Source organism: Streptomyces sp. NPDC003032 (genome assembly GCF_053591415.1).
In genome coordinates this window covers 57,672-113,576 of the sequence record NZ_JBSFTT010000026.1, presented here as the reverse complement: position 1 = coordinate 113,576, position 55,905 = coordinate 57,672, and the positions used below count along the sequence as shown (strand labels likewise).

Sequence of the window (55,905 nt, the reverse complement as noted above, 5' to 3'; positions counted from 1 at the left end):
CGGCCGCCCCGAGAACGAGAAGGCGTTCGCGGTGATCCCCGTGGGCTATCCGGCACCGGACTGCCAGGTACCCGACCTCGTACGCAAGTCGCTCGATCAGGTCCTCGTGGAGGTCTGAGCGGACAGCGGCCGCCCGCCCAGGGAGGGGTAGTCGGTGTAGCCCTCGGCGCCCTCCCCGTAGAGGTGCGCCTCGTCGATCTCCTGGAGGGGCGCGCCCGCCGCGAACCGCTCCGGCAGGTCGGGGTTGGAGAGGAACCCCCGCCCGTACGAGACGAGGTCGGCGGTGCCGGACGCGAGGAGGGCCTCGCCCGCCTCCCGCGTCGTCGGGTCGCCGTTCTCGCCGACGTTGGCGACGAGCGTGCCGTGCCAGTGGGGGCGCAGGTCGGCGAGGGCCGGGTAGCGGTCGTTGTCGGTGAGGTGGAGGTAGGCGAGGCCGAGCCCGTCGATCTCGTCGAGCAGCGCGCGGTAGACGGGGCCCGGGTCGGCCTCCGCCATACCGAACTGCGGGTTGCCGGGCGACAGGCGCAGTCCGAGGCGTTCGGCGCCGATGGCGTCGGCGACGGCGCGCACGACCTCGACGGCGAAGCGGATGCGGTCGGCGACCGAGCCCCTGCCGTAGGCGTCGTCACGGAGGTTGCTGTTGTCCGCGAGGAACTGGTGGATCAAGTAACTGTTGGCGCCGTGCAGTTCGACGCCGTCGAAGCCCGCCGCGATGGCGTTGCGGGCGGCGTCCGCGAAGTCCTGGACGGCCGTACGTATGTCTTCCAGGGTCATCTCGCGGGGCGTGAGCGCGTCGGCCTTGCCGCCGGGCACGTGTACGCGGCTCGGGTCCACGAGCACGGCGGACGGGGCGGCGGGCACGTCGCCGTCGACGCGGGACAGGGGGTGACCGTGGCGGCCGCCGTGCATCAGCTGGGCGTAGATCCGGCCGCCCGCGGCGTGCACGGCGTCGGTGACCCGCCGCCAGCCCTCGATGTGCGCGGCGGTCTCGATCCCCGGGTAGCGCCAGCCGCTCTGGCCGCGGCTGCTGGGCCAGATGCCCTCGGTGACGATGAGTCCGGCGCTCGCGCGCTGGGCGTAGTAGTCGGCGACGACCGGCAGCGGAGTGCCGTCGGCCGTCGCCCGCAGCCGGGTCATGGGGGCCATGACCATGCGGTTGGGGAGAAGGCCGAGGGGGCCTGCGGAATAGGGCGCGAGAAGCGTGGTGTTCGTCATGCCGGAACGGTAGAAGTTGACACCGGTGTGAGTTTCAAGTGCGGAGGTCCACGGGATGAGAATCGGCGAGCTGGCGAGGCGCACCGCCGTGAGCGAGCGCTCCCTGCGCTACTACGAGAAGCAGGGCCTGCTCTACGCGGACCGTACCCCGGGCGGCCACCGCGACTATCCGGAGCGCGCGGTCGACCGGGTCGTCCACATCCAGGAGCTGTTCGCGGCGGGCCTGTCCAGCGCGAAGATCGTCCAACTGCTGCCGTGCATGCGGGACGGGGACGGCGGTCCCTCCGAGAAGGCGACGCCGTGGCTGGTCGACGAGCTGACCGAGGAGCGCGCCAGGATCGACCGCCAGGTGGAGGACCTGCTGCGGGCCCGTGAGGTCCTGGACGAGGTGATCACGGCGGCGTCCGGCGCGACGCGCTGAGCCACTCACCCCAAGCCCCTAACCCCTAACCCCTAATTGGGCATTGACTGGTTAGGCGTGCGCGTGCTCTACTCGCCCTACGCCAACCACCAAAGCATGCTTGAGGAGTTAGAGATGAGCAGCGTCCACTACCGCTCCACCACCGTCCGCGGCCACGAGGTCTTCTACCGCGAGGCGGGCCCCGCCGACGCCCCCGCTCTCCTCCTGCTGCACGGCTTCCCGACCAGCTCGCACATGTTCCGGGATCTCATCCCCCTGCTCGCGCACCGCTACCGCGTCATCGCCCCCGACCACATCGGCTTCGGCCGCTCGGCGGCGCCGGGTGCCCATGAGTTCCCGTACACCTTCGCCGAACTCGCCGGGGTCACCGCGGAGTTCACCGAACGCATCGGCCTGACGCGCTTCGCGCTGTACGTCCAGGACTACGGCGCCCCGATCGGCCTGCGCCTCGCGCTCGACCACCCCGAGCGCGTCACCGCGATCATCACGCAGAACGGCAACGCGTACGAGGAGGGCCTCGGCGCCGAGGCCTGGGCGCCGGTCCTCGCCTACATCGCGGACCCCGGCGAGAAGACCGCCGCGCCCGTCCGGGAGATCCGCTCCCTGGAGGGCATCACGTGGCAGTACACGCACGGCGTGCCGGACCGGAGCCTGCTGAACCCCGACGCCTGGCACCACGACGCCGCGCTGATGGCGCGGGAGGGCCAGGACGAGATCCAGCTCTCGCTCATCGGCGACTACGGCAGCAACATCGACCTGTACCCGGCGTTCCAGGAGTACTTCCGCACCTCCCAGGTCCCGCTGCTCGCGGCCTGGGGCGCCCACGACGAGATCTTCGTGCCGGACGGCGCCCTCGCCTTCCTGCGCGATCTCCCGGAGGCCGAAGTGCACCTGCTGCCCACGGGGCACTTCGCCCTGGAGACGCACGCCGGGCAGATCGCCGGGCTGATCGAGGAGTTCCTGGCCCGGCGCCTCCCCGCCCGGGTACGGTCAGGATCATGAACTCGACTCCCTCCCGCAGAGCCCTGCTTGGCGCCGCGGCCGTCGCCCCCGTGCTGCTCTCGGTGCCCGGCACCGCGCACGCGACGCCCTCGTCCGACGCCCGGCGGCGGCTGCGCGAGCTCGAAAAGGGCTACCCGGGCCGCATCGGCCTGCACGCCCTGAACACCGGCACAGGCGCCACCATCGGCTACCGCGCGGACGAGCGCTTCGCGATCGCCTCCACGTTCAAGGTCCTGGCCGCCGCCGCGATCCTGCGCCGGGCCCGCGAGGAGGAGCCCGGACTGCTCGACGTACTTGTCCGGTACGGGCGCGACGACATCGTCAGCGCCTCGCCGAGGACCGAGATGCACCTCGAAACCGGCATGACCATACGGGAGTTGTGCGACGCGACCATCACGTACAGCGACAACGCCGCGGCCAATCTGATGATGCGCAGGCTCGGCGGGCCGCACTCCATCACCGAGTTCGCCCGCACCCTCGGCGACTCCCGCACCCGCCTCGACCGGTGGGAGCCCGAGCTCAACACCAACATCCCCGGCGACCCGCGCGACACGACGACCCCCGCGTCCATGACCGCGAACCTGCGCGAGCTGGTCCTCGGCGACGCCCTCGCCCCGCTCGACCGCGACCAGCTCATCCGCTGGCTCCTGGAGAACACCACCGGCGACAGGCGGATCCGGGCCGGGCTCCCCGCGGGCTGGCGGGTCGGCGACAAGACCGGCTCCCCCGCGTACGGCGGGGTCAACGACATCGCCGTGGCCTGGCCCCCGAAGGGCGGCGCGCCGCTGATCATCTCCGTCTACACGACGCGCCTGGACCCCGACACCCCCGGCGAGGACCGCATCGCCGCCGACATGACCCGCGTCGCCGTCGACGCCCTCGCCTGACCCCGGGCATGACACCGCCTCCGGCCGGGGTGGGGCCCAGGCCGGAGGCGGGGTTCGGGGTGGGCGTCAGCCCATGTGCGGGTAGCCGTACTCGGTCGGCGGAACCAGCGTCTCCTTGATGGCGCGCGTCAGCGTCCACCGCTGGAGGTTCTGCGGGGCACCGGCCTTGTCGTTGGTGCCGGAGGCGCGGCCGCCGCCGAAGGGCTGCTGGCCGACGACGGCGCCGGTCGACTTGTCGTTGATGTAGAAGTTGCCCGCGGCGTAGCGGAGCTTCTCCATCGTGTACGCGGCCGCGGCGCGGTCGTTCGCGATGACCGAGCCGGTGAGCGCGTAGTCGGAGACCGACTCCATCTGGGCCAGCATCTCGTCGTACTTGTCGTCCTCGTAGACGTGGACGGCGAGGAACGGGCCGAAGTACTCGGTCGTGAAGACCTCGTTGGCCGGGTCCGCGCACTCGACGACGGTCGGGCGCACGAAGTAGCCGACCGAGTCGTCGTAGGTGCCGCCCGCGACGATCGTGCAGGAGTCGTCCGCCTTGGCGCGGTCGATGGCCGCCTTGTTCTTGGCGAACGCGCGCTCGTCGATGACCGCGCCGATGAAGTTCGACAGATCGGTGACGTCACCCATCTTGATGCCGTCGACCTCGGCCGCGAACTCCTCCTTGAAGCCGGAGTTCCAGATGGAGGCCGGGATGTACGCGCGCGAGCTGGCGGAGCACTTCTGGCCCTGGAACTCGAAGGAGCCACGGGTCAGCGCGGTCTTGAGGATCGCGCGGTCGGCGCTCGGGTGCGCGACGACGAAGTCCTTGCCGCCGGTCTCGCCGACCAGGCGCGGGTAGGTGCGGTACTTCGCGATGTTCTCGCCGACCGTCTTCCACAGGTGCTGGAAGGTCGGGGTCGAGCCGGTGAAGTGGATGCCGGCCAGGTCGCGGTGGTGCAGGGCGACCTCGGAGACCGCGATGCCGTCACCGGTGACGAGGTTGATGACGCCCTTGGGCAGACCGGCCTCTTCGAGGAGCTGCATGAGCAGCACGGCGGCGTGCGTCTGCGTCGGGGACGGCTTCCACACGACCACGTTGCCCATCAGGGCCGGGGCGGTCGGGAGGTTGCCCGCGATGGCCGTGAAGTTGAACGGCGTGATCGCGTAGACGAAGCCCTCCAGCGGGCGGTGGTCCAGGCGGTTCCAGACACCCGTGGCGTTCGCCGGGGGCTGCTCGGCGAGCAGGTCACGGGCGTACTTCACGTTGAAGCGCCAGAAGTCGACCAGCTCGCACGGGGTGTCGATCTCGGCCTGCTGGGCGGTCTTCGACTGGCCGAGCATCGTGGAGGCGGCCAGCGTCTCGCGCCACGTCGTGGAGAGCAGCTCGGCGGCGCGCAGGATGATCGCGGCGCGGTCGTCGAAGGACATCGCGCGCCACGCCGGGGCGGCGGCCAGGGCGGCGTCGATCGCGTCCTGGGCGTCCGCTTGCGTGGCGCCGCGGCCGGTGCCGATGACGGCCTTGTGGTTGTGCGGCTGCACGACCTGGAAGGGCTCGCCGCCACCGAGGCGCTTGACGCCGCCGATGGTCATCGGCAGCTCGATCGGGTTCTCGGCCAGCTCCTTGAGCTTGGTCTCGAGGCGGGCACGCTCCGGCGAGCCGGGGGCGTAGCCGTGCACCGGCTCGTTGACCGGGGCGGGGACCTGGGTCACAGCGTCCATGAGATCCGTATCTCCTTTGAGAGGGTCGAGGGGGTGGGGAGCTCAGCCCTTGGTTCAGTCCTTGGTGAGGATGGAGCGGGCGAAGAAGAGCAGGTTGGCGGGCTTCTCCGCGAGACGGCGCATGAAATAGCCGTACCAGTCGGTGCCGTAGGCGGTGTAGACGCGCATCCGGTGGCCCTCGGCGGCGAGCCGCAGGTGTTCGTCGCCCCGGATGCCGTACAGCATCTGGAATTCGTACTCATCCAGTTTGCGCCCCGCGCGCCGCGCGAGCTCCTGTGCGATGGAGATCAGGCGCGGGTCGTGCGACCCGATCATCGGGTACCCCTCGCCCTCCATCAGGATGCGCAGGATCCGGACGTACGCCTTGTCGATCTCCGCCTTGTCCTGGTACGCGACCTCGGCGGGCTCCTTGTAGGCGCCCTTCACGATACGCACACGGCTGCCGTTCCCGGCGAGGCGGCGGGCGTCGGCCTCGGTGCGGAACAAGTAGGCCTGGATGACGCAGCCGGTCTGCGGGAAGTCCTCGCGCAGCTCGTCGTGGATGGCGAACATCGAGTCGAGGGTGGTGTGGTCCTCGGCGTCCAGGGTGACCGTGGTGCCGATCGCGGCGGCGGCCTCGACGACGGGCCGGACGTTGCTCAGCGCGAGCTCGTGGCCGCCCTCCAGCGCCTGGCCGAACATCGACAGCTTCACCGACATCTCGGCCTTGGTGCCGAGGCCCAGGTCCTTCAGGCGCTCGATCAGCTCCAGGTAGGCGTCGCGGGCGGCGTGGGACTGCTCGACGGTGGTGATGTCCTCGCCCACCACGTCGAGGGTGACCTCAAGGCCCTTCTCCGCGGCGTCGACGATGACCGGGACGACCTGGTCGACGCTCTCGCCGGCGATGAACCGGGCGACGACCTGCTTGGTGCCGGGGGCCGCCGAGACGAAACGGCGCATCTTGTCGCTGCGCGACGCGGCGAGGATCACGGGACCCAGCACGGGGCACCTCCACGGGTGTACGAAATCGAGTGCCCTACCGCCATGGTCCTACGGAGAGGTGACGTGGCGGTACGGCACGGAGAACCACCGTGAAATCTAGGGATCCCCCCGCCCCCGAGCCATCGACACCTGTCACGCATCCGTGCCCTTGATCTCAGACAGATGTCTGAAGGAGCGGGCGCCCTGCGCGAGAATGGACGGGTGAAGGGCGACTACCAAGAACTGGTCGACGAGATCTCGGCGCTGCTCGGCGCCCCCGCGACCCTGGAGAACCGGGATTTCGAGCTGATCGCCTTCGGCGCGCACGACGGCGGCGGCGACGGGGAGAGCGGCTTCGACGCGACCGCCCTCGACCCCGTCCGCACCCGCTCGATCCTGACGCGCCGCTCCACGGCCGAGGTCCGCGCCTGGTTCGAGGGCTTCGGCATCGCCCGCGCCACCGCTCCGGTCCGGATTCCGCCCACCCCGGAGGCGGGCGTGCACCGGGGCCGGATCTGCCTTCCCGTACGTCACCGTGGCTTCGCCCTGGGATACGTATGGCTGCTCGACGCCGAGCCGGGCCCGACCGACCGGCAGCTGGGCGCGGCCATGGAGGTCGCGTCCAGGATCGGCGCGCTGCTCGCCGACGAGGCACAGGCGGGCGCCGATCTGACCCGGGAGTTCCGCGCGGTCCTGACCGCCGAGCGGGGCTGGCAGCGGGACATGGCCGTGGCCGCTCTGCGCACCGCCCTCGGCGCGCGCGGCGAGGGCCTGCACGCCGTGGTGTGCGTGGCCCCCTGGCCGTCCGCCGACCCGGACGAGGCCCCGGCGGCCCGTACGGTGCCGGGCGCGGCGGCGATCTGCACGGTGCCGTGGGGCGCGACGGGCCAGTCCCTCGCGGCGCTGGTCCGGCTCCGTTCCGCCGACGCGCTGTCTCCCGCGCGTAGCGCGGCCTCTCGCCTTCTGGAGACGGCGCGGGGCGGCGGGGCGACGGGCGCGGCGGGGGCTGGCGCGGCGGGGGCCGGCGGCGCGGCGACTGGCCCGACGGCGGCCGGACCGACGGCGACCGGCCCCACAACAACCGGCCCGGCAGCCGGGATCGCCGGTTCCCGGCACGGCCTGGAGGATCTGGCCGCCGCCTGGTGGGAGGCGTCCGGTGCGGCGCGCGCGGCACTGGCCGAGCGGCGCTTCGGCCCGGTGGCGCACTGGTCGGACGTGGGCCCGTACCGCCTCCTGACGGCCCTCCCCCCGGAGAGCGCGCACGACCCGGTGGCGGGCCGGCTGCTGAGCCCGGCCCACCGCGAACTGGCCCGCACCGCGGAGGTCTTCCTCGACTGCGCGGGCCAAGCGGGCCGTACGGCGGCGGAGTTGGGCGTCCACCGCCAGACGCTCTACTACCGCCTCTCGCGCGTGGAGCAGCTCACCGGCCTGGACCTGGACGAGGGCGAGGACCGGTTGCTGCTGCACATGGTCCTGAAGTCGTCACGACTGTAAGTGACAGGTAACGAACAACCGTTCCCGTGATCTTCCAGAGGTACGGTTTCCCCGTCCGAACACCAGCCCTCCACACAGGAGAACGAACACTCTATGAAGCTCAGGCTGCTGGCCTCCGCCCTCGCCGTCTCCGCCATCGCGCTCTCCGGCACCGCCCTCACCGCGGGCACCGCCGCCGCCGCGACGAAGCCGGACTGCTCCCGGGGCCTCACCAATGTCCCCGCCAAGGAGACGGTGAAGGTGCGCACCACCGCGAAGGTGAACGGCACCGCCGTGGGCCAGCTGAACAAGGGCCGCAAGGCCTTCCTCTGCAACGACGGCAAGTCCTTCACCGGCCAGTCGTACAAGCTCTGCGGCAAGAGCAGCAACAAGTGGCTGTACGTCATGCCGAACGACAACAACATCAAGGGCTACGTCCCGGCCACCTGCATCAACTGGTAAGCACCACACCACCCCGGCCTTGAGGCCGGCCCGGAACGCGGGCCGACCTCGGCCGGCCCGGGTGCGCGGGCAGCCCTACGTCGTGGCGGCCCGCGCCATCACCCGCCGCAGGCCCTCCGTGAGCTGCTCGGCGGTCGTCGCCGATTCCGGGTCGAAGAGCCACTGGACCATCAGGCCGTTGAGCAGCGTCGTGTAGAAGCGGCCCTCGGTCTCGACGACGTCGGCCGGGATGACGCTCTCGTCGATTCCGGTGAACAGCGCGGCGAGTCCGCTGCGCCCCTGCTCCTGCGCCTTGATCAGCAGTTCCCGGATGCCCGCCAGCCGCTCGCCCTGCGTGATGACCTCCAGCGTCATCATCCAGATGGGACGCGATTCGGGGACTGAGCGGAGGATGTTCGTCCACACCTCCAGGAAGCGCTCCAGGCCGTCCTTCCCGGCGCTCTCCTCACCCCCCGAGGCCGTGAAGCCCTCCCCCATCGGCTCGACGAGCGCGACGAACGCCTCCACGAGCAGGGCGTCCTTGGACCCGTAGTGGTAGCCGATGGACGCGAGGTTGGTCCCCGACTCCTTCACGATGTCGCGGGCCGTCGTGCGGACGAACCCCTTCTCCAGCAGGCAGCGCTTCGCACCTTCGAGCAGATCTTCTCGGTGTCCCATGCGGGCACCTTACTCCCGGCCCATACAGCCGTCCCAGACATATGTCTTATACGACCGTACTAGACGAGCGTATAAGACGTGCGTACAGTCTCCGCCATGCAGACGAACCCCCACGCCACCCGCAAGGAATGGACCGCCCTCGCCGTCCTGATGCTCCCGCTGCTCCTGGTCTCGATGGACGTGTCCGTCCTCTACTTCGCGATCCCGGAGATCAGCGCCGACCTGGGGCCGAGCGGCACGCAGCAGCTGTGGATCTTCGACATCTACGCGTTCGTGCTCGCCGGGCTGCTGATGACCATGGGCTCGCTCGGCGACCGCATCGGCCGCCGCAAGCTCCTCATGTTCGGCGCCGTGGCCTTCGGCGCGGCCTCCCTCGCCGCCGCGTACGCGGACAGCGCCGAGATGCTGATAGCCGCCCGCGCGGTACTCGGCATCGGCGGCGCGACCCTGATGCCGTCCACCTTGGCCCTCGTACGCAACATGTTCCGCGACGCCGGACAGCGCGCGAAGGCGATCGGCATGTGGCAGGCGGTCATGGTCGCCGGCATCACGCTCGGCTCGGTGCTGAGCGGCGTCCTCGTCGAACACTTCTGGTGGGGGTCTGTCTTCCTCGTCAATCTGCCCGCGATGGCGCTGCTGCTCGCCTTGGCGCCCGTGCTGATCCCGGAGTTCAAGGACCCGCAGCCCGGCCGCTTCGACCTGCTGAGCGTGCCGCTGTCCATGGCCGCCGTGCTGCCGGTCGTCTGGGGCCTCAAGGAGATGCCCTCGGAGGGCATCAAGGTTTCCTACGTCGTGTCCGTCGCCGTCGGTCTCGCCTTCGCCGCCCTCTTCGTCCACCGCCAGCGCACCATCGCGTCGCCGATGATCTCGCCGCAGCTCTTCCGGGGGCGCGGCCGCGCCTTCGGCGCCGCCGTCTCGCTGAACCTCGTCTCGTCGCTGGCGATGATGGGTTCGGCGTACTTCACCACCCAGTACCTGCAGTCCGTGCTCGGCAAGAGCGCGATGGAGGCCGCGCTGTGGGCGCTGCTGCCCTCGGTCCTCATCGGCTGCGCCGCCCCCCTCGCCACGGCGCTCGTGCAGCGCGGCATGAACCGCGCCCATGTCGTCGCCACCGGCTTCACCCTCTCCGCCTGCGGCTACGGCCTGCTCGCCCTGACCGGCACCGACTCCCTGTGGCTGGTCCTCGCCGGAGCGGGCGTCCTGGCCTGCGGCGGGGTCGTCATCGGCTCCCAGCTGACCGACCTGGCGCTCGGCGCGGCCCCGGCCGAGAAGGCGGGCACCGCGTCCTCGCTCCTGGAGACGGGGCAGGAGTTCGGCGGCGCGATGGGTATGGCGCTCCTCGGCTCCATCGGCAACGCGGTCTACCGCGGCCAGATCGCCGACTGGGCCCCCGCCGAGGCCCGCGAGACGCTCGGCGGCGCGGTGGCAGCGGCCCACCACCTGCCCGAACACACGGCGGACGCACTCTTGACCACGGCCCGCGAGGCGTTCACCAGCGGCATGCATGTCGCGGCGCTGACCGGGGCGGCGGTACTGCTCGTGGCGGCGGCGCTCTCCTCGACGGCGCTGCGCAAGGTGGAGGTGCAGACACACGAAAACGCCGGACAGGCGGAGGATTCCAGCTTGTCCGGCGTTTGACGACCAACTCGACGGACAGGCGGTAGATTCCAGCCTGTCCGGCGTTTGAGGACGGACTCGGCGGAGCCGGTGATGACGGCGCCCGAGGCTCCGGAGCCCTAGTCCGTGAGGTTCACCGCGCGAGCGGACTCCGCACCGATCTCCTCGGCGAGCTCGTTCAGGACCGACTGCGGCACCGTGTCGTCGACGGTCAGGACGGCAAGCGCCTCCCCGCCCACGTCGGCGCGGGCGACCTGCATGCCCGCGATGTTGATGCCCGCCTCGCCGAGGACGCGGCCGACGGTGCCGACGACACCCGGACGGTCGGCGTACCGCAGGACGACCATGTGCTGGGCGAGCGCCAGGTCCACGTCGTACTCACCGATGGCGACGATCTTCTGGAGGTGCTTGGGCCCGGCCAGCGTGCCGGAGACGGCGATCTCCTCGCCGTCGGAGAGCGTGCCGCGCACGGTGACCACGTTGCGGTGGTCGGGCGACTCGGAGCTGGTGGTGAGGCGGACCTCGACGCCGCGCTCCTGGGCGAACAGCGGAGCGTTGACGTACGACACCGTCTCGTCGACGACGTCCTCGAACACGCCCTTGAGCGCGGAGAGTTCGAGCACCTTCACGTCGTGCTGGGTGATCTCGCCGTACACCTCGACGTCGAGGCGGGCCGCGACCTCACCGGCGAGGGCGGTGAAGATGCGGCCGAGCTTCTCGGCGAGCGGCAGGCCGGGACGGACGTCCTCGGCGATGATGCCGCCCTGGACGTTCACCGCGTCCGGCACCAGCTCACCGGCGAGCGCGAGGCGCACCGACCTGGCGACGGCGATGCCCGCCTTCTCCTGCGCCTCGTCCGTGGAGGCGCCGAGGTGCGGGGTGCAGACGACCTGGTCGAACTGGAAGAGCGGGGAGTCCGTGCAGGGCTCCTTCGCGTACACGTCCAGACCGGCGCCCGCGACGCGGCCCTCCTTCAGCGCGGAGTACAGCGCCTCCTCGTCGACGATCCCGCCGCGCGCGGCGTTGACGATGCGGACGGTCGGCTTGACCTTGTGCAGCGCCTCGTCACCGATGAGGCCGAGGGTCTCAGGCGTCTTCGGCAGGTGCACCGTGATGAAGTCCGAGACTTCGAGCAGCTCGTCCAGCGACAGGACCTTCACGCCCATCTGCGCGGCACGCGCGGGCTGCACATACGGGTCGTAGGCGACGACCTTCATGCCGAAGGCGCTCATGCGCTGGGCGACGAGGGCGCCGATGCGGCCGAGGCCGACGACGCCGAGGGTCTTCTCGGCGAGCTCGACGCCGGTGTACTTGGACCGCTTCCACTCGCCGTTCTTCAGCGCCTGGCTGCCCTGGGGGATGTTGCGCGCGGTGGCGATGAGCAGGCCGCAGGCCAGCTCGGCGGCCGTGACGATGTTCGAGGTGGGGGCGTTGACGACCATCACGCCGGCCTTGGTGGCGGCGGACACGTCGACGTTGTCCAGGCCCACGCCCGCGCGGGCGACGACCTTCAGCTTCTTGGCGGCGGCGATGGCCTCGGCGTCGACCTTGGTCGCGGAGCGGACCAGGATCGCGTCGACGTCGGCGATCGCGGGCAGCAGCTCGGCGCGGTCCGCGCCGTTGCACTGCCGGATCTCGAAGTCCGGCCCCAAGGCGTCGACGGTGGCGGGCGACAGCTCTTCAGCGATGAGTACGACAGGTTTCGAGCTCACGTGAGTCCTCACAAATCCAGTGCGACGGCCGTCCCGACGGCCGCAGGCGGTGGAGGGTGCTACCGCGTGGAAGACGCACGACGCTGTGGGCCCGACGCGAATGTTGACAGCAGTGTAGTGGCGCCACGGGGCTCAGCATGCGCCTCCGTGGAAGGATCACCCGTCCGTGGCTGGACGCGGTGGACAACGACGGTGGGGTCCGGGGCAGAGCCCCGAGGCGGTGCCCCGGACCCAGGGTGCCTAGTCCTCGTCGTTGACCCAGGACATCAGCTTGCGCAGCTCCTTGCCCGTGGTCTCAAGGAGGTGGTTCTCGTCCTGCGTCTTGTACTCGTTGTACTTCTTCAGACCACCGTGGTACTCGTCCATCCACTGCTGGGCGAACGTGCCGTCCTGGATCTCCGTGAGGACCTTCTTCATCTCGGCCTTGGTGGCGTCCGTGATGATCCGCGGGCCGGTGATGTAGTCGCCCCACTCGGCGGTCTCGGAGACCGACCAGCGCATCTTCTCCAGGCCGCCCTCGTACATGAGGTCCACGATCAGCTTCAGCTCGTGGAGGCACTCGAAGTACGCGATCTCCGGCTGGTAGCCGGCCTCGGTCAGCGTCTCGAAGCCCGCCTTGACCAGCGCGGCGGTGCCGCCGCAGAGCACGGCCTGCTCGCCGAACAGGTCGGTCTCGGTCTCCTCGGTGAAGGTCGTCTTGATGACGCCCGCACGCGTGCCACCGATGCCCTTGGCGTACGAGAGCGCCAGCGGGAAGCCGTTGCCCGTGGCGTCCTGCTCGACGGCCGCGATACACGGGACGCCGCGGCCCTCCTCGTACTGGCGACGGACGAGGTGGCCCGGACCCTTGGGGGCGACCATGCAGACGTCGACGCCCTCGGGGGCCTTGATGAAGCCGAAGCGGATGTTCAGGCCGTGGCCGAAGAACAGCGCGTCGCCGTCCTTGAGGTTGTCCTTGATGGACTCCTCGTAGACCTGGGCCTGGATCGGGTCCGGCACCAGGATCATGATGACGTCGGCCTCGGCCGCCGCCTCGGCGGGCGTGACGACCCGCAGGCCCTGCTCCTCGGCCTTGGCCTTGGACTTGGAGCCCTCGTGCAGACCGACGCGGACGTCGACACCCGAGTCGCGCAGCGACAGCGCGTGGGCGTGGCCCTGGCTGCCGTAGCCGATGACCGCGACCTTGCGGCCCTGGATGATGGACAGGTCGGCGTCGTCGTCGTAGAACAGCTCGGCCACTGGGAATCTCCTATGTGTGCTGGTGTTGCGTCCCACCGTACGGCGGGCTCAGTGAGGGAAGTTCAGGGGTCTCGGTATCCGAGAGGGTCCCGGTACGAGAGGGGTGACGGCAGGTCCTGGTCAGGCGCTGCGGTCGAGCGCCCGCAGGCTGCGGTCCGTGATGGAGCGGGAGCCGCGGCCGATCGCGATGGTGCCGGACTGGACGAGTTCCTTGATGCCGAAGGGCTCCAGCATCTTGAGCATGGCCTCCAGCTTGTCGCTGCTGCCGGTGGCCTCGATGGTGACGGCCTCCGGGGAGACGTCCACGGTCTTGGCGCGGAACAGCTGGACGATCTCGACGATCTGGGAGCGGGTCTCGTTGTCTGCGCGGATCTTCGCCAGGACGAGTTCGCGCCCCACGGCGGCGCCCGGCTCCAGTTCGACGATCTTCAGGACGTTGACGAGCTTGTTGAGCTGCTTGGTGACCTGTTCGAGCGGCAGGCCCTCGACGTTCACCACGATGGTGATGCGGGAGATGTCGGGGTGCTCGGTGACGCCCACGGCGAGCGAGTCGATGTTGAAGCCGCGGCGGGAGAACAGGGCGGTGATCCGGGCGAGGACACCGGGCTTGTTCTCGACCAGGACGGAGAGCGTGTGCTTGGTGGACATGACTCTTGGTCTCTCTTTCGCTCTCGGTCTCAGTCGTCTTCGTTGTCGCCGAAGTCGGGGCGGACCCCGCGGGCGGCCATGACCTCGTCGTTCGAGGTCCCCGCGGCGACCATCGGCCAGACCTGGGCGTCCTCGTGGACGATGAAGTCGACCACGACGGGGCGGTCGTTGATGGCGTTGGCCTCGGCGATGACCTTGTCCAGGTCCTCGGGGCGCTCGCAGCGCAGCGCCACGCAGCCCATGGCCTCCGACAGCTTCACGAAGTCCGGGACGCGGGTGCCCTTGTTGGGACCGATGTCCTCGGGGCCGCTGTGCAGGACGGTGTTGGAGTAACGCTGGTTGTAGAACAGCGTCTGCCACTGGCGGACCATCCCGAGGGCGCCGTTGTTGATGATGGCGACCTTGATCGGGATGTTGTTCAGGGAGCAGGTGGTCAGCTCCTGATTGGTCATCTGGAAGCAGCCGTCGCCGTCGATCGCCCAGACCGTACGGTCCGGCTGTCCGGCCTTGGCGCCCATCGCGGCCGGGACCGCGTAGCCCATCGTCCCGGCGCCGCCGGAGTTGAGCCAGGTCGCGGGCTTCTCGTACTGGATGAAGTGCGCGGCCCACATCTGGTGCTGGCCGACGCCCGCCGCGAAGATCGTGCCCTCCGGGGCGAGTTGCCCGACGCGCTCGATGACGTGCTGCGGGGAGAGCGAGCCGTCCTCGGGCTGGGTGTAGCCGAGCGGGTAGGTGTCGCGCCAGCGGTTGAGGTCCTTCCACCAGGCGGAGTAGTCACCCGTGTGGCCCTCGGTGTGCTCGGCCTGGACGGCCTGGACCAGGTCGGCGATGACCTCGCGGGCGTCACCGACGATCGGCACGTCGGCGGCGCGGTTCTTGCCGATCTCGGCCGGGTCGATATCGGCGTGGACGATCTTCGCGTACGGGGCGAAGCTGTCCAGCTTGCCAGTGACGCGGTCGTCGAAGCGGGCTCCGAGGGCGACGATCACGTCGGCCTTCTGCAGCGCGGTGACGGCGGTGACCGCACCGTGCATGCCCGGCATTCCCACGTGCAGCGGGTGGCTGTCGGGGAACGCGCCGAGCGCCATCAGTGTGGTGGTGACGGGCGCTCCGGTGAGCTCCGCGAGGACCTTCAGCTCGGCGGTGGCGTGGGCCTTCAGGACGCCGCCGCCGACGTACAGGACGGGGCGCTTGGCCGCGGTGATGAGTTTGGCGGCCTCGCGGATCTGCTTGGCGTGCGGCTTGGTCACCGGGCGGTAGCCGGGGAGGTCCTGCTGCGGCGGCCAGGAGAACGTCGTCCGCGCCTGCAGCGCGTCCTTCGCGATGTCCACGAGGACCGGACCCGGGCGCCCGGTGGAGGCGATGTGGAAGGCCTCGGCGATGGTGCGCGGGATGTCCTCGGCCTTGGTGACCAGGAAGTTGTGCTTGGTGATCGGCATCGTGATGCCGACGATGTCCGCCTCCTGGAAGGCGTCCGTGCCGATCGCCTTGGAGGCCACCTGGCCGGTGATCGCGACCATCGGGACGGAGTCCATATGGGCGTCGGCGATCGGCGTGACGAGGTTCGTGGCACCGGGGCCGCTCGTCGCCATGCAGACGCCGACCTTGCCGGTGGCCTGCGCGTAACCGGTGGCGGCGTGCCCCGCGCCCTGCTCGTGCCGCACCAGGACGTGCCGGACCCGGGTGGAGTCCATCATCGGGTCGTACGCCGGAAGGATGGCGCCGCCGGGGATGCCGAATACCGTGTCGGCCCCGACTTCCTCGAGAGAACGAATGAGGGACTGCGCGCCCGTGACGTGCTCGACGGGGGCGGACTGCTGTCCTGAGGATCGGGGCCGCGGCTGCGGATGGTGGGCCCCGGTGGCCTGCTCGGTCATCGGCATTCTCTTCTCGAAGCTGGGGATTTTTGCGGGGGTTTTGCGGGGGTTTGACGGGTGCCGGTGCAACAAAAAACCCCTCGTGCCGTGAGGCAAGCGAGGGGAGCGCGCCGGGTGCGGTCGCTGGGGGCCCGGTGTCCGGACCGGTCAGTCCCAGCTTCAGCCGACGCGCTTTCCAAGTACGAGAATTCGGGTGCGCATGGCCTTGACCCTCCCCCCGGCACGCATGGCGTGTCAAGTAGGTGGGATGGGGGTCTCATTATGTGAACGAGCGTAGGGCGAGGGGCCGCTCGCGTACGTCGCCGGGAGGCCTCCCGCATACGTGCCCGAAGGTGCTGCGTACGTCCCCGGCGGGCCGCCGACGTACGCCCCTGCGGGCCCGCCCGCGAACACCCCCGAGGACCCTCCGGCATACGCCGGCGAAGGCCCGCTCGCGTACGTCCCCGAAGGGCCGCCCGCGAGCACCGGCTCGGCCGGGCCGCGCGGCACCGCGTACTCGCCGAGGGACAGCGCCCTGCGCAGCCGGTACTCGTCGAGCGGTCCGGAGAACGCCGCACCCTGCCCGTGCGTGCAGCCCATCGCGCGCAGGGCGACCACCTGCTCGGGCAGGTCGACGCCGTCGGCCACGGAGAGCAGCCCGAGGTCGTTCGCGATGCGGAGCAGACCGGCGGTGATCTTGTGCAGCCTGGCGGACTCGACGACGCCCTCGATCAGGCCGCGGTCGAGCTTCAGTACGTCCACGGGGAGCCGGCGCAGCGCCGTGATCGCGGCATAGCCGCTGCCGAAACCGTCGAGGGCGATGCGTACGCCGAGCCTGCGCAGGGCCGTGAGCCGGCGCTCCAGGTCGTCCAGGGAGACCCGGGGGTCGCTGTCGGCCAGCTCGATGATGAGCGCCCCGGAGGGCAGTCCGTGCCGGGTCAGGAGCGCCTCGATGGAGCCGAGGGGCATGGAGCGGTCCAGGAGGCGCCGTGCGGTCATCCGGACGGCCACCGGCACGGCGTGGCCGGTGCGGCCGCGCTCGGCGGCCTGCTGGACGGCCTCTTCGAGCATCCAGCGGCCGAGCTCGGCGGCGCGGTCGCCCTCCTTGCCGTTCCCCGCCTCTCTGCCGTTCCCCGCCTCGGAGACGCGCAGGAACTCGGCGGGCGTGAAGAGGATGCCCTGGGCCGAGCGCCAGCGGGCCTGCGCGGCGACCGCCGTGATCCGGCCGTCGTCGAGGGAGACCACGGGCTGGTGGAGCAGCGCGAACTCGCCGTCGTGCAGGGCGGAGCGCAGCCGGGTGGCCAGCTCCGCCTTGCGGACGACGTCGGCCTGCATCTGTGGGGCGTACAGCTCGACGCGGCCCTTGCCCGCGGCCTTGGCCCGGTACATCGCGAGGTCGGCGTTGCGCAGCAGCTCCCCCGCGCCGATGCCCGGTTCGGCGAACGCCACACCGATGGACGCCGCGACGCGCACGTCGTTGCCGTCGATGGCGTAGGGCTGGGAGAGGGTGATTCTCAGCCGGTCGGCGAGTTCGTAGATGTGCTGTTCCCTGGCGGCCTGGTCCCTGGTCCCGTCGCCGACGATGAGGGCCGCGAACTCATCGCCGCCGAGCCGGGAGGCGGTGTCGCCCGAACGCACCGCCTCCTGAAGTCTGCGTGCCGCCTGGATGAGCAGTTCGTCACCGGCCTGGTGGCCGATGGTGTCGTTGACGGCCTTGAAGCCGTCGAGGTCGATGAAGAGCACGGCCGTGCCGCGGTCGGTCACTCTGCGGCCGGTCAGCGCCTGGCTCACGCGCCGGGTGAACAGGGCGCGGTTGGGCAGGTCGGTGAGCGGGTCGTGCTCGGCGTTGTGCTGCAGCTGTGCCTGGAGGCGGACCCTTTCGGTGACGTCCCGGCTGTTGAAGATGAGGCCGCCGTGGTGGCGGTTGACGGTGGACTCCACGTTGAGCCAGTCGCCGTCGCCGGACCTGAAGCGGCACTCGATGCGGGTGGTGGGCTCCTCGACGGGGTTGGCGGCGAGGAATCTGCGGACCTCGTGGACGACCCGGCCGAGGTCCTCGGGGTGTATCAGCGACGCGAGCTCGGAGCCGACCAGCTCCTCGGCGTCGCGGCCGTAGACCCCGGCGGCGGCCGGGCTCACGTACCGCAGGATGCCGTTCGGTGCGGCGATCATGATGACGTCGCTGGAGCCCTGGACCAGGGAGCGGAAGTGGTTCTCCTTCTGGGCCAGCTCCTGGGTGAGGGTGATGTTGTCCAGGAGCATGATGCCCTGGCGTGCGACAAGGGCGAGCACGACGGTGCCCGCCGTGAAGAGCATGACGCGGTCGACGCTGCGTCCGCTCAGTACGTTGTAGAGAACCCCCAATGTGCAGACCGCGGCGGCGAGATACGGCGTCAGGGCTGCCAGTGACCCGGCGATCGGCCGGGTGGCGGCGGCCCGCACGTCCTCGGGCCCGCCGTCGTCCGGCACCCGCGCGTGGTCCGTCCCGGCTCCCTCGCGCGCGTGCCAGGGCACGGCCCAGGGGGCGTACGCGAGGAGCAGCGAGCCCGTGAACCAGCCGGCGTCCAGCAGCTGGCCCGAGCGGTATCCCGCGTGCAGCAGGGGTGAGGTGAACAGCGCGTCGCACATCACGGTCAGGGCGAGCGCGGCGATCGCGGTGTTCACCGCGGTGCGGTTGGCGGAGGACCGCCTGAAGTGGAGTGCGAGGACCATGCTGACCAGTGCGATGTCGAGGAGCGGGTAGGCGAGCGAGAGCGCGGCGTGCGTGACGCTCTGGTCCTCGGACTGCGCGGTGCGCGCGAGGGCCAGGCTCCAGGAGAGCGTGAGGAGCGAGCCCCCGATCAGCCAGGAGTCGAGGGCGAGGCAGCCCCAGCCCGCCTTGGTCACCGGTCGTTTGGCTAGCACGAGCAGACCGATGATGGCGGGCGGTGCGAAGCACAGGAAGAAGAGGTCGGCCAGGCCCGTGGTCGGCACATCGCGCTGGAGCACGACTTCGTACCAGCCCCAGACGGCGTTGCCGAGGGCCGCCATCGCGGAGGAGAGCGCGAACAGCAGCCATGCGGGTCGAAAGCGGCTGCGACGGGTGCGGGAGTACCGGAAGCAGGAGATCGCGGCGGCCGCCGCCGCGACGCTCAGCCCGAAGTCGCCCATGACCAGGGCGAGTCGTTCCGATCCCCACCCGATGGCGGAGCCCATGGCGTACGCGCCGCAGATCAGCAGCAGCGTGAGCTGGGACACGAGGCCGCGACCGCCCGGCATGGGGCGGCGGGCCGACGACGGCGCCCTCGGGGCCGGCGGAGCCGAGGAGAGGCTCGCTTCGAGGACGGTGGTGGCCGGCGGGGCGCTCACCGGACCGCCCTGGTCCGCGCCGCCCCCATGTCCGTACGGTCCACGCGTCTGCCGACCGGTGTGCGCGAGAGTCGGCGGCGGCTTTCCCGCCGTGTCGGATTGTCCGCCCATAGGTCGTACATCGCCCGTCGCCCCCCTCGCACTCTGACGCACTCTGATGTCTCGATCCCCGGCGCCGAACGGTCCACGGCGCATCCCCTGTCGGGACGATACACCAGCTCGGTCACACAGGGACATAGCTCCTCTACGCTCCGTGACTACCAGCGACAAAGTGGGCACGGCGCGCGCACATACGAGTACGGAGCGTGCACAAAGCGGCCTCAGGTGATCAACCGCCGGTGGTGTGCACGACGTTGTCGAGGGGCTGTCCGGCGGCGAATCTGGTCAGCTGCGCGGCTATCAGGCGCTGGGCGCGGGGCAGGAACGCGGACGTGGAGCCGCCCACGTGCGGGCTGATGAGCACTCCAGGAGCGTGCCACAGGGGGTGCCCCGTGGGCAGCGGTTCCGGGTCGGTCACGTCGAGGGCGGCGGTGATACGGCGGGATTCCAGTTCGGCGACGAGCGCCTTGGTGTCGACCACGGGGCCGCGGGCGACGTTGACGAGCAGCGCGCCGTCCTTCATGCGGGCCAGGAAATCGGCGCCCACCAGGCCTCGGGTTTCCTCGGTGAGCGGCGTCGAGACCACGACGACGTCGGCCGCGGGCAGCAGGGAGTGCAGTTCGGCGAGCGGATGCACGGGGCCGCGCTCCGTGGCACGGGCAGAGCGCGCGACGCGCGCCACCCGCGCACATTCAAAGGGTGCGAGCCGGTCCTCGATGGCGGAACCGATCGATCCGTAGCCCACGATGAGCACGGACTTGTCGGCGAGCGCCGGATAGAACCCGGACCGCCACTCCTCCTGCCGCTGCCCCTCGACGAAGCGCGGTATGCCCCGCAGCGACGCGAGGATCAGACCGAGCGCGAGCTCGGCGGTGCTGGCCTCGTGCACCCCTCGGGCGTTGCACAGCCGCACGCCGGGGGCGAGGAACTTGAGCCCCGGCTGTACGTGGTCGATCCCCGCGGTCAGCGTCTGCACGACGCGTACGGACGTCATCGCGGGCAGGGGGCGCACGGCGATCTCGGTGCTCTTCATGTAGGGCACCGCGTAGAAGGCGCACTCGGCCGGGTCCGCGGGGAAGTCCGGCCCGCCGTCCCAGTAGCGGTAGTTGAGACCCGTCGCGGACGTCTTGGGCAGGCCCTCGATCTCGTGCGCTTCGAACGGAAGCCATACGTCTGTCGTCATGCTCAGGAGGCTAATGCGCCCAGGTCACATGCCGGCGGCGGGGAGGCCGCGCCCCGGGTGCGGGGCGGCAGCGGTTAGTTTGGGTGATCTCCGGACGAGCAGTGGGAGGGTACGACCAGGTGGAGCGCAGGACGATCGGCGCGGGGGCGCTCGAAGTGGGCGCCGTCGGACTCGGCTGCATGCCGATGAGCTGGGCGTACACCGGCTCGCGGCAGCGCGGCGACGCGTCGCTGCGCACCGTGCACGCGGCCTTGGACGCCGCCGGCGCTTCGGGTGCGGGGGTGACGCTGCTGGACACCGCGGACATGTATGGGCCCTTCACCAATGAGCTGCTGCTCGGCCGGGTGCTGAAGGAGCGGCGTGCCGAGGCGTTCGTGTCGACGAAGTGCGGGCTGCTCGTGGGTGAGCAGCACATCGTCGCCAACGGCCGCCCCGGATATGTGAAGCGGGCCTGCGACGCGTCGCTGCGGCGGCTCCAGATCGAGACCATCGACCTGTACCAGCTGCACCGCGCCGACCCCGAGGTGCCCGTCGAGGAGACGTGGGGCGCGATGGCCGAGCTGGTCGCCGCCGGGAAGGTGCGGGCGCTCGGGCTGTGCGCGGTGGGGGCCCGCGCGCACCGGCGTGCGGTGCCGGGGCGGCCCGGGGCCGGGCTGCACGACGTGACGATCCGGCAGCTGGAGCGAGTGCAGCAGGTCTTTCCGGTGAGCGTGGTGGAGGCCGAGCTGTCGGTGTGGTCGCCCGAGGCGCTGGAGGCGCTGCTGCCGTGGTGCGTGGCGCGCGGAGTGGGCTTACTCGCGGCGATGCCGCTGGGGAATGGTTTCCTCACCGGGACGCTCACGCCGGGCCAGGGCTTCGAGCCGGACGATCTGCGGGCCCGGCATCCGCGCTTCACCGCCGAGATGATGGCGGCCAACCAGCCGCTTGTGGTGGGGTTGCGCCGGGTGGCGGAGCGGCACGGGGCGACGCCGGCGCAGATCGCGCTGGCGTGGGTGCTCGCCCAGGGCCGGCATGTGGTGCCGATACCCGGCGCCAAGCGGGAGCGCTGGGCGGTGGAGAACGCGGGGGCGGCGGCGGTGCGGCTGACCGGGGCGGACCTGGCGGAGATCGCGGCGCTGCCGGCGGCGCTGGGGTCGTGGGACTGAGGACTTGCGGCCGGTGTGGCGCGGCGGGGCGCGGGGCGCGGGGCGCGGAGCCGCTCGCCTCACGGACACCGTGCGTGATCTGGTGGTGGCGGAATGGGAACCTGCGGGGCGGGAGCGGTGTATGAACAGTAGAACCGCCGCGCCGAAGGGATCCTGATCATGCAACGACCTGCTGTCACGGCCGTGTTGACCGCCGCCGTCCTCGCCCTCGCGGCCGGGTGTTCGTCCGGCGGCCAGGACGAGCCGGAAAACCGCGAGAGCCCCTCGAAACCGGAGAGGTCGAGCGAGTCCCCCACCGGGAAGCCGGGCGCCGAACCCCCACCGGAGAAGGGCTCGGCGAAGGTGACCCGCACCCTGGCCACGGGCCTGAAATCCCCGTGGGGTCTCGCGGCGCTGCCCGGTGGCGACCTCCTGGTCTCCTCGCGCGACGAGGGCACGATCACCCGGATCGACGGCACGACGGGCAAGAAGACGCAGCTCGGCTCGGTGCCCGGCGTCTCCCCCGGCGGCGAGGGCGGCCTGATGGGCCTCGCGCTCTCCCCTTCGTACGCCTCCGACAGCATGGTGTACGCGTACTTCACGACGGAGTCCGACAACCGCATCGCCCGGATGCTGTACGACGAGAAGAAACCCTCCGGCGAGCAGCTGGGCGCGCCCGACACGGTGTTCAGGGGCATCCCCAAGGGCACGATCCACAACGGCGGCCGGATCGCCTTCGGCCCGGACAAGATGCTGTACGCGGGCGCGGGCGAGACGGGCGACACGGGCCTGGCGCAGGACAAGAAGTCCCTGGGCGGCAAGATCCTGCGCCTGACGCCGGACGGCGAGCCCGCTCCCGGCAACCCCTTCGCCGACTCCCCCGTGTATTCGCTGGGCCACCGCAATGTGCAGGGCCTCGCCTGGGACGAGCAGAAGCGGCTGTGGGCCTCGGAGTTCGGCCAGAACACCTGGGACGAGCTGAACGAGATCAAGGCCGGGGAGAACTACGGCTGGCCCGAGACCGAGGGCAAGGCCGGCAAAGAGGGCTTCCGCGATCCGGTCGCCCAGTGGAAGACGTCCGAGGCCTCACCGAGCGGCGTCGCCTACGCCGAGGGTTCGATCTGGATGGCGGGCCTGCGCGGTGAGCGGCTGTGGCGCATCCTGGTCCGTGACGTGGCGGGCGAGCCGAAGCCGCAGTCCTTCCTGAAGGGCGAGCACGGCCGGCTGCGCACGGTGCTCGCGGCGGGCGGCGGCAAGCTGTGGCTGGTCACGAACGAGACGGACTCGCGGGGGACGCCGGAGAAGGGGGACGACAAGATCCTGGAGGTGGAGGTGAAGTGACTCAGCCGCTCGGCGGCGCGGAGGGGGATATCTGATCGGGCGGCGCCGCCTGCGGGGTGTCTTCGGAGTCCGGCGTCTCGTCCGTGCGGGGCGACGGGACAGGTGGGCGTACGACCACCTTGCCCGACGACAGGTCGATCGGGCCGCGCCCGGGGTCCCCGTCGGCGAGGTCGACGCGGGTCATCTCCAGACGCTTCTGCTCGTCGTCGGTGTGCTTGCGCCCCGGCGCGAACAGGGCCTCGATGGCGTTGAACACTGCGCCTCCTTGGAGCCGAGTTCCTGCCGTCAAGCGTAAGCGAGGCCGCCGGAAAGCGGCCGAGGGCGGAGAGGCGCAGGTCAGCCGCGGCTCGCGGGTGGGAACAGGCGTAGCCGGTGGGCGAGGGCCGCCGCCTCGCCGCGGCCGGTGACGGACAGCTTGGCGAGGATGTTGGAGACGTGCACGCTCGCCGTCTTCGGGGAGATGAAGAGCTCCTCGGCGATCTGGCGGTTGCTGCGGCCCACCGCGACCAGGCGCAGGACGTCCCGCTCCCGGCTGGTCAGACCGAGCGCCTCGGCGGGGTCGGCCGGAGCGGTGACGCGGATGGGCTCGGTGGGGTTCAGGGTGAGGCGGGCCCGCTGGGCGAGTCCGGTGATCGAGTCGGCGAGCGGACGCGCGCCGAGGCTCTCGGCCAGTTCCCCGGCCTGGCGCAGCAGTTGGGCGGCGCGGTCGCGGTCGGCGCTGTCCGAGGCGAGGAGGGATTCGGCGAGACGGAGGCGGACATGGGCGAGATCGTAGGGGCGGTCCAGGCAGGCGACGGCGGTGACCACGGCGGACCAGTCGGCGGGGCCGTCGCGGCCCTCGGCACGCAGGAGTTCGGCGCGGGTCCACTCGTCGTAGGCGCGCCAGAGCGGGATGGGGGTGGCGAGGGACTTGGTGATCCGGCGGATCCGTTCGAGGGCGGCGGGGCGGCCGGCCTCGGCGGCGGGCAGGCCGCGGGCGTCGGCCTCCATCGCGGCGGCGGCCAGGAGCAGCGGCCAGCCGTATTTGTAGGTGCCGAAGGGGAGGCCGGAGGCGAGGCCGCGTTCGATCTCGGCGCGGCCGTCGAGGATGCGGCCCTCGGCCGCCGCGATGCCCAGGGAGATGCGGGCCAGCGGGAGGATGTACTGCGGCTGCGGGTCGTGGCTGCCGTAGTGGTGGTAGGCGGCCTGGAGGTGCCGGGTGGCGGCGTCGTGGTCGCCGCGGTAGAGCGCCATACGGGCGGAGCACTGGGCGGCGGAGCCCCGGGGTTTGGCGCTCTGTACACAGCGGTGGGTGTGGGCGACGGCCTCGGCGGCCTCGTCCCAGCGGCCGAGGGAGACAAGGGATTCGGCGGCGTTGGCCCAGACCCAGCCCTCGGTGTCCATCAGGCCGTACTTCCGGCAGAACTCGATGCCCTCCATCGCGACCTTCACGGACTCGGCGGAGCGGCCGACGCCTTCCAGGGCGGAGGGGAGGTTGATGTGGGCGCGGCCGAGGTCGGTGACCAGGCCCTGTTCGACCACGCGGTCCCTGACCTCGTACATCTCGGCGAGGCCGGCTTCCGGGTCGCCCGCTTCGATGAGGAGGTTGCCGCGGGTGAGCCGGGCGTTGAGCTCGATGGTGTCGGCCTCGACCATGCGGGCGTACTCGACGGCCCGTTCGGCGGCGGCCATGGTCTCCGGGCCGGGGTCGTGCAGCATGCCCCAGGAGGCGCGGTGGACGAGCACGTCCGCGTGCACCTCGGAGGGCGGCAGGCCGCGCATCAGCTCCTGGGCCCTGGCGATCTCGTCCCAGCCGTCGCCGCGGCCCAGGGTGGAGACGAGGCGGGAGCGCTGGACCCAGAACCAGGCGGACCGCAGGGGGTCGTTCTCGCTGTCCAGGAGGCGCAGGGCGCGCTTGGTGATCTTCAGGGCGCGGTCGCGTTCGCCGCAGAGGCGTCCGGCGACGGTGGCCTCGGCCATCAGATCCAGATAGCGCAGCGAGGCGGTGGCGGGGTCGCAGCCGCAGGCAGGGTAGCCCTCGACGTAGTCGGCGGGGCGGAGTTCTCCGTGTACGTCGTCGGTGGCGTCGTCCCACAGTTCCATCGCCCGTTCGAGCAGGCGCAGTTGCTCGGCGTAGGCGTGCCGGTGGCGGGCCTCGACGGAGGCGCGCAGGACTGCGGGCAGGGCCTTGGCGGCGTCGTGCGCGTGGTACCAGTAGCTGGCGAGGCGGGCGGCGCGCTGGTCGGCGGCGACGAGCGCGGGGTCGGCTTCCAGGGCCTCGGCGAAGCGGCGGTTGATGCGGGAGCGTTCGCCGGGCAGCAGGTCGTCGCTGACGGCCTCGCGGACGAGGGAGTGCCGGAAGCGGTAGCCGTCGCCTTCGGGCGAGGCGAGGAGGATGTTGGCGCCGACGGCGGCGCGCAGCGCCTCGATCAGGTTGTCCTCGCTGAGCCCGGCGACCTCGGCGAGCAATGCGTACTCGACGGTGGAGCCGCCCTCGGCGACGATGCGCGCCACGCGCTGGGTGTCCTCGGGCAACTCCTCGACGCGGACGAGGAGCAGGTCGCGCAGGGAGTCGGTGAGGCCCGCGCAGCTGCTGCCGTGGGCGGCGACGGCGAGTTCCTCGACGAAGAAGGCGTTGCCGTCGGAGCGGTCGAATATCTCGTCGACCAGCGCCTGTTCGGGTTCGGCGGCGAGTATGCCGGCCATCTGGCGGGCGACCTCGTCCTTGCTGAGGCGACCCAGTTCGATGCGGCGCACCGTGCGCAGCCGGTCCAGCTCGGCGAGGAGGGGGCGCAGGGGGTGGCGGCGGTGGATGTCGTCGGCGCGGTAGGTGGCGATCAGGACGAGGCGGCCACCGCGCATGGTGCGGAAGAGATAGGCGAGGAGGTGGCGGGTGGAGGCGTCGGCCCAGTGCAGGTCCTCCAGGACGACGACGAGGGTGCGTTCGCGGGAGAGGCGCTCCAGGAGGCGGGCGGTGAGTTCGAAGAGCCGCGCCATGTCCTGCTCGTCGGACCGGCCCGCTCGGCCGTGGCCGTGCGGGGCGGGGCCGGCCAGTTCGGGCAGGAGGCGGGCGAGCTCCTCCTCCTGGCCCTCGGCCGCGGCGGCCAGCTCGTCGGGGAGCCGGCGGCGCAGGGCGCGCAGGGCGGTGGAGAAGGGGGCGAACGGCAGGCCGTCGGCTCCGATCTCCACGCAGCCGCCGAGTGCGACGACGGCACCCTGTCTCTCGGCGGCCTCCGTGAACTCCTCGACGAGGCGCGTCTTTCCGACGCCCGCCTCGCCGCCGAGCAGCAACGCCTGCGGCTCGCCCGTGCCGGGGCCCCCGACTCCTTCGAGCGGGGTCCCCGTGGCACGGGCGAGCGCTTCGTTCAGTACGCCCAGTTCGTCGGTGCGACCGACGAACACCGGGCTGACGGACCTGGTCTCCACGCCCGCGAGCATCGCACAGTGCGCGGACGGTCCGGCACCCCGTGTCCGCGGGACGGCCCCGGGCGCGGGCCGGTCCACCTCAGGCGGCCCGTGCGAAGCGGGACTTCCACAAGGACGCGCTCACCCGCCCCTCGGTTTCGTGGCGGACCGAGCGGCGGGCGGCGCGGATCCGGCGGGCCTCGCGGACCAGGCGGCGGCGGCCGGCCTCCCGGACGAGGTCGGCGGCGCGCAGCTGGTGCATCTCGTACTCGAACATCTCGTACCCCTTGGGTTGTCGGTGGTGCCATCGCTCTCTGCGATGACTCCACTCTCGTCTCCCAGGGGGGTCGCCCGCATCGGGCGAGTTCCGCATCTCCGGGGGGTGCGGGGCCTTAGGCATGAGGAAGGGCGGGCCGGGGGCCTTAGCCCCTGACCCGCCCCTGCCTTACCTAAGGCGCCATGTACGTACGAGGTGCCTCAGGACGGTGCCGACGGAAGGCCGAGCAGCAGGTCCGAGTACTTGGCGATGGCGAGGATCAGCCCGATCACACCGAGCACGACGCCCGCCCACGACACGGACTTGATCCACGGCGCCTGCTCCTTGCCGGGGGCGCCGAACGCGGGCTTGACCAGGACCACGAAGCCGATGACCAGGGCGGTGAGCGCGAAGATGCCGGCGATCAGCGCGGTGATCTTCCAGGAGTCGCCGTACAGGGCCTGGATCTGGTTGGCGACGCTCGCGGACTGGGCGGTCTCCAGCTGTCCGACGATGTTGGAGCGGGCCGCGGCGACCGTGCCGAGCCAGCCGCCGGAGAGGCCGATGACGCCGAGTGCGACGGAGACGACGGCCGCGGCGCCCTGGCCGACCCCGGCGGGCGTGGCGGACTTGGCGGGCCCGTCCGCGAGGTCGTCCGTCTCGTCGGACAGGTCCGTGTCCGTCTCGGCGTCGGCGTCGGTGTCGGCGCCGTCCCCGGCTTCGTCATCGGTGGCGTCCACGGCCTCGTCCTCGGACTTGGTGACGTCGACTTCGGGCGCCTCCGCCTCGGACTTGGTGACGTCGACTTCGGGCGCCTCCGCCTTCGGCGCCGACTTCTCGGCCCCGGTCACTTCCTCGGTCCCGGGGGCGTCCTTGGCCCCGGCCGCGTCCTCTGTCTTAGTACCCATGCGCCGCACCGTACGGACGGAGTATGAGAGCTTCCTTAACGAGCGCTGTCCGTGGAAGGAGTGGCGTCCCGTGCCGCACGCCACTCAGGAGCGAGGACGGACCACACCTCCATGTCGTGCCGCACCCCCTGCCAGGGGAAGCTCTCCCGCAGCACGCCGTCCCGGGTGAATCCGAGCCGCTCGGCGGCGGCCTTGCTCCGGTCGTTGAGGGATGACACCAGCCACTCCACGCGGTGCATGCCGCGCTGCTCGACCGCCCAGTCGATGAGGATCCGTGAGGCCTTGTTGACCAGCCCTCGCCCGGCGGCCGACGGTTCCAGCCAGACGCCGATCTCGCAGCCGTCGACGCTCGTGTCGAAGATCCGGAAGAGGACGCCGCCGACGAGCGTGCCGTCCAGCCAGATGCCGTAGAGGCGCCCGGTGTCGGAGGCCTGCTTGTCCGCGTACGCCTGGAGGAAGCTCGTCGCCGTCCGGAGGTCCTTCACGGTCACGGTGAAGGGCACCCACGGTCCCGCGTACTCACGCGCCCGCTCGATGTGCCCGGAGAACTCCTGCGCCTGCCACGGCTCGATCGGCCGCAGCTCAGCGCCCTCGCCCAGCGATATCGCGAACATCCCGCTCCCGCTCCTCAGGTCCACTCACGTCGTCCCGCGGCGCGTGCGTCCCGAGCCGCCGGGGGATCCTCGCACGCACGCCGCTCACATTCGAACGACTTTCGGGCGCCTCGATGCTGATGCGCGGCAGGAGGCGGTCCAGGCGCCGCGGCAGCCACCAGTTGGCGCCGCCGAGCATGTGCATGAGGGCGGGCACGAGCAGCGTCCGCAGGACGAAGGCGTCCAGGGCGACGGCCGCCGCGAGGGCGATGCCGAACATCGCGATGACACGGTCGCCGCTGAGCACGAAGGCGAGGAAGACGGAGATCATGATGACGGCCGCGGAGTTGATCACGCGGCTCGTCTCGGCGAGGCCGACCCGCACCGCGCGCCGGTTGTCGCCGGTCTCCAGCCACTCCTCGTACATCCGGCTGACCAGGAACACCTGGTAGTCCATGGAGAGCCCGAAGAGGACGGACACCATGATCACGGGCAGGAAGGGCTCGATCGGCCCGGCCGCGCCGAGTCCGAGCAGTTCGCTCCCCCAGCCCCACTGGAAGATCGCGACGACGACGCCGAACGCGGAGGCGACGGCGGCGACGTTCATCACGGCGGCCTTGAGCGGGATGCCGATCGAGCGGAAGGCGAGCAGGAGCAGTACGCAGCCGAGCCCGATGACGACGCCCACGAAGAGCGGCAGCTTCCCGACGATGACCTCCGCGAAGTCGTCGTAGCTCGCGGTGACGCCGCCGACCGCCACTTCCAGGGAGCTGTCCGCCTCGGCGGCGGGCAGCACGTCACCGCGCAGCCGGTCGACGAGTTCACTGGTCGCCTCGGACTGCGGGGAGGAGTCGGGGACGAGGGTGAGGAAGGCCGTGCGGCCGTTGTCGTCGTACGTCACCGGGCTCACGGAGGCGACGCCCTCGGCCGACCTCAGCGTCGTGGCGAGATCGGCGAGGGCGTTGCGGTCACCGGCGCCGTAGACCTCGCTGACCAGTGTCAGGGGGCCGTTCACGCCCGGCCCGAAGCCGTCGGCGAGCAGGTCGTAGGCCTGTCGGGTGGTGGCGGAGGAAGGGTTGTTGCCCTGGTCGGAGGTGCCCAGGTGTAGGGCGAAGGTGGGGAGCGCGAGCACCGCCATGACGAGGACCGCGCTACCGCCGAGGAGCTTGGGGTGGCGTTCCACGAAGGCGGCCCAGCGGGCGGCGAGCCCGGTCGGCAGCTCCGGCTGAGGCCCGTGCTCGGCGAGCCTGCGGCGTTCGCGGCGGCTGAGGGCGCGCGGCCCGATCCAGGAGAGGAGCGCGGGCAGCAGGGTCACGGACGCGGCGACGGTGAGGACGACGGTCAGCGAGGCGGCGATCGCGACGCCGTTCAGGAAGCTGAGCCGCAGGATGAGCATGCCGAGCAGGGCTATGCAGACGGTGGCGCCCGCGAAGACGACGGCGCGCCCGGTGGTGGCCACCGCCCGCTCGGCGGCCTCGGCCACGGGCAGACCGCGCTTGAGGCCCTTGCGGTGCCGGGTCACGATGAACAGGGCGTAGTCGATGCCGACGCCGAGGCCGATCAGCGTGCCCAGCATGGGCGCGAAGTCAGCGACAGTCATCACATGGCCGAGCAGCACGATGCCCGCGTACGCGGTGCCGACGGAGACCAGGGCGGTCGCGATGGGCAGGGCGGACGCGGCGAGCGAGCCGAAGGCGAGGAAGAGCACGACGGCGGCGACGGCGACCCCGACGATCTCGGCGGTCTGGGCGCTCTTGGACTCGGTGAGCCCGATGGCGGTGCCGCCCAGCTCGACCTGGAGGCCGTCGGACTCGGCGGCCTTGGCGGTGTCGACGACCTGCTGGGCGTCGGCCTTGTCGAGGTCGTCGGCCTGCTCGCGGAAGGTGACGGTGGCGTAGGCGGTGCGGCCGTCGTCGCTGATCCGACCCGCGCCCTTGCCGTCGCCGTCGCCGCCCTCGTCGTACGGGCTGGTCACGGAGGCCACGGCGGGCAGTTGGGCGATCTTGTCCAGGGCGTCGGACATGGTCTGCTCGACGTCGGCGGCACGGACGGAGGAGGGGTCGGAGGCACCGGAGGAGCCGGTGTGCCAGACGATGGTGTCGCTGTCGCCGCCGAGGCCGTGGAACCCCTTGTCCAGGAGCTGGGTCGCGCGGCCCGACTCGGTGCCGGGGACTTCGTAGTCGTTCGAGTACGCGGATCCGGCGACGGCGGCGGCCGTCGCGGCGCCGCCGAGGGCGACGAGCCAGAGCAGGACGGCGAGAAGGCGGTGCTTGACGCACCACCGTGCGAGTGCTGCCACGTACTGGCTCCCTGGATGATTCGTGGATCTTTGGCCGGGAACAGCACTGAATCAACTGAACAGCCCGCAAAGAACACATGAGAGGCGACATGAGCGCCGCCAACACCTTGACAGCCCTTGGAGATCCTTAGTCCCTTTCGTGGCCATACTCACAAGAGCACAAGGTGTGCGCGGAGGTATCCAGGGCAACTCCGCGCACCCATGCGCGCCGCTCATCAGCCCGAGACGCTCGCACGTCCGTTCTCGATGTGGCCCATGAGGCGGCGGCGGAAGGCGGTGTCGCGGTCGGTGGTGACCTCGACGTCGTACCAGCCGTGCTCGTCCTCGGTCCGCCAGGCGACGGTGCGGCTGCTGCCCGCCTTGACGCGGACGGTCCGCGTCCGGCGCCTGATGTCCTCGTCGTCCACGTATCCGAGCGGCTTGACCGTGAAGACCAGCTCCGCGCGGCCGCGGTTGGCCAGGGTGAGGTGGAGCTCGCGGCGGGTGATCGCGGAGGCGAGCCGCGCGCCGCCGTCCTTGCCGCCGCCCTGGCCTCCTCCCTGGGCTCCCTGGCTTCCCTTGCCGCCCGTGAACTCGCGGCGGAAGCCGTTCGGCCCCGTGACGGTGAAGGCGTACGTGTCACCGGGCACCGGCACGGTCCACGAGCCCTTGCGGACGACGTCCTGGTGCTGGGGGATCTTGAACTCGCCGGCGTAGGGATAGAGCGCGAAGTGCGCGCTGGAGCGCCCGCCATTGCTCAGCCGCACCGTGAGCGTGCCGTTCTCACCGGGCCGCACGTCCGCGTCGGGCTGGTACGGCAGCGGCCGGGCGCGCCGGACACCCGGCTCCTGGACCGGCATGGACTGCTTCACGGGCGGCTGCGGGGCCCAGCGCCCGCTGAACGCCGGGATGGCGCCGGGCTTCTCGACGTCCGGCTGCCGGTGGGCGCGCCGGAAGTCGAAGGCGCCGGTGAGGTCGCCGGTGACCTTGCGGCGCCAGGCGCTGATGTTGGGCTCCTTGACGCCGGTCCACTTCTCCAGGAAGCGCACGACGGAGGTGTGGTCGAAGACCTCGGAGCAGACGTAGCCGCCGACGGTCCACGGCGAGACGACGAGCATAGGCACGCGCGCGCCGAGCCCGGTCGGCTTCCCGTCCCAGCGCTCCTCCTTCTCCTCGGCGGAGTCACCGCCGGGCACGGGCGGCGGGACGTGGTCGAAGAAGCCGTCGTTCTCGTCGTAGTTGATGAAGACGGCGGTGCGGCGCCACACCTCGGGGTGCGAGGCGAGCGCGTCGAGGATCTTGTAGACGATGGTCGCGCTGTGGATCGGCGAGGAGACGCTGGGGTGCTCGGAATCCACCGCGGAAGGCACCAGATAGGTGACTTTCGCCAGCTTGCCGCCCGCGACGTCCTTGGCGAACTCCTCGGCGAGCCTGCCGGTCGGCACACGCCGCAGACCGCGCTCGAACAGGGACCGCTCGTGCCTGCTCAGCGTGGCGACGCCCTCCTCCAGGGTGGCGAGCAGCTTGGCGCGCTCGGTCTCGTCCCTGGCGTCGCGCACCTTGGCGTAGAAGGCCTCCATGAAGGTGAGGCCGGTCTTGGCGAGGACCTTGCGGGCGATGGCCTTGAAGGTGGTGAAGAACTCGATCTGGTTGTCGGTGAAGTTCTCCCACTCCGTGTACGTCCGCCAGCTCACGCCCGCCTTCTCCAGGCGCTCGGCGTACGTGCCCCAGCCGTAGCCGGGGTGGGTGCCCTCGGCGTAGGCGTCGTTGCCGACGGCCCGCTTGCCGTTCGCCTCGTAGCCCGTCCTGCCGCTCCACAGGTGGTTGCGGTTGGGGCTGGTGGAGGTGTGGATGGAGGAGTGGTAGGCGTCGCAGACGGTGAAGGTGTCGGCGAGTTCGTAGTGCAGCGGGATGTCCTCGCGCGTGTAGTACGCCATCGTGGCCGCCGTCTTGGCGGTGATCCAGCCGTCCATCCAGCCGTCGTGCCAGGCCTTGGCGCCGCCGCTCCAGGAGTGGTCGAGGTCGCCGATGTACTGGAGGTCCTTCTTCTGCGTCTCGGCGGCCTCGCGGACGGGGAAGGGCAGGATGGTGCGCAGCACGCCGGGCTGCTCGAACACGGACGTGCCGCCGGGCAGCCGGATGGCGTTGCGGTCGCCGAAGCCGCGCACGCCCCGCAGCGAGCCGAAGTAGTGGTCGAAGGAACGGTTCTCCTGCATCAGGATCACGACGTGCTCGATCGAGTCGAGACCGCCACCGCGCGGCGGCTCGTGCGCGAGCGCCTCCTGCAGCGAAGGCGGCAGGAAAGAGCCGACGGCGGCTGCGCCGAGCGCGCCGCCGCCGACCGCCATCAGGCGTCTGCGCGAAATCTCCGGAGTCACGTGCGACCTCCCAGTAGTCCTGCCAGTGGTCCTGGCCGACAGCAATGGTTCTCTGCTGATCCATTGACCTGTTCGGCGGGGACGCTAGTGACGTGACGTTTCCTTGTGAAGGCTGGGGGACAAAGTCGGGGTGAACGTCCAAAAGGTCCCGGACGCGACGGCCTCGCCCCGGGCTCCGGCGGCCGTCGGCGACGGCGTTGTCAGTGGCGGGTGCCATTCTCGGACGCATGGAGAGCACCGCGCGCTTCGCCGCCTTCACGGACCTGGTCGGGCCGCCGCCCGACGCTGTGCCCGCCGTCGACTGGGCCGCGGTCGAGGCCTGGCTGGAGGTCCCGCTCCCCGCCGACTACAAGGCGTTGGTGTCGGCGTACGGCCCGGCCGAAATAGGCCGCCCCCACTCCGCCCCTCACTCCGCCCCCCACTCCGCGTCCATCCGGCTGCACACCCCGTGCGTGAGCACCGACGGCCGCTATGAGTACGCCGCCTGGGTCCTGGAGACCCACCGGCACTCCGCGATAAGGCCCGGCATCTTCACCCGGGAGCAGCGCCGCTTCCTGCCCGACGACGGCGGCCTGCTCGCCTTCGCCACGACCTCGGGCGGCGACCACCTCTTCTGGGACACCTCGGTGTCGAAGGACCCCGACGCCTGGCCGGTGGTGCTCCTGACCACCTCTGTGGCGGTCGGCGGCGCGGACCCGTGGACGGCCTGTGAAGTCCCTCTGCTGGAGCTGCTGTTCGCGGCGGTCCGCGGCGGCGTGCCGAACCCCGGCGAGCCCGGCGGGCTCCTCGGCCCCCTGTCGCCCACCGTGCGCGTCTGGCCGCCCCTCGCCGCGGCCACGCCCTGGGCCCCGCCGCCCCGGGGCACGTATGCGGACGCCCGGCAGCACGCCGCGCTCACCGAGGGCGAGGGCCTGGAGGCGGTCACCGCGCTGATACCCCCGCCGCTCGCCCCGCATCTGGGCAACGGCACCTGGGAGCAGGTCTTCGAGCGGCTCGGCACCCGGCTGCCCCCGGACTTCGTGGCCCTCGGCGAGCGGTACGGCGCGGGGAACTGGAGCTGGTGGCTCGACATGCCGGCCCCGCTCGGCCTCGACCACCGGTTCGGCCTCGCCGCCAACGCCGAGGAGATGCTGGAGGGATACCGGTCCCTGCGCGAGGGGCACCCCCAGTACTACCCCATGCCCGCCTGGCCCGAGCCCGGAGGCTTTCTGCCGATCGCCTCGACCGTCGACGGGGACATGATCGGCTGGTGCGTCGAGGGCGAGCCCGAGCAGTGGCGCGTGGCCGTCAACCCCCGGCACACGGAACAGGGCCCGCCGCTGGACGGGAACTTCACCGAGACGCTGCTGAACTGGCTGCGCGGCGGCCCCGGCAACGCGGGCTTCCACGGCCTGCGCAAGGACCAGGACCCGCTGGAGGAGATGTTCTTCGAGCCGTTCGGAACGCCGCGGCCCGACGCGCCGTAGGGGTCTTGGTGGTACGCGAAAGGGGCGGCGCCCCTTTTCGGGTGCGCCGCCCCTCTCATGGCCGGAGCAGGGCTCAGCCCTCGCTGACGCCCAGCTTCTCCAGGATGAGTTCCTTCACGCGGGCCGCGTCGGCCTGACCGCGGGTGGCCTTCATGACCGCGCCGACCAGGGCGCCGGCCGCGGCGACCTTGCCGCCGCGGATCTTGTCCGCGACGCCCGGGTTGCCGGCGATGGCCTCGTCGACGGCGGCCGTGAGCGCGCCCTCGTCCGAGACGACCTTCAGGCCGCGCTTCTCGACGACCTCGTCCGGCGTGCCCTCGCCCTTCAGGACGGCCTCGATGACCTGGCGGGCCAGCTTGTCGTTCAGGTCACCGGAGGCGACCAGCTCGGTGACGCGGGCGACATGCTCCGGCGTGATCGCCAGCGAACCGAGGTCGACGCCCTGCTCGTTGGCGTGCCGGGCCAGCTCGCCCATCCACCACTTGCGGGCCGACGCGGCGTCCGCGCCCGCGTTGATGGTGGCGACGATCGGGCCGATGGCGTCGGCGTTGAGGATCGACTGCATGTCGTGCTCGGAGACGCCCCACTCCTCGCGGAGACGGTTGCGGCGCAGCCGCGGCAGCTCCGGGAGTCCGGCGCGCAGCTCCTCGACCCACTCACGGGACGGGGCCACGGGGACGAGGTCGGGCTCCGGGAAGTACCGGTAGTCCTCGGCGTTGTCCTTGATGCGGCCGGAGGTCGTGGAGCCGTCCTCCTCGTGGAAGTGGCGGGTCTCCTGGATGATCGTGCCGCCGGAGGACAGCACCGCGGCGTGGCGCTGGATCTCGTAGCGGGCCGCGCGCTCCACGGAGCGCAGCGAGTTGACGTTCTTCGTCTCGCTGCGCGTGCCGAACTTCTCCTGGCCCTGGGGACGCAGCGAGAGGTTGACGTCGCAGCGCATCTGGCCCTTGTCCATGCGGGCCTCGGAGACGCCGAGCGCCTTGATGAGCTCGCGCAGCTCGGCGACGTACGCCTTGGCGACCTCGGGGGCGCGCTCGCCCGCGCCCTCGATCGGCTTGGTGACGATCTCGATGAGCGGGATGCCGGCGCGGTTGTAGTCCAGGAGGGAGTGCGAGGCGCCGTGGATACGGCCCGTCGCGCCACCAACGTGCGTGGACTTGCCGGTGTCCTCCTCCATGTGGGCGCGCTCGATCTCCACGCGGAAGACCTCGCCGTCCTCCAGCTGGACGTCCAGATAGCCGTTGAAGGCGATCGGCTCGTCGTACTGGGAGGTCTGGAAGTTCTTCGGCATGTCCGGATAGAAGTAGTTCTTCCGGGCGAAGCGGCACCACTCGGCGATCTCGCAGTGCAGCGCGAGGCCGATCTTGATGGCGGACTCGACGCCGATCTCGTTGACGACCGGCAGCGCGCCGGGCAGGCCGAGGCAGGTCGGGCAGGTCTGGCTGTTCGCGTCCTGCTGGAGCGTCGTCGAGCAGCCGCAGAACATCTTGGTCTTGGTGCCGAGTTCGACATGGACCTCAAGGCCCATGACGGGGTCGTACGTCGCGAGGGCTTCCTCGTACGACACCAGGTCAGTAGTGACAGTCACGGTGAAACTTTCCCTCTCAGCCCAGCAGGACGTCGTCGTCGCCGAGGCGCTTGAGCTCACGCAGGAGCAGCGCGACGCCCGTGGCGATGGCGGCAGCGGAGACGACGGCGTCCACAAGGCGAAGCGTGTCGTGTTCAAAGCGGGCCTTCTTGGCCTGCTTGAGCACGGAGACCGCGCCGAACGCGGTGGTGCCGATCGACAGATACGTACCGGTCTTGGACTTCTTGAAGCCCTTGGCCTTGTTCAGTGCGCTCACAGCGACGGTGCCTCCTCCAGCAGCGGGTGCCCCCACTTTTCCACGAAGGCGGCCTCGACGGCGGCTCCCACCTTGTACAGGCGGTCGTCCTTCATGGCGGGGGCGATGATCTGCAGTCCGACGGGCAGGCCGTCCTCCGGCGCGAGGCCGCAGGGCAGCGACATGGCGGAGTTGCCCGCCAGGTTGGTCGGGATGGTGCACAGGTCGGCCAGGTACATGGCCATCGGGTCGTCGGCGCGCTCACCGATCGGGAAGGCGGTGGTCGGCGTCGTCGGGGAGACGATCACGTCGACCTGCTCGAACGCCTTCTCGAACTCCTGCGTGATGAGCGTACGGACCTTCTGGGCGCTGCCGTAGTACGCGTCGTAGTAGCCGGAGCTGAGCGCGTACGTACCCAGGATGATGCGGCGCTTGACCTCGTCGCCGAAGCCGGCCTCGCGGGTGAGCGCGGTGACGTCCTCGGCGGACTTCGTGCCGTCGTCGCCGACGCGCAGGCCGTAGCGCATGGCGTCGAACCGGGCGAGGTTCGAGGAGCACTCGGAGGGCGCGATCAGGTAGTACGCGGACAGGCCCAGGTCGAAGGAGGGGCAGTCCAGCTCCACGACGGTGGCGCCGAGCGACTTGAGCAGCTCGACGGACTCGTTGAAGCGCTGGACGACACCGGCCTGGTAGCCCTCGCCGGAGAACTGCTTCACGACGCCTACGCGCATGCCCTGTACGGAGCCGTTGCGCGCCGCCTCGACGACCGGCGGGACCGGGGCGTCGATGGACGTCGAGTCCAGCTCGTCGTGGCCGGCGATGGCCTCGTGCAGCAGCGCGGCGTCGAGGACGGTGCGGGCGCAGGGGCCGCCCTGGTCCAGGGAGCTGGAGAAGGCGACCATGCCGTAGCGGGAGACGCCGCCGTAGGTGGGCTTGACGCCGACCGTGCCGGTGACGGCCGCGGGCTGGCGGATGGAGCCGCCGGTGTCCGTGCCGAGGGTGAGGGGGGCCTCGTAGGCGGCGAGGGCGGCGGCGGAGCCGCCACCGGAGCCGCCGGGGATACGGGTGAGGTCCCAGGGGTTGCCGGTCGGGCCGAAGGCGCTGTTCTCGGTGGAGGACCCCATGGCGAACTCGTCCATGTTGGTCTTGCCGAGGATGACGACGTCGGCGGCCTTCAGCTTCTTGGTGACCGTCGCGTCGTACGGCGGGATCCAGCCCTCGAGGATCTTGGAACCGACCGTGGTCGGGATGCCCTCGGTGGTGAAGATGTCCTTGAGCGCGACGGGGACGCCGGCCAGCGGGCCGAGCTTCTCGCCCTTGGCGCGCTTCTCGTCGACGGCGCGGGCCTGCGCGAGGGCGCCCTCACGGTCGACGTACAGGAAGGCGTGCACCTTCTCGTCGACGGCGTCGATACGGGCCAGGTGGGCCTCGGTGACCTCGACGGCCGTCAGCTCGCCGGAGGCGATCCTCGACGCGATCTCGGCGGCGGTGAGCTTGATGATGTCCGTCATGTTCTTAGTCCTCCCCCAGGATCTGCGGCACCTTGAAACGCTGCTGCTCCTGGGCGGGGGCGCCCGAGAGCGCCTGCTCGGGGGTGAGCGACGGACGGACCTCGTCCGCGCGCATGACGTTCGTCAGCGGCAGCGGGTGCGAGGTCGGCGGTACGTCTTGGTCGGCGACCTCCGAGACGCGGGCGACCGCGCCGATGATGTCGTCGAGCTGTCCGGCGAAGTGGTCGAGCTCCTCGGCCTTCAGCTCCAGACGTGCAAGGCGGGCGAGGTGGGCGACCTCCTCGCGCGTGATGCCAGGCATGCGGCGATCCTCAGGGGTGAGTTTGCGGGTTGTGGCCCCAATCCTATGGGTCGGGGTGGCATGGCCGTTAAACGGTTTCCCCGAGGGCGTCCGGCAGGGCGCCCGGCGGCCGCCCCACCCGCGGCGCCGCGCGCCGGACCGAGCCCGGCCGGAGAGCCACCGGACGGCTACTTGACCACGTGCCCCGAGGACTCCCCCACGTCGGAGCCTTCAGCAAGCGCCGCCTCCTCCGCCGCCAGGTCCACGGGGCGCCGCCATCCGCGGGACCCCCGCGCCCGCAGCCACGCGGTCGTCTCCTCCGGAGGCATCGCCGCGGCGACCAGCCAGCCCTGGACCGCGTCGCATCCGAGGTCCCGCAGCCGCTCCCACGTCTCGTCGTCCTCGACGCCCTCGGCGACGACGAGCAGCCCCAGCGAGTGCGCGAGGTCGACCGTGCAGCGGACGATCTCCGCGTCCTCGTTGTCGACGGCGAGCCGCGCCACGAAGGAACGGTCGATCTTCAGCTCGCTGACGGGCAGCCGCCGCAGGTGGACCAGCGAGGAGTACCCCGTGCCGAAGTCGTCGAGCGACATCTTGACGCCGTGGCCGGTGAGACCGGCCAGGGTGTCCGCGGCGCGCTGCGGGTCCTCCAGGAGCACGTGCTCCGTTATCTCCAGCTGGAGCGCCCCCGCGGGGACCCCGTGCCGGGCCAGGCGCGCCGCGACCGCGCCCGCGAAGCCCGGCGTGTGGACGTCGCGCGGCGAGACGTTGACGGCGACCGGGACCTTCAGGCCCTGCGCCTGCCACTTGGCCACCTGGCCGAGGGCCGACTCCAGGACGTACTCCGTCAGGTGCGGCATGAGGCCGGACGATTCGGCGATGGCGATGAACTCGTCCGGCGGCACCTTGCCGCGCTCGGGGTGCACCCAGCGCACCAGCGCTTCGAGGCCCGCGACCTTGCCGTCGAAGCGGACCTTGGGCTGGTAGTGCAGTTCGACGTCGCCCGCGTCCAGCGCCCGCCGCAGGTCGCCGAGGAGTCCGAGCCGGTCCGGGGTGTTGGAGTCCCGCTTGGACTCGTACACCTCGACGCCCGTGCGGTCCCTCTTCGCCTGGTACATCGCCACGTCCGCCCGCCGCAGGAGCCCTTCCGCGTCGAGCGCGTGGTCGGGGAAGACGGCGAGGCCCGCGCTGGCCTCCAGGACGAGGGTGAGGCCGTCGAGGTCGAGCGGTGAGCCGAGGGCCGCGACCAGTTGGCGTGCCACGCGCGTGGCGGACGTCGTGGAGTCGGCGATGGGGAGCAGCACGGCGAACTCGTCGCCGCCGAGCCGGGCCGCCTCCGCGCCGCGCGGCAGCGCGAGCCGCAGCCGGTCCGCGATCTGCAGCAGCAGCCGGTCACCGGCGAGATGCCCGAGGGTGTCGTTGACCGACCGGAAGCGGTCCATGTCGATCAGCATCAGGGCGGACCGTGCCCCGATCCGCTCGGCGTCGTCGAGTGCCGTCCAGGTCCGCTCCAGCAGCCACTGCCGGTTGGGCAGTCCGGTGAGCGGGTCCCTCAGCTGCTCCTCCGCCCGGGCGCGGGCGATCCACAGGGTGGAGTCGAGCGCGACCAGCGGGATCGCGAAGAGGGGCAGCAGGATCGGCAGGGAGATGGCCACCACACAGATCAGCGGTGCGATGCCGAGCAGTGCGATACCGAGAAGACCTTGTCTGACCAGGGCCGTTCGGGTGACGGTCGGCAGGGCGCCGGTGCGCGGCGCGTGGACGTACCAGAGCAGTACGCGGGTGACGACGAGGTAGGCGACGGCGACCAGGGCCACTTCGGGGGCGGTGTACAGGTCCCAGGTCTCGGGCAGCCAGGGCGATTCGGCCGTCGGTGAGGTGCCGAACGCGGTCAGGGTGAGCGCGCCCGCGCCGATGCCGAGGATGTCGACCGCGCCGTGCAGCACGCCCTGGCGCCAGCGGTGTCTGCGCGCGACACCGACGAGGACGACGACGGTGAGGCTGACCATTCCGGCGGGCACCCAGCCGTACAGCAGGAGTACGGCGACGGTGAGCGCTCCGCCGGAGCCCGTGCCGCCCCACCAGCGGTCCCGGCCGAGGGCGACGAGGTGGCCGACGATGAGTCCGGTGAGGACGGCTAGGGACCAGCCGGCCGTGCCGGAGGGGAACAGCGTGTGCCGGCCCGTGAAGGCCTGGAAGAAGCCCGTGCCCAGCAGGATCGCGGCCGCCGTGACGACCAGGACGGGCAGCAGCGGCCAGGGGTCGCGGGGGTCCTCCTCGGTGGGGCCGCCCACCAGGGCCACGGCGCTCTCGGTGCCGCGTCCGGTGGGAGGGGCGGTCCAGGCCCGCTCGCGGGGTTCGATGACGGTGCTCAGCGCCCCGGGCGCCGTCCCGCCCGTGGTGCCCGGGTCGGCGGTCCGCACGGTCCGGCGGCCGCGCAGCCAGGTGCCCGGCGCGCGCCACCGGCGCGCGCGCAGCGGTGAGTCCGGGGCGGCGCTCTCGGTCGGTTCCATTCCCGTCCCTCTCACAGCCGGCGGTGCCCACGCCAAACGGACTCGGCCCAAAGGCGGCCGGGTCCGAAAATCCGTCCCCGTGCTCTCGACGAGCAAGGGGATGCACTGCTCCCGAACTCGTGCCGAGCAGGGGATGCCCCCTTCCATGCTCTTGTTGAGCAGGAGATACCCCGTTCGCAGCGGGGCACGGCAGGCGCACACCTCAACAGTAGGCCGCAGAAGGCTTCCACGGGCAGCGGTCGACTACGGTTGCCCGAATGCGACCCGGCCACCCGTATGCATCTGGTATGCGCTGAACGGGTGGCCTTCAACCGCTACTCCCCGGTCGGGAGCGCGACTTCCCTCGCCGCGTCCGGTCCCTGTTCCAGCAGCACAACGAAGCCTTCCTCGTTGAGAACCGGAACCTTCACCTGCATCGCCTTGTCGTACTTCGAACCCGGGTTGTCCCCCACGACCACGAAGGATGTCTTCTTCGAAACGGAACCGGTCACCTTCGCGCCCCGGGTCTGCAGCGCCTCTTTCGCGCCATCCCGGGTGTAGTGCTCAAGCGTTCCGGTGACGACGACCGTGAGGCCCTCCAGGGGGCGGGGGCCCTCGTCCTCGCCGCTCGACTCCTCCTCCATGCGCACCCCGGCCGCCCGCCACTTGCGGAGGATCTCGCGGTGCCACTCCTCGGTGAACCACTGTTTGAGGGAGGCGGCGATGATCGGGCCCACGCCCGCCACGTCCGACAACTCCTTCTCGGTGGCCTGTTCGATGCGGTCGATGGAGCGGAACTCGCGGGCCAGCGCCTCGGCGGCCACCGGGCCGACGTGCCGGATCGAGAGCCCCGTGAGGACGCGGGCGAGCGGGCGCTCCTTGGCCGCCGCGATGTTCTCCAGCATGGCGAGGGTGTTCTTCTTCGCCTCGCCCTGCTGGTTGGCGAAGAAGGTGACGACCTTCTCCTCGCCGGTCTTGGGGTCGCGCTTGGGCAGACCGGAGTCCTGGTCGAGGACGTAGGACTTGATGGGGAGCAGCTCCTCGACCTTCAGGTCGAAGATGTCGCCCTCGTCGAGGATCGGCGGCTCGGCGGGCTCCAGGGGCCTGGTCAGCGCGGCCGCGGCGACATACCCGAAGTTCTCGATGTCCAGGGACTTGCGGCCCGCGAGGTAGAAGAGACGTTCGCGCAACTGGGCCGGGCACAACTGGGCGTTGGGGCAGCGGAGGTCGATGTCGGCCTCCTTCATGGGCCGCAGCGCCGTGCCGCACTCGGGGCACTCGGCGGGCATCTCGAACTCCCGCTCGGTGCCGTCCCGCAGGTCCACGACGGGGCCGAGGATCTCCGGGATGACGTCACCGGCCTTGCGGATGACGACCGTGTCGCCGATGAAGACGCCCTTCTTCTTCACCACGTCCTGGTTGTGCAGGGTCGCGAACTCGACCTCGGAGCCCGCGACGGTGACGGGCTCCACCTGGGCGTACGGCGTGACGCGGCCGGTGCGGCCGACGCCGACGCGGATGTTGATGAGTTTGGTGTTGGCCTCCTCGGGCGCGTACTTCCAGGCGATCGCCCAGCGCGGGGCGCGCGAGGTGGAGCCGAGGCGGCCCTGGAGCGGGATCTCGTCGAGCTTGACGACGACGCCGTCGATCTCGTGCTCCACGGAGTGGCGGTGCTCTCCGAAGTACGCGATGAAGTCCTGGATGCCCTGGAGGTCGTCGACGACCTTGTTGTGCTGGGCGGTGGGCAGGCCCCACTCGTGCAGCAGCTCATAGGCGTGGCTGAGGCAGTCGATGTCGAAGCCCTCGCGGGCGCCGATGCCGTGCACGACCATGTGCAGCGGGCGGGTGGCGGTGACGCGCGGGTCCTTCTGGCGCAGCGAACCCGCCGCCGCGTTGCGCGGGTTGGCGAAGGGCTTGTCGCCCGCATCCACCAGGCGGGCGTTCAGCTCGTCGAACTTCTCCATCGGGAAGAAGACCTCGCCGCGGATCTCCACCAGGGCGGGGACGCGGTCGCCCTTGAGGCGCTGCGGGATGTCGGCGATCGTGCGGACGTTCGGCGTGATGTCCTCGCCGGTGCGGCCGTCGCCGCGGGTGGCGGCGCGGGTCAGCCTGCCGTGCTCGTACGTGAGGTTGACGGCGAGGCCGTCGACCTTCAGCTCGCACAGGAAGTGGTGGTCCGGGGTGCCGACATCCTTGGCGACGCGGTCCACCCAGGCGGCGAGCTTCTCGTCGTCGAAGGCGTTGTCGAGGGAGAGCATGCGCTCGCGGTGCTCGACCGCCGTGAACTCCGTCTCGTACGAACCGGAGACCTTCTGGGTGGGTGAGTCCGGCGTCCTCAGCTCCGGATACTCCTCCTCCAGGGCTTCGAGGGAACGCAGGAGCCTGTCGAACTCGGCGTCGCTGACGACCGGCTGGTCCTTCACGTAGTACCGGAAGCGGTGCTCCTCGATCTGTTCGGCCAGCCGGGCATGGTGATCCCGTGCCTCGGCGGGCACAGAGCCTTGCTGTTCGACAGCCACCGTTTCGTCCTCCCGTTACGTCATACCCAATTACTCAGGGTTGTCTGCTAGCGATCTCGCCGCTTTGACGCAGTGGGCGAGCGCCGCGCGCGCGTACGCGGGTGAAGCCCCCGCGAGTCCGCACGACGGAGTGACCGTGACCGACTCCGCGAGCGATCCCGGATTCAGCCCCAGCCTGCGCCACAACGTCCTGACACCCATGACGCTACCGGCAGGGTCTGACAATCGGCCGTCCACGCCCGGCACCACACCGGCGAAGAGCTTCGTGCCGCCCTCGACGGTCTCGCCGATCACCTCGTCGTCACGCTCGGTGAGAAGTGAGGCGTCGAACGAGATCGCGTGGGCGCCGGCGCGGCGCAGCAGCGCGAACGGCACGTCCGGCGCGCAGGAGTGCACAACCGTGGGGCCGTACCCCTCCTGGACGGCCAGGACGTCCCGCAGGGTGTCCTCCACGACCTGCCGGTCCACGGCGCGGTGGGTGCGGTACTCGCTGGCGGTCTTGATGTGGCCGCGCAGCACGGCGATGAGCGAGGGCTCGTCGAGCTGCAGCACCACCTGGGCGCCCGGCACCCTGCGGCGCACGTCGGCGAGGTGCTCGCGCAGGCCCTCGGCGAGCGATCCGGCGAGGTCGCGGCAGGCGCCCTGGTCGGAGAGGGCGGCCTCGCCGTTGCGCAGCTCCAGGGCGGCGGCGAGCGTCCAGGGGCCGACGGCCTGGACCTTCAGCGGTCCCTCGTACCCCTGGGTGAACTCCTCCAGGGCGTCGAGGTCCTCGCCGAGCCAGGCCCTGGCCCGTTTGGTGTCGCGCCCGGGGCGGTCACCGATGCGCCAGCCGCTGGGCTCCACGCGCGCGTACAGGTCGACGAGCAGGCCGGCGGTGCGGCCGATCATGTCGGCGCCGGGTCCGCGCGCGGGCAGCTCGGCGAGGTACGGGATGCCCTCCTCGGGCCCGTCGAAGCTGCCGGTGACGGTCTTCGCGGCCTCGCGGGCATCGCCGCCGGGCATGGACCCGACGCCGGTCGCCGGGCCCCAGGTGAACGTGTCGTCGGTGAACGTGTCGCTCATCGGCCCGGCCGCACCGTCAGGTCGTTGACCTCCGCGTCGCGCGGCAGGTCCAGGGCCATGACGATCGTGGTGGCGACCGACTCGGGGTCGATGAAGCGGGAGGGGTCGTACTCCTTGCCCTCCTGCTGGTGCACCTTGACCTGCATGGCGCTCGCCGTGCGGCCGGGGTAGACCGAGGTGACGCGGACGCCGTTGCCGTGCTCCTCCTGGCGCAGGGAGTCGGCGAGCGCCTTCAGGCCGTGCTTGGAGGCGGCGTACGCGGACCAGTCGGCGTTGGCGGTCAGGCCCGCGCCCGAGTTGACGAAGACCACATGCCCCTGGCAGAGCCGGAGTTGGGGCAGGAAGTGGCGGGTCAGCTCGGCGGGGGCGATGAGGTTGACGTTGAGCTGGTGGCGCCAGGCCTTGGGGGTCAGCTCACCGACCGGGCCGAGGTCGACGACGCCCGCGATGTGCAGGAGGGAGTCCACGCGCGCGGGCAGCGACTGGTGCCCGAAGGCCCAGGAGAGCTTGTCGGGCTCGGACAGGTCGCCCACGAGCGTGCTCGCCCCGGGGAACTGGGCGGCGAGCTCCTTGGCGCGGCCCGCGTCCCGCGCGTGCAGGACGAGGTCGTCGCCGCGTGCGTGCAGGCGGCGGGCGACGGCCGCGCCGATGCCGGAGCCGGCCCCGGTGATCACATGTGTTGCCATACCCGCCATGCTCGCATCACCGGGTGCCGTGTGATTCCTCCAGGTAGGCCAGGGCGCCCACCGGCTCCTCGGCGAAGAAGACCAGGTCGGTCAGCGGCAGGGGCAGGAAGCCCTCGTCCTCCATGCGCCGGAACTGCTCCTTGAGGCCGTCGTAGAAGCCAGCCGAGTTCAGCAGGACCACCGGCTTGGTGTGCTTGCCGTGCTTCTTGAGCTCCAGGATCTCGGTGGCCTCGTCGAGCGTGCCGGTGCCGCCGACCATGATCACGATCGCGTCGGCCTTCTCCAGGAGGAGCGCCTTGCGCTCGGCGAGGTCGCGTGCGATCACCATCTCGTGGGGCTCGCTGACGACCCTGGCCTTGGCCGCGAGGAAGTCGACGGAGACACCGACGAGCCGCCCGCCCGCCTCGTCGACGCCGTCCGCCACGACCTTCATCAGGCCGCTCTCGGAACCGCCCCACACCAGGGTGTGCCCGCCCTTGCCGAGCAGTTCGGCGAACTCCCGGGCCGGGCGGGTGTAGCGGTCGTCGAGGTCGGCGGCGGAGAGGAAGACGCAGATGTTCATGCGCCCACGGTACGGTCCGACACTGACAGCACCGTCGAGGAGGGCACGTCGTGACCAAAGGACACCGGATCACTGTCGAGCAGGGCACGGACCATGTGCGCGTGGTGCACGACGGCCAGGTCGTGGCGGAGAGCCGCCGCCCGCTGCTTCTGCGCGAGACGGGCTACCCCGTACGCCACTACCTGCCTCCGGAGGACGTGCGTACGGACCTGCTGACGCCGTCCGCGACGACCACGCACTGCCCCTTCAAGGGCACGGCCTCCTACTGGTCGCTGCCGGGCGCGCGGGACGCGGTGTGGGCGTACCGGGAGCCAAAGCCGGAGGTGGCGGCCGTCAAGGACCACTACTGCTTCTACGACGCGGAGATCACCGCACAGCAGGGATAGCCACGGGGGCAACAGGGCCAGTCACCGGACGGCGGCGGCGAACGTCTTGCGGTAGGCGGCCGGTGAGACGCCGAGCACCGCGCGCATGTGCTGGCGCAGGGAGTTGCCGGTGCCGAACCCCGCCCGGTGGGCGACCAGGTCCACTGGCAGATCGCTCGACTCCAGGAGCTGGCGGGCCAGCTCGATGCGCTGAGCGGTCAGCCAGCGCCCGGGAGGCATGCCGACCTCTTCCTGGAAGCGGCGCGTGAAGGTTCGCAGGCTCATGCTCGCGTGGGCGGCCAGCTCGCCCAGGGACAGAGGCTCCTGGAGCCGTTCGAGGGCCCACGCGCGCGTGGCGGCCGTCGTGGCGAGCGTGGGCTCGGGGACGGGCCGTTCGATGTACTGGGCCTGGCCGCCTTCGCGCCAGGGCGGTACGACGCACAGACGGGCGACGTGGTTGGCGACGGCGGCGCCGTGGTCGCGGCGTACGAGGTGGAGGCAGAGGTCGATGCCGGCCGCGACGCCCGCCGCGGTGAGTACGTCGCCGTCGTCCACGAAGAGCACGTCCGCGTCGACCTTGATCCTGGGGAAGGACCGCTGGAAGTCGTGGGCGGCGTGCCAGTGCGTCGTCGCGGGCCGCCCGTCGAGGAGACCTACGGCGGCGAGGACGTACGAGGCGTTGCAGAAGGACACGATGCGGGTGCCGGGCCTGATCCGCCGCAGGGCGGCGGCCACCGGCTCCGGCAGGTCGTCGCCCTCCATCCCGTGATCGAAGCGGTGGGTCGGCGCGATCACCACGGTGTCCGCCCGCGCCAGGGCCTCGGAGCCGTGCTCGGCCGCCACCGTGAACCCGGAGTCCGTCCGCACCGGACGCCCGTCCACCGTGCAGACGACGACGTCGTAGAGCGGCTTTCCCCGGTCGTCGACCGCGGCGCCGAAGACCCGCGACGGGATGCCCAGCTCGAAGGCGTAGACACCGTCCAGAGCAAGGACGACCACTCGATGTGCGCCACCGAGGTCGCTGTTGCGGTCACTGCCGCAGTCGCTGCTGCGGTCACTTTCGCGGTCGTTCCGGCCCATGGCCGAATCCTGTCACATCATGGCCAAACTGCCATCACCATGATTCGGCGTCCCGACGCACGCTTGGCCCCATCAGCCGCTTCCGAAAGAGGAAAACCATGAAGATGCGTGCCGTCAGCCCCCGCGCCTGGGGCGCCCCCGAGAACCTGGTCCCCGTGGAGGTGGAGCGCCCCGAGCCGGGCCTCACCGAGATCCTGGTCCGGGTGCACGCCGCGGGCGTCAACCCCGTCGACTGGAAGACCCGCGCGGAGGGCGCCTTCGGCACCTGGGGAGAGACTCCAATACTCGGCTACGACGTGTCGGGCGTCGTCGAGGAGGTGGGCCCGGGAGTGACCTTGTACTCCCCCGGCGACGAGGTGTTCGGGATGCCCCGCTTCCCGGAGCAGACGGGCGGGTACGCCGAGTACGTGGCCGCGCCCGCCCGGCGCTTCGCGCCCAAGCCCGCGGGCATCGACCACATCCAGGCCGCCGCGCTGCCCCTCGCGGCGCTCACCGCCTGGCAGGGCCTCATCGAGACGGCCGGGCTGCGCGCCGGGCAGCGGGTGCTGATCCACGCGGCCGCCGGCGGCGTGGGACACCTCGCCGTGCAGATCGCCAAGGCGCGGGGCGCGTACGTCATCGGAACCGCCCGCGAGGAGAAGCACGAGTTCCTGCGGGGGCTCGGCGCGGACGAAGTCGTCGACTACGCGCGCGTGGACTTCGCCGAGGCGGTCAGCGACGTGGACGTGGTCCTCGACGGCGTGGGCGGCGAGTACGGCACGCGCTCCCTGGCCGTCCTGCGCCCCGGCGGCCACCTGGTGACGCTGCCCGACCCGGGCGGCCTGCCGGACGCCGACCGCGCGCGGGAACTCGGCGTGCGCACCGGCTGGACGGTCGTAGAGCCGGACCGCCTGGGCCTCCTGGAGATCGCCCGCCTGGTGGACGAGGGCAAGCTCCGCGTGGAGATCGATACGGTGCTGCCCCTGGAGGACGCCGCGAAGGCACACGCGTACGGCGAGCAGGGCCGCACGCAGGGCAAGATCGTCCTGCGGGTCCGCTGATCAACTGGGCTGCTGATCAGGCCACGAGGGCGGGCGGTGGCGTTTGACGGAGGGCCAGCTCGAACCACATGGTCTTGCCGCCCGGCCCGTACGGCCCCTCCCCTATGGCACACCCGCCCCAGCGGTCGGCCACGGTGTCCAGGATCACCAGGCCCCGGCCGCTGTCCGCGTGGACGCTCACGGGTGAGGGCGGGGCGAGCGAGGGCAGGTCGGGGCTCATGTCCCACACGCTGACGCGCAGCACGGGACAGAGCCAGTGCAGGCGTACGGAGGCGGGGCCCTTGGTGTGCCGCACGGAGTTCGTGGCGAGCTCGGTGGTCAACAGCTCGGCGCTGTCGGCCAGTTCGGTGAGGTGATGCGCGGTGAGGACTGCGCGGAGGGTGAGACGGGCGATCGCGGGGCCACGGGGGTCGCAGGGGAAGTGGAGTTCGTAGGTCCAGGGGGCGGTGAAGGGGAGAGGGCGGGGCCCAGGGGGCGAGGGCTGGGAGTACGGGTCATCGGGTTGGACGTCGAGGGATGAACTCACGCGGCACCTCCATTGGTGCGGGGCGCTCTGGGGAGCGTGTGGACGTGAATGCGGGCCCCGGGTACCGGTGTTCGCGCTGGCGCGGTGTGTGGAGGTTGAGCTTCGCGTCGCTCACCGGCTGGAACGCCAGCGCGTCGTCACCAGTGACGACTGCGTGCCGTACATCGGGATCATCCACGAGGCGGCGTTGCGCATCCAGGTCGGAGGCCCGAAGGTATCGCGCGAGCAGTTGACTCACTTGCTGGAGTCGAGCGACCGCGAGAACGTGACCTTCCTGGTCATCCCGTTCACTGCTGGGGGCTTCCCCATGGCAGGTGAGTCGCTCATGTACGCGGAAGCAGCGGAGCCTCACTTGGACACAGTTCACATGGATTCCCCCAGCGGCGCCGTGTTCCTTGATTCACCGACGCAGTTGGAGAACTTCCGCAAGCGCCTGAACCTCATCGAGAAGGTAGCGTTGGGAGCGTCGGCGTCCCAGGACGCCATCCGTTCGGTCATCCGCGACCTTTGAGAGGTACGTCTCTTGCCCGAGCTGCACTGGCTCAAGTCGTCGTTCTCCGAGGAGGGCGGCAACAACTGTGTCGAGATAGCCGCGACCGCCCCCGAGGGCATCGCCCTCCGCGAAAGCGACAGCCCGGCCGACGTACTGACGACGGACCGGGCCGCGCTGGGGGCGCTGGTGCGGAGCCTCAAGGCGGCGTCCGCCTTCGAGTGACCGGTGTGCGGGCCTTCGACCGCGCGGGGCCCGGTCAGACCGCCGCCGCGGCCCGCTCCGTAGTGGCGATCGTCGCCGAGCCCACCACGCGCGTGCCGTCGTACAGCACGATCGCCTGGCCGGGGGCCACGCCCCGGACCGGCTCGTCGAAGGAGACGTGCAGGGCGTCGTCGACGAGTTCGGCGGTCACCGGCGTCTCGCCGCCGTGGGCCCGCAGCTGCGCCGTGTACGTGCCGGGGCCGGAGGGGGCCGCCCCGCACCAGCGGGGCTTGATGGCGGTCAGGCCGGTGACGTCCAGGGCGGCGGCGGGGCCGACCGTCACGGTGTTGTTCACCGGGGAGATGTCCAGGACGTACCGCGGCTTGCCGTCGGGGGCCGGGGTGCCGATCCGCAGGCCCTTGCGCTGGCCGATCGTGTAGCCGTACGCCCCTTCGTGGGTGCCCAGGACCTCCCCGGACTCGTCCACGATGTCGCCCTCCGCCTTGCCGAGGCGGGCGGCGAGGAAGCCCTGGGTGTCGCCGTCGGCGATGAAGCAGATGTCGTGGCTGTCGGGCTTCTTGGCGACGGCGAGGCCGCGCTCCTCGGCCTCCGCGCGGATCTCCTCCTTGGTGGTGAGCGTGTCACCGAGGGGGAACATCGCGTGGGCGAGCTGACGGTCGTCCAGGACCCCGAGGACGTAGCTCTGGTCCTTGGCCATGTCGGAGGCGCGGTGCAGCTCGCGCGTGCCGTCGTCGTTCACGACGACCGTGGCGTAGTGGCCGGTCACCACCGCGTCGAAGCCGAGCGCCAGGGCCTTGTCCAGGAGCGCGGCGAACTTGATCTTCTCGTTGCAGCGCAGGCACGGGTTGGGCGTGCGCCCCGCCTCGTACTCGGCGACGAAGTCGTCGACCACGTCCTCGCGGAACCTCTCGGCGAGGTCCCACACGTAGAACGGGATGCCGATGACGTCCGCGGCGCGGCGGGCGTCGCGTGAGTCCTCGATGGTGCAGCAGCCCCGCGCGCCCGTGCGGAAAGACTGCGGGTTCGCCGAGAGCGCGAGGTGCACTCCCGTCACGTCGTGTCCCGCCTCGGCGGCGCGGGCGGCGGCGACGGCGGAGTCCACGCCGCCGGACATGGCGGCCAGGACACGGAGGGGGCGCGGGGAGGGCTGCGGGGTCTCGGTCAAAGTCATAGCTCTAACAGAGTACGGGCCCGCGGGAACCGGATGCCCGTGAGTAAGCGTTGACGATCATATGGGGGAACCAGAGGGGCAGAAGCCGGGAAGCCGCGGAGTCAGCCGGCGCACCCTGCTCATCGGCGGTGGCGTGGCCGCCGCCGGCACGGCCATGCTCGCCCGGGACGATCTTGGGCGGCTGTGGTGGCGGATGCCCGGCGTGGTCAAGAAGCGCAAGGAGGGCGAGGTCGACGCCCGCGGCGCCCAGTGGATAGCCGCGTCGGACTACAACTGGCGGCGCGCGGACCGCCCCGACGACTACGACATCGACCGCGTCGTCATCCACGTCGTCCAGGGGGGCTACGACACGGCGCTGCGCGTCTTCAAGGATCCGGGGCACGGCGCCGCCGCGCACTACGTGGTCCGCAGGGACGGGCACATCGCCCAGATGATCCGCGAGCTTGACGTGGCGTTCCACGCGGGCAACAGGAGCTACAACGAACGCAGCATCGGCATCGAGCACGAGGGCTTCGTCGACAAGAAGTCGTCGTTCACGGACAAGATGTACACCGCCTCCGCCGCGCTGACCGCCGGGATATGCGAGCGGTACGACATCCCGGTGGACCGCGAGCACATCGTCGGACACGTCGAGGTGCCGGGCACGGACCACACGGATCCCGGCCCGCACTGGGACTGGGACCGGTACATGCGCCTGGTGCGGGCCGCCGCGCGCGAGGGGCCCGGGAAGACCGCGAAGAAGGCCTAGCTCAGCCCCGCCGACCGCGCCCGTTCCACCGCGGGGCCGATCGCCGCGGCCACCGCGTCGACGTCCGCCTTGGTCGACGTATGGCCGAGGGAGAAGCGGAGCGTGCCGCGCGCCAGGTCGGGGTCGGTGCCCGTGGCGAGCAGGACGTGGCTGGGCTGGGCGACGCCCGCCGTGCACGCCGACCCCGTGGAGCACTCGATGCCCTGCGCGTCGAGCAGCAGCAGCAGGGAGTCGCCCTCGCAGCCGGGGAAGGTGAAGTGCGCGTTGGCGGGCAGTCGGCCCCCCGGCGACGGGTCGCCGCCGAGGATCGCCTCGGGGACCGCCGAGCGGACCGCGGCCACCAGCTCGTCGCGGAGCGCGCCGATCCCGGCGGCGAACCGCTCGCGGTGCTCGGCGGCGTACTCCCCGGCGACGGCGAAGGCGGCGATGGCGGGCACATCAAGGGTGCCGGAGCGCACATGCCGCTCCTGGCCGCCGCCGTGCAGCACGGGCACGGGGCTGTACTCGCGGCCGAGCAGCAGCGCGCCGATGCCGTACGGCCCGCCGATCTTGTGCCCGGAGACGGTCATCGCGGCGAGCCCGCAGGCGCCGAAGTCGACGGGGAGCTGGCCGTAGGCCTGCACGGCGTCGGCGTGCAGCGGGACGCCGAACTCCGCGGTGACGTCGGCCAGTTCGCGGACCGGCTGGATCGTGCCGATCTCGTTGTTGGCCCACATGACGGTGGCCAGGGCGACGTCGTCGGGGTTCCGCTCGATCGCCGCGCGCAGCGCGTCGGGGCGGACGCGGCCGTACGAGTCGACCGGCAGGTACTCGACGGTGGCGCCCTCGTGCTCCCCGAGCCAGTGGACGGCGTCGAGGACGGCGTGGTGTTCGACGGGGCTGGCGAGAACGCGGGTACGGGCCGGGTCCGCGTCGCGGCGGGCCCAGTACAGGCCCTTCACTGCGAGGTTGTCGGCCTCGGTGCCGCCGGAGGTGAAGACCACCTCGCTGGGGCGTGCGCCGAGCGACTCGGCGAGCGTCTCGCGGGCCTCCTCGACGGTACGGCGCGCCCTGCGGCCCGCCGCGTGCAGCGAGGAGGCGTTGCCGGTGACGGCGATCTGCGCGGTCATCGCCGCGATCGCCTCCGGGAGCATCGGAGTGGTCGCTGCGTGGTCGAGGTAGGCCATGGTGCGCACGATTCTACGAGCCGCGCGGCACCGGACGACCCCGCGGTATCAGCCTCCGAGACCCCAGGACACGGTGTCGTCCATCGAGACCAGCGCGGCGAGGACGATCAGGTCGGCCACACCCAGCCCGAGTCCGAGCAGCGCACGGCCCCTTCGGGCGGTGCCGCGCCACAGGGCGACGCTCGCGAGGACGATCGCGATGGGGCCGAGAAAGATGTTCAGGACGAGCAGCCCGAGGAGGCCGCAGACGAAGGAGGCGACGGCCATGCCGTCGGTGTCGCGGCGTCCGGTGGGGCGTTCGGCACGGGTTTCAGTACGGGCCTCGGTGCGGGCTTCAGTACGGGGTTCAGTATCGCGTTCGGTGGTGAGTGCCATGGTCCGACTCCTTGCAGGTGGAGTTGCCGTGCGGATCTGGGGCGATGGCCGCTCAGCGGTGGCGCGTGCCGCGCTCGCGGATCGCGAAGACGACCAGCCATACGCCGATGACCGTGGCGGCGACGAGAGTGACCGGCAGCGGGGTGTGGGCCACGGAACCCATGGCGACACCCAGCAGGAGCAGGGCGGCGACAAGGAAGATCACGAGAGAGTCCCTCCGGTTCGGTGAACGCTTGTGGTAACAACTGTTCACTGACTCACAGAGTACTCCTCTCCGCGCTTTCAAAACTCGGAGAACAGTTGTTAACTGCATGGCATGAGTCACACGCCCGGCGTTCGGCAGGCCCAGAAGCAGAAGACCCGGCAGGCGCTCCTCGACGCGGCGCTCCAGCTGCTTGAGGAGCAGAGCCTCAGCAGCCTGGGCCTGCGCGAGGTCACCCGCGCCGTGGGCGTCGCCCCCACCGCCTTCTACCGGCACTTCCGCGACACGGCCGACCTGGGCGTGGCGCTCGTCGAGGAGGCGCTCGGCAGCCTGCACACCGCGCTCACCGCCCTGCTCTCCGCGACCGGCGACCGCGCGGGCGAGGACGACGGGGAGGAGCGCATCGCGGCCACCGTCGAACTGATCGCCGCGTACGTCCGCGCCCACCCCGCCCACGTCCGCTTCATCGCCCGCGAGCAGCACGGCGGCGTGCAGTCGGTACGCGCCGCGATAGGCGGCCAACTCGCGCTGTTCGCGGAGGAAGTGAAGGATCAGTTCGCCAAGGAACCGGAGGCGGCCGGCTGGGCCGAGGACGATCTGCTGATGCTCGCCGGGATGTACGTCGACCACATGGTCATGACCGCGTCCGCGCTCCTGGAGGCGGAGCGGGACCCGCGGGCCGCCGAGCGGGTGGCGGCCACGGCGCGCCGGCAGCTGCGGCTCGTCAGCCTCGGCCGCCGCCACTGGCTGGACGAGCGCTGACACCGGCCGATCCCTCACACCGATCGACGCCGAACACCGACCGACCCGAACACCGGTCGGTCCCGAACACCGGGCGGCCCCGAACACCGAACGCCTCGGGGCGCAAGCGGCCCCTCGACTCCCGCGTAAGGGGCAATTACCCTCTACGCCCATGACGATCGCCGACGACACCTGGACCCTCGACCGCACCTTCCCCAGCTCCTCGGGCACCGTCCGCTGGGCCGCGCTCGGCCCCGCCGAGGCCCCGCCCGTCGTACTCGTGCACGGCACCCCCTTCTCGTCGTACGTCTGGCGGGCTGTCGCCCGCGCCCTCTCGCGTGAACACCGCGTGTACGTATGGGACTTGGCCGGATATGGCGCATCGGAGATGCGGGAGGGGCAGGACGTCTCGCTCGCCGCGCAGGGCCGCGTCCTGACCGAGCTGCTCGACCACTGGGGTCTTGAGCGGCCAGCCGTCCTCGCCCACGACTTCGGCGGCTGCGTCGCCCTGCGCGCACGTCTGCTGCACGGCGCCCGCTACGACCGCCTCGCCCTCGTCGACCCGGTGGCCCTCGCCCCCTGGGGCTCCCCCACCTACCGGCTCCTCGGCGCGCACCCCGATGTCTTCGCGCAGCTGCCGCCCGACCTGCACGAAGCCCTCGTACGCGAGTACGTCGGCTCGGCGAGCCACCGCGGTCTGCACCCGGCGGTGCTCGACCGGCTGGTGGCGCCCTGGTGCACGGACGAGGGCAGGTCCGCCTTCTACCGGCAGATCGAGCAGAACGACCAGCGCTACACCGACGAGATCCAGGACAGGTACGGCGAGCTGGACCTGCCCGTGCTGATCTGCTGGGGCGCCGACGACACCTGGATCCCGGTGGAGCGCGGCCATGAACTGGCCAAGGCGATTCCCGGCGCCGAGCTGCGCGTGATCGACGGCGCGGGGCATCTCGTACAGGAGGACGCGCCCGCCGAACTCACCGGGGAGCTGACGCGTTTCCTTCACACGGATTTCCCGCGCACGGATTTCCCGCGTACAGAGCGGTAATGGACGCCGCGGCCGCCGCCAGCGCCTCGCGCACCTCGGGCGGTGAGAGCACCTCGACGTGATGGGTGAACGGCAGCAGCATCTTGGCGGCGCCCACCACCTCGTACGCGAGGCGCACCGTGATCCACTCGCTCACGCCGTCGTCCTCGGGGTGCTCGGCGAGCGCGTGGCTGTTGATGCGCAGGAACTGGTCGAAGCGGGCCCTGCGCACCCGGGCGGTCACCGCGATACCACCCGGCCTCTCCTCCACCCGGCGTCTCAACACCGCCCAGGCGTCGGCCAGTTCGACGCCCGGCCGCCGCTGGACCGGGGCGTCGGTGAGGGCCGCCGAGTGGACCCGGTCGGCGCGGAAGAGACGTGGGGCGCCACGCCGGTCGGCGACGAGATACCAGACGCCCGCCTTGGACACCAGGCCGTACGGGTCAACGGTGTACGTCCTCGGCTCCGCGGCGCCGCTGTGCCGGTAGCGCAGCCGCAGCCGCCGGTCGGCGAAGACCGCGTCCTGCAGCGCCTCCAGGTCGACGCTCGCCCGCGGCCCCGGCATCCAGCGCGAGGCGTCGACGAGGATGCGGCGGCTCGCCAGCTCGGCGGCGGGCCGGTGCGGTGCGGGCAGCGCGGCCATGACCTTGCGCAGCGCGGAGCCCAGCGCCTCGTCCAGGCCGAGCGCGGCGTGCGCGCCCCGCGCGGCGAGGACGAACAGCGCCCGCGACTCGTCGGCGGTCAGCCCCGTCACGTCGGTGCGGAAACCGGCGAGCAGTTCGATGCCGCCGTGCCGCCCCCGCTCGGCGTAGACCGGGACACCGGAGGCGGACAGGGCCTCGATGTCCCGGTAGATGGTGCGGACGGAGACTTCGAGCCGCTCGGCGAGCTCGTGCGCGGGCACCCGGCCGCGGGTCTGGAGCAGCAGCAGGATCGAGAGCAGCCGGTCAGCTTTCACGCCGTCCAGGATCCCCTACGTCCGGGAACCCCTACGCCCAGAATCCCCTACGTCCAAGATCTCCTACGACGGTCAGGCGACGCGGCCTAGGCAAGCCGCGCCCGCGCCAGCTGGCGGGACTGCGCGACCAGGCGGTCCTCGCTGTCCCAGACCTCGGCGTCCTCCTCCAGGAAGCCGCCCGCGAGGTTCCGCGTGGTGATCGCGACGCGCAGCGGTCCGGGGGCCGGGCGGTGGCGGACGTGGACCGTCAGTTCGACGGTGGGCACCCAGCCGGTGAGGCCCATCTCGAAGGCGGTCGGCGGCAGCGCGTCCACCGCGAGCAGCAGCGACAGCGGGTCGGCGTCGCGGCCGTCCGCGAGGCCGAACCAGGCGCGCATCTCGCCCTTGCCGGAGGGCTGCCCGAGCGCCCAGCCGAGCGTGGCGGGGTCCAGCTTGAGGAAGAGGCGGTCGGCGATGGCGGAACTGCCGGGCACCGGGCGGTGGTCCGGGGCGTCCTGGGCGCCGAAGCACTGGTCGAGCGGCGGGATCGCGGGCGGTTCGGCGATGGTGCGGACGTCGTCGGGCAGCGCGTCGAGGTCTCCGTACGAGGCGAGCACGCGGATGCGCTCGACCTCGCGGCCCTCCTCGTCGTACTGGAAGAGGGAGGCCTGT

Annotated in this window: 51 protein-coding genes (2 of these 51 running past the window's edge); 17 read left to right on the top strand and 34 right to left on the bottom strand. The window is 71.3% G+C overall.

The features are described from left to right. Window positions 1–118, top strand: partial view of a nitroreductase family protein gene (locus ACWDZ7_RS30690; RefSeq protein ID WP_451801483.1) — the end only. Its footprint begins 590 nt before the window's first position; 118 of the gene's 708 nt are visible here — the last part of the coding sequence; its start codon lies beyond the left edge, outside the window; its stop codon occupies window positions 116–118. Here the strand turns inward: ACWDZ7_RS30690 and ACWDZ7_RS30685 are convergent. Beyond that, window positions 97–1,215 (bottom strand): alkene reductase, encoded by a 1,119-nt coding sequence (locus ACWDZ7_RS30685; protein ID WP_451801482.1) that lies wholly within the window; start codon window positions 1,213–1,215, stop codon window positions 97–99. The two genes, ACWDZ7_RS30690 and ACWDZ7_RS30685, sit on opposite strands and share 22 nt — an antisense overlap. 55 nt (window positions 1,216–1,270) lie before the next feature. Between ACWDZ7_RS30685 and ACWDZ7_RS30680 the strand changes: the two genes are divergently transcribed. From ACWDZ7_RS30680 to bla, 3 genes are all read left to right on the top strand, one after another. After that, window positions 1,271–1,636: a MerR family transcriptional regulator gene (locus ACWDZ7_RS30680; RefSeq protein ID WP_451801480.1), complete on the top strand. Its 366-nt coding sequence runs from the start codon at window positions 1,271–1,273 to the stop codon at window positions 1,634–1,636. A 114-nt stretch (window positions 1,637–1,750) separates the two neighbouring features. Then, a complete protein-coding gene (locus tag ACWDZ7_RS30675; protein WP_451801478.1) occupies window positions 1,751–2,638 on the top strand; it encodes an alpha/beta fold hydrolase in 888 nt (295 codons plus the stop codon). Next, window positions 2,635–3,525: a class A beta-lactamase gene (bla, locus tag ACWDZ7_RS30670; RefSeq protein WP_451801476.1), complete on the top strand. Its 891-nt coding sequence runs from the start codon at window positions 2,635–2,637 to the stop codon at window positions 3,523–3,525. The genes ACWDZ7_RS30675 and bla overlap by 4 nt, the downstream gene beginning before the upstream one ends. A gap of 66 nt (window positions 3,526–3,591) precedes the next feature. Here the strand turns inward: bla and pruA are convergent, their stop codons facing one another. After that, window positions 3,592–5,223 (bottom strand): L-glutamate gamma-semialdehyde dehydrogenase, encoded by a 1,632-nt coding sequence (pruA, locus tag ACWDZ7_RS30665; RefSeq protein WP_451801475.1) that lies wholly within the window; start codon window positions 5,221–5,223, stop codon window positions 3,592–3,594. Window positions 5,224–5,277: 54 nt separating this feature from the next. Next, on the bottom strand, window positions 5,278–6,204 hold the full coding sequence (locus tag ACWDZ7_RS30660) for a proline dehydrogenase family protein (RefSeq protein WP_451801474.1): 927 nt from the start codon (window positions 6,202–6,204) through the stop codon (window positions 5,278–5,280). 162 nt (window positions 6,205–6,366) lie between these two features. Between ACWDZ7_RS30660 and ACWDZ7_RS30655 the strand changes: the two genes are divergently transcribed. Together ACWDZ7_RS30655 and ACWDZ7_RS30650 are read left to right on the top strand one after the other, a co-directional pair. Further along, window positions 6,367–7,677, top strand: coding sequence for a PucR family transcriptional regulator (locus ACWDZ7_RS30655; RefSeq protein WP_451801472.1), 1,311 nt, complete (start codon window positions 6,367–6,369; stop codon window positions 7,675–7,677). Window positions 7,678–7,770: 93 nt separating this feature from the next. Then, window positions 7,771–8,118, top strand: a complete 348-nt coding sequence (locus ACWDZ7_RS30650) for a hypothetical protein (protein WP_451516688.1) — start codon at window positions 7,771–7,773, stop codon at window positions 8,116–8,118. A 75-nt stretch (window positions 8,119–8,193) separates the two neighbouring features. Here ACWDZ7_RS30650 and ACWDZ7_RS30645 read toward each other — a convergent pair whose 3' ends face one another. Beyond that, entirely contained in the window at window positions 8,194–8,775 is a 582-nt protein-coding gene (locus ACWDZ7_RS30645; RefSeq protein WP_451801471.1) for a TetR/AcrR family transcriptional regulator, read from the bottom strand. Between the two features lie 96 nt (window positions 8,776–8,871). Between ACWDZ7_RS30645 and ACWDZ7_RS30640 the strand changes: the two genes are divergently transcribed. After that, window positions 8,872–10,413 carry an MFS transporter gene (locus ACWDZ7_RS30640; protein WP_451801469.1) on the top strand — a complete coding sequence of 514 codons (1,542 nt, stop codon included), beginning with the start codon at window positions 8,872–8,874 and terminating at the stop codon, window positions 10,411–10,413. Window positions 10,414–10,511: 98 nt separating this feature from the next. On the opposite strand, the gene serA is transcribed toward ACWDZ7_RS30640, so the two are convergent. The 6 genes from serA to ACWDZ7_RS30610 form a co-directional block, all read right to left on the bottom strand. Further along, window positions 10,512–12,104, bottom strand: a complete 1,593-nt coding sequence (gene serA, locus ACWDZ7_RS30635) for a phosphoglycerate dehydrogenase (RefSeq protein WP_451801468.1) — start codon at window positions 12,102–12,104, stop codon at window positions 10,512–10,514. 240 nt (window positions 12,105–12,344) lie between these two features. Beyond that, on the bottom strand, window positions 12,345–13,343 hold the full coding sequence (gene ilvC / locus ACWDZ7_RS30630) for a ketol-acid reductoisomerase (RefSeq protein WP_451801466.1): 999 nt from the start codon (window positions 13,341–13,343) through the stop codon (window positions 12,345–12,347). A gap of 120 nt (window positions 13,344–13,463) precedes the next feature. Then, window positions 13,464–13,991, bottom strand: a complete 528-nt coding sequence (gene ilvN / locus ACWDZ7_RS30625) for an acetolactate synthase small subunit (RefSeq protein ID WP_451801465.1) — start codon at window positions 13,989–13,991, stop codon at window positions 13,464–13,466. A 29-nt stretch (window positions 13,992–14,020) separates the two neighbouring features. After that, window positions 14,021–15,868 (bottom strand): acetolactate synthase large subunit, encoded by a 1,848-nt coding sequence (locus ACWDZ7_RS30620; protein ID WP_451801464.1) that lies wholly within the window; start codon window positions 15,866–15,868, stop codon window positions 14,021–14,023. Between the two features lie 234 nt (window positions 15,869–16,102). Continuing rightward, window positions 16,103–19,195: a putative bifunctional diguanylate cyclase/phosphodiesterase gene (locus ACWDZ7_RS30615; protein ID WP_451801462.1), complete on the bottom strand. Its 3,093-nt coding sequence runs from the start codon at window positions 19,193–19,195 to the stop codon at window positions 16,103–16,105. 328 nt (window positions 19,196–19,523) lie between these two features. Beyond that, window positions 19,524–20,477 (bottom strand): 2-hydroxyacid dehydrogenase, encoded by a 954-nt coding sequence (locus ACWDZ7_RS30610; RefSeq protein WP_451801461.1) that lies wholly within the window; start codon window positions 20,475–20,477, stop codon window positions 19,524–19,526. A 119-nt stretch (window positions 20,478–20,596) separates the two neighbouring features. On the opposite strand from ACWDZ7_RS30610, the gene ACWDZ7_RS30605 reads away from it, so the two are divergent. Both ACWDZ7_RS30605 and ACWDZ7_RS30600 read left to right on the top strand, forming a co-directional pair. Beyond that, the gene (locus ACWDZ7_RS30605) at window positions 20,597–21,622 is read left to right on the top strand and encodes an aldo/keto reductase (protein ID WP_451801460.1); all 1,026 of its coding nucleotides are present in this window, start codon (window positions 20,597–20,599) and stop codon (window positions 21,620–21,622) included. A gap of 159 nt (window positions 21,623–21,781) precedes the next feature. Then, entirely contained in the window at window positions 21,782–22,942 is a 1,161-nt protein-coding gene (locus ACWDZ7_RS30600) for a PQQ-dependent sugar dehydrogenase (protein ID WP_451801458.1), read from the top strand. A gap of 1 nt (window position 22,943) precedes the next feature. On the opposite strand, the gene ACWDZ7_RS30595 is transcribed toward ACWDZ7_RS30600, so the two are convergent. The 7 genes from ACWDZ7_RS30595 to ACWDZ7_RS30565 all read right to left on the bottom strand — a co-directional run bounded on the left by ACWDZ7_RS30595 (window position 22,944) and on the right by ACWDZ7_RS30565 (window position 32,739). Next, window positions 22,944–23,198: a DUF6191 domain-containing protein gene (locus ACWDZ7_RS30595; RefSeq protein ID WP_451801456.1), complete on the bottom strand. Its 255-nt coding sequence runs from the start codon at window positions 23,196–23,198 to the stop codon at window positions 22,944–22,946. 80 nt (window positions 23,199–23,278) lie between these two features. Beyond that, complete coding sequence (locus ACWDZ7_RS30590) at window positions 23,279–26,359, bottom strand: helix-turn-helix transcriptional regulator (RefSeq protein WP_451801455.1); 3,081 nt, start codon at window positions 26,357–26,359, stop codon at window positions 23,279–23,281. Between the two features lie 67 nt (window positions 26,360–26,426). Beyond that, on the bottom strand, window positions 26,427–26,603 hold the full coding sequence (locus ACWDZ7_RS30585) for a hypothetical protein (protein ID WP_451801453.1): 177 nt from the start codon (window positions 26,601–26,603) through the stop codon (window positions 26,427–26,429). A gap of 200 nt (window positions 26,604–26,803) precedes the next feature. Beyond that, entirely contained in the window at window positions 26,804–27,490 is a 687-nt protein-coding gene (locus tag ACWDZ7_RS30580; protein ID WP_451801451.1) for a hypothetical protein, read from the bottom strand. A 35-nt stretch (window positions 27,491–27,525) separates the two neighbouring features. Beyond that, on the bottom strand, window positions 27,526–28,104 hold the full coding sequence (locus ACWDZ7_RS30575; RefSeq protein WP_451801450.1) for a GNAT family N-acetyltransferase: 579 nt from the start codon (window positions 28,102–28,104) through the stop codon (window positions 27,526–27,528). After that, complete coding sequence (locus ACWDZ7_RS30570) at window positions 28,073–30,382, bottom strand: MMPL family transporter (protein ID WP_451801449.1); 2,310 nt, start codon at window positions 30,380–30,382, stop codon at window positions 28,073–28,075. The genes ACWDZ7_RS30575 and ACWDZ7_RS30570 overlap by 32 nt, the downstream gene beginning before the upstream one ends. Window positions 30,383–30,597: 215 nt before the next feature. Beyond that, window positions 30,598–32,739 carry a phosphocholine-specific phospholipase C gene (locus tag ACWDZ7_RS30565; RefSeq protein WP_451801448.1) on the bottom strand — a complete coding sequence of 714 codons (2,142 nt, stop codon included), beginning with the start codon at window positions 32,737–32,739 and terminating at the stop codon, window positions 30,598–30,600. A 227-nt stretch (window positions 32,740–32,966) separates the two neighbouring features. On the opposite strand from ACWDZ7_RS30565, the gene ACWDZ7_RS30560 reads away from it, so the two are divergent. After that, the gene (locus tag ACWDZ7_RS30560) at window positions 32,967–34,205 is read left to right on the top strand and encodes an SMI1/KNR4 family protein (protein WP_451801446.1); all 1,239 of its coding nucleotides are present in this window, start codon (window positions 32,967–32,969) and stop codon (window positions 34,203–34,205) included. Window positions 34,206–34,278: 73 nt separating this feature from the next. Here ACWDZ7_RS30560 and gatB read toward each other — a convergent pair whose 3' ends face one another. The 9 genes from gatB to ACWDZ7_RS30515 form a co-directional block, all read right to left on the bottom strand. Continuing rightward, a complete protein-coding gene (gene gatB, locus ACWDZ7_RS30555) occupies window positions 34,279–35,793 on the bottom strand; it encodes an Asp-tRNA(Asn)/Glu-tRNA(Gln) amidotransferase subunit GatB (RefSeq protein ID WP_451801445.1) in 1,515 nt (504 codons plus the stop codon). Between the two features lie 16 nt (window positions 35,794–35,809). Continuing rightward, entirely contained in the window at window positions 35,810–36,049 is a 240-nt protein-coding gene (locus tag ACWDZ7_RS30550) for a hypothetical protein (RefSeq protein WP_451801444.1), read from the bottom strand. Beyond that, window positions 36,046–37,539, bottom strand: a complete 1,494-nt coding sequence (gene gatA / locus ACWDZ7_RS30545) for an Asp-tRNA(Asn)/Glu-tRNA(Gln) amidotransferase subunit GatA (protein ID WP_451801442.1) — start codon at window positions 37,537–37,539, stop codon at window positions 36,046–36,048. The genes ACWDZ7_RS30550 and gatA overlap by 4 nt, the downstream gene beginning before the upstream one ends. A gap of 4 nt (window positions 37,540–37,543) precedes the next feature. Further along, window positions 37,544–37,840 (bottom strand): Asp-tRNA(Asn)/Glu-tRNA(Gln) amidotransferase subunit GatC, encoded by a 297-nt coding sequence (gatC, locus tag ACWDZ7_RS30540; RefSeq protein ID WP_010984178.1) that lies wholly within the window; start codon window positions 37,838–37,840, stop codon window positions 37,544–37,546. Between the two features lie 167 nt (window positions 37,841–38,007). Then, the gene (locus ACWDZ7_RS30535) at window positions 38,008–40,332 is read right to left on the bottom strand and encodes a putative bifunctional diguanylate cyclase/phosphodiesterase (protein WP_451801440.1); all 2,325 of its coding nucleotides are present in this window, start codon (window positions 40,330–40,332) and stop codon (window positions 38,008–38,010) included. Window positions 40,333–40,646: 314 nt separating this feature from the next. Next, window positions 40,647–42,830 carry an NAD-dependent DNA ligase LigA gene (gene ligA, locus ACWDZ7_RS30530; RefSeq protein ID WP_451801438.1) on the bottom strand — a complete coding sequence of 728 codons (2,184 nt, stop codon included), beginning with the start codon at window positions 42,828–42,830 and terminating at the stop codon, window positions 40,647–40,649. Window positions 42,831–42,860: 30 nt separating this feature from the next. After that, window positions 42,861–43,892 (bottom strand): methionine synthase, encoded by a 1,032-nt coding sequence (locus ACWDZ7_RS30525; RefSeq protein ID WP_451801436.1) that lies wholly within the window; start codon window positions 43,890–43,892, stop codon window positions 42,861–42,863. After that, a complete protein-coding gene (locus ACWDZ7_RS30520; RefSeq protein ID WP_451801434.1) occupies window positions 43,889–44,578 on the bottom strand; it encodes an SDR family oxidoreductase in 690 nt (229 codons plus the stop codon). The genes ACWDZ7_RS30525 and ACWDZ7_RS30520 overlap by 4 nt, the downstream gene beginning before the upstream one ends. A gap of 16 nt (window positions 44,579–44,594) precedes the next feature. After that, window positions 44,595–45,140, bottom strand: a complete 546-nt coding sequence (locus ACWDZ7_RS30515) for an LOG family protein (RefSeq protein WP_451801432.1) — start codon at window positions 45,138–45,140, stop codon at window positions 44,595–44,597. Between the two features lie 50 nt (window positions 45,141–45,190). Between ACWDZ7_RS30515 and ACWDZ7_RS30510 the strand changes: the two genes are divergently transcribed. Then, the gene (locus ACWDZ7_RS30510) at window positions 45,191–45,526 is read left to right on the top strand and encodes a DUF427 domain-containing protein (RefSeq protein WP_451801430.1); all 336 of its coding nucleotides are present in this window, start codon (window positions 45,191–45,193) and stop codon (window positions 45,524–45,526) included. A gap of 21 nt (window positions 45,527–45,547) precedes the next feature. On the opposite strand, the gene ACWDZ7_RS30505 is transcribed toward ACWDZ7_RS30510, so the two are convergent. Further along, window positions 45,548–46,585 carry a GlxA family transcriptional regulator gene (locus ACWDZ7_RS30505; protein WP_451801428.1) on the bottom strand — a complete coding sequence of 346 codons (1,038 nt, stop codon included), beginning with the start codon at window positions 46,583–46,585 and terminating at the stop codon, window positions 45,548–45,550. 98 nt (window positions 46,586–46,683) lie between these two features. Here ACWDZ7_RS30505 and ACWDZ7_RS30500 point away from each other — a divergent pair, with 98 nt between their 5' ends. Continuing rightward, complete coding sequence (locus ACWDZ7_RS30500) at window positions 46,684–47,625, top strand: NADP-dependent oxidoreductase (protein WP_451801426.1); 942 nt, start codon at window positions 46,684–46,686, stop codon at window positions 47,623–47,625. 16 nt (window positions 47,626–47,641) lie between these two features. On the opposite strand, the gene ACWDZ7_RS30495 is transcribed toward ACWDZ7_RS30500, so the two are convergent. Continuing rightward, window positions 47,642–48,151, bottom strand: a complete 510-nt coding sequence (locus ACWDZ7_RS30495; protein WP_451801424.1) for an ATP-binding protein — start codon at window positions 48,149–48,151, stop codon at window positions 47,642–47,644. A gap of 67 nt (window positions 48,152–48,218) precedes the next feature. Here ACWDZ7_RS30495 and ACWDZ7_RS30490 point away from each other — a divergent pair, with 67 nt between their 5' ends. After that, complete coding sequence (locus ACWDZ7_RS30490; RefSeq protein WP_451801422.1) at window positions 48,219–48,662, top strand: DUF5753 domain-containing protein; 444 nt, start codon at window positions 48,219–48,221, stop codon at window positions 48,660–48,662. 12 nt (window positions 48,663–48,674) lie between these two features. Then, a complete protein-coding gene (locus tag ACWDZ7_RS30485; RefSeq protein WP_451801420.1) occupies window positions 48,675–48,866 on the top strand; it encodes a DUF397 domain-containing protein in 192 nt (63 codons plus the stop codon). Window positions 48,867–48,900: 34 nt separating this feature from the next. Here the strand turns inward: ACWDZ7_RS30485 and mnmA are convergent, their stop codons facing one another. Continuing rightward, window positions 48,901–50,031, bottom strand: a complete 1,131-nt coding sequence (gene mnmA, locus ACWDZ7_RS30480) for a tRNA 2-thiouridine(34) synthase MnmA (RefSeq protein ID WP_451801510.1) — start codon at window positions 50,029–50,031, stop codon at window positions 48,901–48,903. 67 nt (window positions 50,032–50,098) lie between these two features. Here mnmA and ACWDZ7_RS30475 point away from each other — a divergent pair, with 67 nt between their 5' ends. Beyond that, entirely contained in the window at window positions 50,099–50,785 is a 687-nt protein-coding gene (locus tag ACWDZ7_RS30475) for an N-acetylmuramoyl-L-alanine amidase (RefSeq protein WP_451801418.1), read from the top strand. Here ACWDZ7_RS30475 and ACWDZ7_RS30470 read toward each other — a convergent pair. From ACWDZ7_RS30470 to ACWDZ7_RS30460, 3 genes are all read right to left on the bottom strand, one after another. Further along, a complete protein-coding gene (locus ACWDZ7_RS30470; protein WP_451801416.1) occupies window positions 50,782–51,951 on the bottom strand; it encodes a cysteine desulfurase family protein in 1,170 nt (389 codons plus the stop codon). The genes ACWDZ7_RS30475 and ACWDZ7_RS30470 overlap by 4 nt on opposite strands. Before the next feature lie 48 nt (window positions 51,952–51,999). Next, the gene (locus ACWDZ7_RS30465) at window positions 52,000–52,218 is read right to left on the bottom strand and encodes a DUF4190 domain-containing protein (RefSeq protein ID WP_451801508.1); all 219 of its coding nucleotides are present in this window, start codon (window positions 52,216–52,218) and stop codon (window positions 52,000–52,002) included. A gap of 160 nt (window positions 52,219–52,378) precedes the next feature. After that, on the bottom strand, window positions 52,379–52,531 hold the full coding sequence (locus ACWDZ7_RS30460) for a hypothetical protein (protein ID WP_451801414.1): 153 nt from the start codon (window positions 52,529–52,531) through the stop codon (window positions 52,379–52,381). Window positions 52,532–52,642: 111 nt separating this feature from the next. On the opposite strand from ACWDZ7_RS30460, the gene ACWDZ7_RS30455 reads away from it, so the two are divergent. Both ACWDZ7_RS30455 and ACWDZ7_RS30450 read left to right on the top strand, forming a co-directional pair. Further along, window positions 52,643–53,290, top strand: a complete 648-nt coding sequence (locus tag ACWDZ7_RS30455) for a TetR family transcriptional regulator (RefSeq protein ID WP_451801412.1) — start codon at window positions 52,643–52,645, stop codon at window positions 53,288–53,290. A 151-nt stretch (window positions 53,291–53,441) separates the two neighbouring features. After that, the gene (locus ACWDZ7_RS30450) at window positions 53,442–54,317 is read left to right on the top strand and encodes an alpha/beta fold hydrolase (RefSeq protein WP_451801410.1); all 876 of its coding nucleotides are present in this window, start codon (window positions 53,442–53,444) and stop codon (window positions 54,315–54,317) included. Here the strand turns inward: ACWDZ7_RS30450 and ACWDZ7_RS30445 are convergent. Together ACWDZ7_RS30445 and ACWDZ7_RS30440 are read right to left on the bottom strand one after the other, a co-directional pair. Next, the gene (locus tag ACWDZ7_RS30445; protein WP_451801408.1) at window positions 54,247–55,254 is read right to left on the bottom strand and encodes a helix-turn-helix transcriptional regulator; all 1,008 of its coding nucleotides are present in this window, start codon (window positions 55,252–55,254) and stop codon (window positions 54,247–54,249) included. The two genes, ACWDZ7_RS30450 and ACWDZ7_RS30445, sit on opposite strands and share 71 nt — an antisense overlap. A gap of 86 nt (window positions 55,255–55,340) precedes the next feature. After that, on the bottom strand, window positions 55,341–55,905 hold the 3' portion of the coding sequence (locus ACWDZ7_RS30440) for a thioesterase family protein (RefSeq protein ID WP_451801406.1). 305 nt of this gene lie beyond the right edge of the window; 565 of the gene's 870 nt are visible here — the last part of the coding sequence; its start codon lies off the right edge, out of view; it ends in the stop codon at window positions 55,341–55,343.

What these genes read in the sequence shown, in the direction of transcription:
- gatA (WP_451801442.1), bottom strand. Translation starts at nt 37,539, where the DNA reads ATGACGGACATCATCAAGCTCACCGCCGCCGAGATCGCGTCGAGGATC.
- ACWDZ7_RS30685 (WP_451801482.1), bottom strand. Translation starts at nt 1,215, where the DNA reads ATGACGAACACCACGCTTCTCGCGCCCTATTCCGCAGGCCCCCTCGGC.
- ACWDZ7_RS30610 (WP_451801461.1), bottom strand. Translation starts at nt 20,477, where the DNA reads ATGACGACAGACGTATGGCTTCCGTTCGAAGCGCACGAGATCGAGGGC.
- ACWDZ7_RS30505 (WP_451801428.1), bottom strand. Translation starts at nt 46,585, where the DNA reads ATGGGCCGGAACGACCGCGAAAGTGACCGCAGCAGCGACTGCGGCAGT.
- ACWDZ7_RS30620 (WP_451801464.1), bottom strand. Translation starts at nt 15,868, where the DNA reads ATGACCGAGCAGGCCACCGGGGCCCACCATCCGCAGCCGCGGCCCCGA.
- ilvN (WP_451801465.1), bottom strand. Translation starts at nt 13,991, where the DNA reads ATGTCCACCAAGCACACGCTCTCCGTCCTGGTCGAGAACAAGCCCGGT.
- ACWDZ7_RS30600 (WP_451801458.1), top strand. Translation starts at nt 21,782, where the DNA reads ATGCAACGACCTGCTGTCACGGCCGTGTTGACCGCCGCCGTCCTCGCC.
- ACWDZ7_RS30655 (WP_451801472.1), top strand. Translation starts at nt 6,367, where the DNA reads ATGTCTGAAGGAGCGGGCGCCCTGCGCGAGAATGGACGGGTGAAGGGC.
- ACWDZ7_RS30580 (WP_451801451.1), bottom strand. Translation starts at nt 27,490, where the DNA reads ATGGGTACTAAGACAGAGGACGCGGCCGGGGCCAAGGACGCCCCCGGG.
- ACWDZ7_RS30465 (WP_451801508.1), bottom strand. Translation starts at nt 52,218, where the DNA reads ATGGCCGTCGCCTCCTTCGTCTGCGGCCTCCTCGGGCTGCTCGTCCTG.
- ACWDZ7_RS30645 (WP_451801471.1), bottom strand. Translation starts at nt 8,775, where the DNA reads ATGGGACACCGAGAAGATCTGCTCGAAGGTGCGAAGCGCTGCCTGCTG.
- ACWDZ7_RS30470 (WP_451801416.1), bottom strand. Translation starts at nt 51,951, where the DNA reads ATGGCCTACCTCGACCACGCAGCGACCACTCCGATGCTCCCGGAGGCG.
- ACWDZ7_RS30560 (WP_451801446.1), top strand. Translation starts at nt 32,967, where the DNA reads ATGGAGAGCACCGCGCGCTTCGCCGCCTTCACGGACCTGGTCGGGCCG.
- ACWDZ7_RS30515 (WP_451801432.1), bottom strand. Translation starts at nt 45,140, where the DNA reads ATGAACATCTGCGTCTTCCTCTCCGCCGCCGACCTCGACGACCGCTAC.
- ACWDZ7_RS30535 (WP_451801440.1), bottom strand. Translation starts at nt 40,332, where the DNA reads ATGGAACCGACCGAGAGCGCCGCCCCGGACTCACCGCTGCGCGCGCGC.
- ACWDZ7_RS30500 (WP_451801426.1), top strand. Translation starts at nt 46,684, where the DNA reads ATGAAGATGCGTGCCGTCAGCCCCCGCGCCTGGGGCGCCCCCGAGAAC.
- ACWDZ7_RS30525 (WP_451801436.1), bottom strand. Translation starts at nt 43,892, where the DNA reads ATGAGCGACACGTTCACCGACGACACGTTCACCTGGGGCCCGGCGACC.
- ACWDZ7_RS30575 (WP_451801450.1), bottom strand. Translation starts at nt 28,104, where the DNA reads ATGTTCGCGATATCGCTGGGCGAGGGCGCTGAGCTGCGGCCGATCGAG.
- ACWDZ7_RS30680 (WP_451801480.1), top strand. Translation starts at nt 1,271, where the DNA reads ATGAGAATCGGCGAGCTGGCGAGGCGCACCGCCGTGAGCGAGCGCTCC.
- bla (WP_451801476.1), top strand. Translation starts at nt 2,635, where the DNA reads ATGAACTCGACTCCCTCCCGCAGAGCCCTGCTTGGCGCCGCGGCCGTC.
- ACWDZ7_RS30590 (WP_451801455.1), bottom strand. Translation starts at nt 26,359, where the DNA reads ATGCTCGCGGGCGTGGAGACCAGGTCCGTCAGCCCGGTGTTCGTCGGT.
- ACWDZ7_RS30640 (WP_451801469.1), top strand. Translation starts at nt 8,872, where the DNA reads ATGCAGACGAACCCCCACGCCACCCGCAAGGAATGGACCGCCCTCGCC.
- pruA (WP_451801475.1), bottom strand. Translation starts at nt 5,223, where the DNA reads ATGGACGCTGTGACCCAGGTCCCCGCCCCGGTCAACGAGCCGGTGCAC.
- gatC (WP_010984178.1), bottom strand. Translation starts at nt 37,840, where the DNA reads ATGCCTGGCATCACGCGCGAGGAGGTCGCCCACCTCGCCCGCCTTGCA.
- ACWDZ7_RS30675 (WP_451801478.1), top strand. Translation starts at nt 1,751, where the DNA reads ATGAGCAGCGTCCACTACCGCTCCACCACCGTCCGCGGCCACGAGGTC.
- ACWDZ7_RS30450 (WP_451801410.1), top strand. Translation starts at nt 53,442, where the DNA reads ATGACGATCGCCGACGACACCTGGACCCTCGACCGCACCTTCCCCAGC.
- ACWDZ7_RS30455 (WP_451801412.1), top strand. Translation starts at nt 52,643, where the DNA reads ATGAGTCACACGCCCGGCGTTCGGCAGGCCCAGAAGCAGAAGACCCGG.
- ACWDZ7_RS30520 (WP_451801434.1), bottom strand. Translation starts at nt 44,578, where the DNA reads ATGGCAACACATGTGATCACCGGGGCCGGCTCCGGCATCGGCGCGGCC.
- ACWDZ7_RS30475 (WP_451801418.1), top strand. Translation starts at nt 50,099, where the DNA reads ATGGGGGAACCAGAGGGGCAGAAGCCGGGAAGCCGCGGAGTCAGCCGG.
- ACWDZ7_RS30650 (WP_451516688.1), top strand. Translation starts at nt 7,771, where the DNA reads ATGAAGCTCAGGCTGCTGGCCTCCGCCCTCGCCGTCTCCGCCATCGCG.
- ACWDZ7_RS30585 (WP_451801453.1), bottom strand. Translation starts at nt 26,603, where the DNA reads ATGTTCGAGTACGAGATGCACCAGCTGCGCGCCGCCGACCTCGTCCGG.